This is a genomic window from Roseateles toxinivorans (genome assembly GCF_004362525.1).
GTDB classification, from domain to species: domain Bacteria; phylum Pseudomonadota; class Gammaproteobacteria; order Burkholderiales; family Burkholderiaceae_C; genus Paucibacter; species Paucibacter toxinivorans.
The window spans coordinates 281,359-336,261 of sequence record NZ_SNXS01000004.1; the positions used below are offsets into that span (position 1 = coordinate 281,359).

The following is a 54,903-nucleotide window of genomic DNA, read 5'->3' on the forward strand; positions in this document are numbered from 1 at the left end:
AGCCGGCGGGCAACTGTTGCCGAGGCTCCGGGGCCGGGTGATCGGCCGGCTCTTCGAACAGCGCATCGATAGTGTCTGGCGGCTCGGCATCGCCCAGCTCGGCCCGTTGAGGCGGGCTGCGCAGGCGGGTGTGAACAGAGGATGTGGCGTTCATGGAGCCGTCTCATCGGTTGGGGCGCCGGGGCGCCGCTGCGTGGCAACGATCATCGCGGCTGGCGCATCGTCGCTCGGTATGGCCCCGGACGCAAGGGCCGGGCCGCGATCAGCCGAGCACATGGCAGGCCTGCGGCACTGCGCCGCGCAGGAAGATCGTCGCTCCGGTGGGGGTGCTGATGCGTCCATGCAGCGCCCCCTGATGGGCCAGGTGGTAGCCCCCAGCGCCCAGCTCGATATGCCTGCCGACCCGCAGCACGCCGTCCAGCACGATGCATTCCTCATCGATCGGATGGCGGTGCGCGGGCAGGCTGGCGCCGGGCGCCAGCCGCAGCAGATAGGACAGCACGCCGTCCATTTCGCGCAGCGGCTTGATCTCGACGCCATCCAGCCAGGGTTGCCATGCGCCATCGTCCAGGCCGACCGTCAGATGCGAATCATCCGTGTCGGCCACTCGGTCGAGCAGGCGTTGCTTGAGGGCGGCGGGGGGCTTGGTGCTGCTCATGGCAGCTACTACGAAGCCAGTGCAGATCCGGATGCATGACCCTTGATGAATCCGGATCGGCTGCGTTCTCGTATTCGAAGAGCCACCTCCATTCAAGTCAAGGAGCCCGCCATGCCCCAATTCGTTGAAGTGCAGCACCAGCAGTGGATTGCTGCGTCACCGGCCACCGTGCGCGCCCAGTTCGCCGATCTGGACCACCATATCCAGGCCAATGTGCACCCCAAGCTGCACTTCCAGGTGCTGGAGCGGCAAGCGTCGAGCGCGCGCTATGTGCAGGAGGTGCGGCTGCTGGGCATCAAGCAGCGCGATGTGTTCGAGCGCCGGATCGAGGCCGACGGCAGCATGCTGGACCGCTCGGTCGAAGGCTTCAACGCGGGCGGCTCGCTGCAGTTCCGCTTTCTGCCCGAGATGCAGTCAGGCCGGGCCGGCACCCTGGTGGACATCGTCATCCGGCTGCCGCTGCCGCCGATGATAGGCGGTCTGCTGCGGCCGCTGCTGGCCGCGCAGATACGCAAGGAGCTGACGGTGGCGGCACTGGAAGACCGCGACGATATCGAGCGGCGCGGCTATCCGCGCGCTCAGCCCGGGGCCAGGATGAACTTCCGCAGCAGTGCGAACGCCGCCTCGGGCTCGTCACGCCAGGCGCCGTGACCCGATCCGGCGAAGCTCGCCAACTGGCTGAGATGCGCCGGCAGCGCCGCGGCAATGTCTTGCGAGTCGGCCAGCGGGCAGACCGGATCTTGCTCGCCGGCCATCACCAGCACCGGGCATTGCGCCTTGGCAAGACCGGGCAGCAGGTCCAGCGTCTGCATCTCGCCGCCAGCAAAGTGGAACAGGATGTCGTTGTGGTGGATCACTCGCGCCGCGGCATCGCCATTCGGAGGTGGCTGCTGGTTGTAGAGCGTGTGGCAGACGTCCCAGTACGGAGCCCAGGTTTCGGGATTGGGCCGGGTCCAGAACTGCTGCGCCACCTCGCGGGCGCGCAGGCCCCCGAAGCGCTCGAACATCGCCAGCTTGCGCTCCAGCGCCATATGCGGCGAGGTGCTGGACAGCACGACCTTGGCCGCGTGGCCCGGATGGCGAGCCAGGTAATGCTGGGCGACAAAGCCGCCGAAGGACTGGCCCAGCACGATGGGCTTGACGATGCCCAGCGCATCGCTGAGCCGCACCACGTCATCGGCCCAGGTGTCCAGCGTCCATTCCTCGCGTGGCCGGCGGTCGCTGCGGCCGTGGCCGCGGTGGTCGTAGTAGACGATCTGGGCGATATCGGAAAGCGCAGAGAAGGCCGGCTTGAAGCCCGAGTGGTCGAAGCCCGGACCGCCGTGCAGCAGTATCAGGGTCGGCTTCTCGCGCAGGGTCGGGCCTTCGGGCACGAGGCCGGGGCCCTGGATGTCAACAAACAGGCGTACGCCCTGACCGATATCGATGCGCATGAAGCTTCCCGGGTTGGCTTACTTGGCCCAGCCGTCTTTGAGGCCGGTGATGCGGTTGAACACCGGCTTGGTCGCCGCGTGGTCCTTCTGGTCGGCGACGAAGTAGCCGTGGCGCTCGAACTGGAAGCGGTCCTCGGCCTTGGCCGTGGCCAGGGTGGGCTCCATATAGGCGGTGACGGTCTTCTTGCTGTCCGGGTTCAACACCGATAGGAAGTCGCGGCCACCCTGGTCGGGCTGGGCCTCGGTGAACAGGCGGTCGTACAGCCGCACCTCGGCCGGCAGGCCCTCGGCCACGCTGACCCAGGTCAGCACACCCTTGACCTTGACGCTGTCGGCGCCCGGCGTGCCGCTCTTGGTCTCGGGCAGGATCTTTGCGTGAATCTCGGCGACCGTGCCGTCGAAGTTCTTGCGCAGGCCGGTGCACTGGATCACATAGCCGTACTTCAGCCGCGCCATGCTGCCGGCGATGCTCTTGCCCTCGCCGTCGTAGCGGGGCGGGCTCAGGCGGTGGTAGCCCTTCAGCGGCACTTCCATGAAGTCTTCGCGCTCGATCCAGACCTCGCGGCCGAGCTTGAATTCGCGTTTCGGCAGCTCGGGCACATCGGGCTTGGGCGGCAGCGTCGGGGCGCTGCAGGCTTCGAGGTGGTCTTCGTTGCCGAACACCTCCGCCCAGTTGGTCAGCACCAGCTTGATCGGGTCCAGCACGACCATGGCACGGTGGGCCTTGGATTCCAGATCGTCGCGCAGTGCGATGTCCAGCCAGGCGTAGTCGATCCAGGTGTTGTTCTTGCTGGCGCCGGTGCGGGTGTCGAGCAAGCGCAGCGCCTCAGGCGTGTAGCCGCGGCGGCGTATGCCGGCGATGGTCGGCATGCGCGGGTCGTCCCACCCGCTGACGTGCTGGTCTTCGACCAGCTGGCGCAGCTTGCGCTTGCTGGTGATCACATAGGTGAGGTTCATCCGCGCGAATTCGTACTGCTTGGGCAGCGGATGGGACAGCAGACCGCCCTCGGCCAGGCGCTCCAGCAGCCAGTCGTAGAACGGGCGCTGATCCTCGAACTCGAGCGTGCAGATGCTGTGCGTGATCTGCTCCAGCGCGTCCTCGATCGGGTGGGCGTAGGTGTACATCGGGTAGATGCACCAGGTGTCGCCGGTGTTGTGGTGGGTGGCGCGGCGGATGCGGTACAGGGCCGGGTCGCGCAGATTGATATTGGGGCTGGCCATGTCGATCTTGGCGCGAAGAATCATTGCACCGTCGGCATGCTTGCCGTCGCGCATCTCGCGAAAGCGCGCCAGGTTCTCTTCCGGCGTGCGCGCGCGGAAGGGGCTGTCCTTGCCCGGCGTGTTGAAGTCGCCGCGGTTGGCTCGCATCTCGTCGGGCGTCTGCTCGTCGACATAGGCCAGGCCGGCGGTGATCAGGTACTCGGCCGCCCGGTACATGAAGTCGAAGTAGTTGCTGGCGTAGAACAGATGGCTCTGCTGGTTGAACTCCCAGTCGAAGCCCAGCCATTTGACCGAGTCGATGATGGAGTCCACGTACTCCTGCTCCTCCTTCTCCGGATTGGTGTCGTCGAAGCGCAGATGGCAGACGCCGCCATAGTCCTTGGCCAGGCCGAAATTCAGGCAGATGCTCTTGGCGTGGCCCACATGCAGATAGCCATTGGGCTCGGGCGGAAAGCGCAGACGCACCTTGGCGACGTCGGGCTGGCCGGCCTTGTGCAGCGCCGCGTCACCCGGCTGGCCGCCCCACTGTCGACCGGCATAGGTGTCGGCCTCGAGATCGCGCTCGATGATGCTGCGCAGGAAGTTGGTGGGCTTGTGCTCGGCCGCCGCATCGGCGCCAGGGGTTTTCTTGGGCGTGTTCATGGAATCCATTGGGGTTTGCGCGATTTTACGCAGGCTCTTGAGCTGCTCCCTGGCGGACGCCGCTTACAAGGCTTTACTTCTGCACTGTGAACCGCCAGGCCGCGGCCCGCGTTGGGTCATCCAGGCGCCGCAGGCTGGGGCGCCCGGCTTTCCTACAGGAGTTGCACCATGAGCAAGACCCCCTTCATCGCCGCCGCCATCCTGGCCGCCGGCCTGGCCTGCGGCAGCGCCCAGGCAAGAGATGTCTACTGGAGTGTCGGCATCAACGCGCCGCTGCACGGCGTGGGTCAGGTGGGCACCGTGGTGGGCAACTACCCGGGCCAGGCGGTGGTCTATCAGCAGGCCTACCAACCCGTCTATCAGCCCGTCTATCAACCGGTCTATCAACCGGTCTATCAATACCGTCCGGCCCCGGTTGTCTACTACCCGGCTCCCGCCGTGGTGTATCCGGCCTACGGCCATCGCCATCATCCGCGCTGGGATCGCCGCGACTACCGCCGGGATGAATGGCGCGACCAGCGCCACCATCACGGCCGTTGATCGATGTCTTACTGCGGCTGAGTCCAGCCGCCGCCCAGGGCCTTGTACAGCGACACGCTATTCTGGGCCCTGGCCAGTTGCAGCTGCACCACCGCCTGGCGCGCCGCGAACTGTGAGCGCTGGGCGTCCAGCAGTTCCAGGCTGTTCGACGCACCGGCGCGGAAGCGCAGGTCCACCAGCTTGAGCCTGTCCTCGTCCGCCCGAGCCTGCGCCTGGGTGGCCCGCAGTTGCTCCGCCAGAGTGGCGCGGGCGGCCAGTGCGTCCGCCACTTCGCGGAAACCCACCTGTATCGCCTTCTCGTACTGCGCCACGGCGATGTCGCGCCCGGCCTGGGCCGAGGCCAGATTGGCCTTGTTGCGCCCCGAGTCGAAGATGGGCATCAAGAGCTGCGGCGCAAAACTCCACACCGTGTTGCTGAACAGCTTGGACAGCTCCGAGCTGGCCGTGCCCAGGCTGGTGGTCAGCGTCAGGCTGGGGAAGAAGGCCGCCCGCGCCGCCGCGATATTGGCCTCGGCCGCCTTCAGCTGTGCTTCGGCCTGCAGGATGTCGGGTCGGTTGACCAGCACCTCGGAGGGCAGGCCGGCCGGCACATCAGCCACGGCTTGTGCATTCCAGGCCGTGCCGCCCGACAGCTGGGGCAGTGCCTGACCGACCAGCAGCTGCAGCGCATTCAGGTCCAGCGCACGCAGGCGCTGCTGCTGGGCCAGGCTGGCGCGGGCGACCTCGACCTGGGAAGTGGCGGCGCTCATGTCCAGGCCCGAGGCGACGCCGTTGTCGCTCTTCAGCTTGGTCAGGCGGTAGAAGTCGTCGCGGGTCTTCAGCGTCTGCTCGGCCAGACTCAACAATTCTTCGTTGGCCCGCAGGCTCAGATACGTGCTGGCGATCTGGGCCACGAGGCTGATCTGCGCCGCACGGCTGCCTTCGACGCTGGCCAGATAACGCTCCAGCGCCGCGCCGCTCAAAGACCGCAAGCGACCGAACAGATCGACCTCGTAGGCCGATATCTGCAGCCCGGCCTGGTAGCTGTTGTTGATCGCACCATTGCTGCCAGGCGTGCGGCTGGCGGTGACGCCGGCGCCTATCGTGGGCAGCAGGCTGGCATCCTGCACGCGGGACTGGGCACGGGCCTGCTCGACATTCAGCAGGGCCACGCGAAGATCGCGGCTGTTCTGCAGCGCCAGGGTGATCAGCTCGCGCAGCTGGGCGTCGGTGTAGAACTGCTGCCAGGGCAGCGGTGCTGCGGCTGCGGCCGTGCTGGCGTCCTGCCAGCTGGCCGGCACCGGCGCGGCGGGTCGCTCATAGCTCGTGGTGCTGATGCAGCCGGCCAGGGCCAGGGCTGCAGCCGCCGCGATCAAACTCGTTTTCATCATCGTCGTCATGTCAGTGGCCCTCCGTCACGCTGGGCGCGGCAGGCTTGTTTTGATCGAGTTCATGCGCGTACATGCGGCGCTGGCGTTCGCTGCCCTTGAACAGCTTGCGCACGACCAGGAAGAAGATGGGCACGAACAGCACGGCCAGCACGGTGGCCGAGATCATTCCGTACATCACGCCGGTGCCGATGGCGCGCTGGCTGGCCGAGCCCGCGCCGGTGGCAAACACCAGCGGCATCACGCCCAGGATGAAGGCCACCGAGGTCATGATGATCGGTCGGAAGCGCAGATGGCAGGCCTCCAGGATCGATTCGATCAGTCCCTTGCCCTGGGCCTGCAAATCCTTGGCGAACTCGATGATCAGGATCGCGTTCTTCGCCGACAGGCCGATGATGGCGATCAGCCCGACCTTGAAGTACACGTCATTGGGCATGCCTCGGAAGGTGGCGCCGAGCACGGCGCCCAGCAGACCCAGCGGCACGACCAGCAGCACCGAGATCGGTATCGACCAGCTCTCATAGAGTGCCGCCAGGCAGAGGAACACGGCCAGCAGCGAGAAGGCCAGCAGAATGCCCGCCTGCGAGCCCGACAGCTTTTCTTCACGCGACAGGCCGGTCCACTCGTAGCCGATGCCGGCCGGCAGTTGGGCCACCAGCTTCTCCAGCTCGGCCATCGCCGCGCCGGTCGAGGCGCCTGCGGCCGCATCGCCGGCCAGGCGCATCGCCGGATAGCCGTTGTAGCGCACCGCCTGCATCTGGCCGCTGACCCAGCGCGTCGACGCGAAGGCCGACAGCGGCACGCTCTTGCCCTGGTTGTTGCTGACGTTCAGGCGCAGCACGTCGGCGGGCTGCATGCGCGCGCCGGTCTCGGCCTGCACGACCACACGCTGCAGACGACCCTGGTTGGGGAAGTCGTTCACATAGGCCGAGCCCAGCGAGGTCGAGATCACGGCGGCGATGGCGTCATAGCCCACGCCCAAGGCATTGGCCTTGTCGCGATCGATGTCGATCTGCAGCTGCGGGGCATCTTCCAGGCCGTCGGGGCGCATGCCGGTGATGACCTTGCTCTTGCTGGCCATGCCCATCAGCTGGTTGCGCGCATTCAGCAGGGCCTCGTGGCCGAGGCCGCCGCGGTCCTGCAGGCGCAGCGCAAAGCCGGTGGCCGTGCCCAGCTCGGGGATGGGCGGGGGGCTCAGCGGGAAGATGAAGGCATCGCGCACGCCACCCATCATCGCGCCGAAGGCGCGGCCGGCCAGCGCGCTGGCGCTGTGTTGCGGGCCCACACGTTCTTCCCAGGGCTTCAGCGGCACGAACACCAGGGCGGCATTCTGGCCCTGGCCCGAGAACGAGAAACCGATCACGCCGATGGTGGCCTCGACCTCGGGCTGCTTGCGCATGAAGTCTTCCACCGCCTTGACGGCCGCCTCGGTGCGGTTGGCCGTGGCGCCCGGGGGCAGCTGCACATTGACGATCAGGTAACCCTGGTCTTCATTCGGCAGAAACGAGGTCGGCATGCGCAGGTACAGATAGCCGACACCGGCCACCAGGGCCAAATAGATGATCAGCATGCGGCCGCCGCGCTTCAGCAGCTTGGCGACCCAACCCTCGTAGCCCTTGGCGGTGCGGGAGAAGCCGCGGTTGAACCAGCCGAAGAATCCGCTCTTGGCGTGGTGGTGGCCGGCCTCGACCGGCTTGAGCAGGGTGGCGCACAGGGCCGGCGTCAGGCTCAGCGCCATCACCGCCGACAGCGACATCGAGGCCACCATGGCCAGCGAGAACTGGCGGTAGATATTTCCCACCGAGCCGGCGAAGAAGGCCATGGGCACGAACACGGCAATCAGCACCACGGTGATGCCGATGATGGCACCCGAGATCTGGCTCATCGCCTTCTTGGTGGCCTCGCGCGGCGACAGCCCTTCCTCGCTCATGATGCGTTCGACGTTCTCGACCACGACGATGGCATCGTCGACCAGGATGCCGATGGCCAGCACCATGCCGAACAGGGTCAGCACATTGATAGAGAAACCCATGCCCAGCATGATGGCGAAGGTGCCCAGCAGCGCGATAGGCACCACCAGGGTCGGGATCAGGGTGTAGCGCCAGTTCTGCAGGAACAGGAACATCACCAGGAACACCAGGGCGATGGCCTCCAGCAGGGTCTCGACCACCTGCGAGATCGAGATTTTGACGAACTTCGACGAGTCGTAGGGGATCTCGTAGATCACGCCCTCGGGGAAGTAGCGCTTGAGCTCTTCCATGCGAGCCTTCACCGCTCCTGCGGCGGCCAGCGCATTGCCGCTGGGCGACAGCTGCACGCCGATGCCGGTTGAAGGCTTGCCGTTCAGGCGGGCATAGGAGCCGTAGCTCTGGCCGCCCAGCTCGATGCGGGCCACGTCCTTGAGCCGCACGGTCGAACCGTCCGGATTGGCGCGCAGCACTATCTTGCCGAACTGCTCGACGTTCTCCAGCTGGCCCTTGACGACGACGGTGGCCGACATGGTCTGGCTGCTCAGATTCGGCAGGTCACCGATCACGCCGGCAGGCACCAGCGCGTTCTGCGCGCGGATCGCGGCATTCACCTCGGCCGGGCTGATGTTGAAGCTCAGCGCCTTGGCCGGGTCCAGCCAGATGCGCATCGCCCGCTCGGTGCCGAACAGCTGGGCCTGGCCGATGCCGGGCAGACGCTGGATCTCGGGAATGATGTTGCGCGAGGCATAGTCGCCCAGCGCCACCGGGTCCAGCGAACCGTCCTTGGACGACAGCGTCACGAACAGCAGGAAGTTGCTGCGCGCCTTGTCGACGCGCACGCCCTGCTGCGTCACTGCCGAGGGCAGGCGCGGCGTGGCGCGAGACAGGCGGTTCTGCACCTCGACCTGGGCCAGGTCGATATTGGTGCCGGGCTCGAAGGTGACGGTGATCGCGCCGGTGCCATTGGCCTGGCTGACCGATTCCATATAGGCCAGGCCGGGCGCGCCATTGAGCTCCTGCTCGATGACGGAGATGACGCTTTCGTCCAGGGTCTTGGCCGAGGCGCCGGGATAGACGGCGTTGATGACCAGCGAGGGCGGTGCCACCGTCGGGTACTGCGCCACCGGCAGCTTGGTGATGGCGACACCGCCAAACACCAGGATGAACAGCGCAATCACCCAGGCGAATACCGGGCGGTCGATGAAAAAGCGAGCCATTGTGTGAGTCCTTGTCGCTTAGCGGCTGGCGGCGGAGGCGGCGGGTGCGGCCGATGCAGCCGACGGCGCAGAGAAAGGAGCGGCCGTCGGCGTCCAGGGCACGGGCTTGACCGGTGCGCCGGGCACGAACATCTTCTGGAAGCCGTCGGCAATCACCTGCTCGCCGGGCTTCAGACCGTCCAGCACCACCCATTGATTGCCCTGGGCCGAGCCGACCTTGACCGGGCGCGGCGTCGGTTTGCCATCAGCGCCGACGACCAGCACCGTGTCACCGGTGGCCGAACGCGTCACTGCCTGCTGCGGCAAGAGGATGCCGTTGGGCACCTCGGCCTGGCTCAGGCGCACGCGCACGTATTGGCCGGGCAGCAGCAGGCCGTCGCCATTGGGCACCTCGGCGCGCAGCGTGACCTGGCCCGAGGTGGCGTCGACGCTCAGGTCGGTGAACAGCAGCTTGCCGGGGCGGGGCAGCTCGGTGCCGTCTTCCATCACTATGCGCACCAGGGCCGCGTTCTCACCCACACTGCGCAGCTGCTTGTTGGCCATCGCCTTGCGCAGCTGCAGCACCTCATTGCTGGACTGGGTGAAGTTGACATAGACGCTGCTGGTCTGCTGCACCAGGGCCAGCTGGGTGGCCTCGGCGGCACTCACCAGCGCCCCTTCGCTGACCAGCGACCGGCCGATGCGGCCCGAGATCGGCGACAGCACCTGCGCGTAGTCCAGATTGATTTTTGCCGACTGCACCGCGGCCTTGGCCGCCGCCACATCGGCCTCGCCGACTTTCTGCGCGGCCACCGCGGCCACATAGTCCTGCTTGCTGATCGCATTGGCCTCGACCAGGGGCTTGAAGCGCTCGGCCTGGGCTGCCGCCTGGGCCAGATTGGCCTGGGCGCGGGCCAAGGCGGCCTGCGCGCTCTCGAAGGCCGCCTGGTAGGGCGCGGCATCGATCTGGTACAGCGCCTGGCCGGCCTTGACCTCGCTGCCTTCGGTGAACAGGCGCTTCAGCACGACGCCATTGACGCGGGCCCGCACCTGGGCGACGCGCACCGGCTCGACGCGGCCGGGCAGCTCGATCTGCAGCGGCACGGCGCTCAGTGCGGTGGTGACCACGCCGACGGCCGGGGGCGGCGGCATGCCGCCAGCGCCGCCGGCCGGTGCGGCGGCCTTGTCGCCGCAGCCGCTCAGCATGGCCAGGGTGGCGCTCAAGGCCAGCACCAGGGGCAGCAGGTACAGCGTGCGGCTGACGGTTTGCGGGGAGGGCGAAATATGGGGTACGGAATTGCAGATCACGATCAAAGCCTCTCGGATCGAATGATTTGGAAATTGATATGAATCAGGCGCCGGCCATCGTAGCCGAGCTGGATAGCGCTGTCAGGGATGACCCGTAGTATATACATACATACGCGAATGTATGTAAAGAAATTGACATAGAATCTGCAGCAACCATGGCACGCAAAACAAAGTCGGAAGCGCTTGAGACGCGCATGAGCATCCTCGATGCGGCGGAAATCCTGTTCCAGCGCCGCGGCGTGTCGCGGACCTCGCTGCAGGACATCGCCCAGCAGGCGCAGGTCACGCGCGGCGCCATCTATTGGCATTTCAAGGACAAGGCCGAGCTCTTCAACGCGATGATGGAGCGCGCCACCATGCCGCTGGAGCAGGCCATGGAGTCCACGCAGCTGTACACCCAGGACCGGCCGCTGGAGCAGATGCGCTGGGGCCTGCTGAATGCCTTCCATTCGACCGTGCACAACGAGCGCACGCGCCGCGTGTTCGAGATCGCGATGCACCGGGTCGAGTATGTCGAGGAGTTGCTGGCCGTGCGCGACCGCCATCTGGCGGTGCGCAACCATGGCCTCGATGAACTGGAGCGCGGCCTGAAAGAGGCTGTGACGCTGGGGCAACTGCCGCCCACCGTGCGCACCCGCATGGCGGCGCTGGCCTTGATGTCGCTGGTCGATGGCCTGATACAGAACTGGATACTCGACCCCACGGCCTTCGATCTGATGGAGATCGGCCAGGGCACGGTCGAGGCCTTCCTGAACAGCCTCCAAGCCACCGGCCAGACCGGGCAGTTGCCGCCGCTGAGCGATGCGGCCCGGGCGGCGCTGGGTTCTGCGCCGGTGTGCATGGCGGTGAAAACTGCTGCGATCCCGTAGCCCGGATGGAATCCGGGGCCCCGGATTGCCATCCGGGCTACGGCTGGCGCTGGCGCAATGCCTTCAGTTCGCTGTCCAGCATCCACTCGCGCAGGCCCTGACCCTGCAGATTGACCAGGGTCACCAGGCCATGGATGGCCAGACCCAGACCCCAGCCCCACAGCGGGAACACGCGCCAGTGGCCGCCACCGTTGATCGAGGTCATCAGCCACAGGCCGCCGTTCACCGCCACGAACACCAGCAGATGGATCAGAAAGCCCATCTTCAGATTGACGCGACGCTTGGCCGTCCTGCGCAGCTGGGCTTCGTTGATCGCGGTGTCGGTGCTGGTCATGGTGCTCTCCTGGTGGTGGGGCGCTGCGATGTGCAGTGCATGGGAGGCATCATGTCCGGCGCCTGCCGCCGCGGCCACCGGCTTGCGACGGATGACCAGCTCAGCGCGTGAAACGCTGGCAGCGCGGCGCGATTCGCGCCTCGATGGCGCTTACAAAGCCTTGAACAAATGCGCGTACATGCGGCTGACGCTCAAGCGGTCCTTGCAGCCGCGCAGCTGCAGAGTCAGCTTGCCGGCCTCGTCGCGCTGGGCCAGGCAAATAGCGTCGGAGCGCACCACGGTGCCGCGATGCACCTGCCAGAAGCGCTGGCCGTCCAGCTGGGGCAGCAGCTCGCGCAACGAGGCGCGCACCAGGTGCTCGCGCTCGGCGGTGATGACGCGCACGTACTTGTCGGCCGCCTCCAGGTACAGCACCTCGTCCACCGGCACCATATGGATGTTGTTGCCCACCGCGACCTGCAGCACGCGCAGCGGTGCGCTTGGCGCGGGTGCGGCACCCAGGCCGGTGGCGCTCAGCAGCTGGCGCAGCTGATCGACGGCCGCCTGCATGCCGGCCGGTGCGGGGGCGGCCTCGCGGGCCGCCAGCGCCGTCTTCAGGCGCTGGCAGGTCTGCGCCAGTCTCTCGGTCTGCACCGGCTTGAGCACATAGTCCACCGCCGCATGCTCGAAGGCCTGCAGCGCGTACTGGTCATAGGCGGTGACGAAGACCAGCAACGGGAAGGGTGCATCCTCCGGCCAGTCCTCGGCCAGCGCATGGGCGGCCTCCAGCCCGGTCATGCCAGGCATGCGGATGTCGAGGAACAGGATCTGCGGCCTTAAGCGCAGCGCCGATTGCAGCGCCGCCTGGCCGTGGGCGGCTATGCCGGCGATGTCGAGCTCGGGCCAGAGCTTTTGCAGCTCCAGACGCAGGTTCTCGGCCAGCAGCGACTCGTCTTCGGCGATCAGGGCCGTGGGGCGGTTCAAAGGCTTCATGCTTGCATCTCTATGGGCAGTTTCACGGTCACCAGGGCGCCGCCGCGGGCATCCGGGGCCGGCTCCAGGCTCAGGCTGGCAGCCTCGCCGTAGCGGGTGCGCAGGCGCTCGCGCACCTGCTGCAGTCCGAACTGCGTGCCAGGATTCGGGCTATTGCCCAGACCGGCGCCGGTGTCGCGCACCTGGAGCAGCAGGCTGTTGCCCTCGCGCCGCGCGCTGATCTCCAGCCGGCCGCCGTCCACATGGGGCTCCAGCCCATGCTTGATCGCGTTTTCGACCAGCGGCTGCAGCAGCAGCGGCGGCAGCAGACAGCCGGCCAGCTCGGGCGGCAGGCTCAGCTCGCTTTGCAGCCGGCTGCCCATGCGCACCTTCATCAGCGCCAGATAGTCCTCGACCCGGGCGAACTCCGCGCTCAGCGGATGACTGCCAGTGCGCGAGGCCTGCAGCGTGGCGCGCAAGAAGGCGATCAGCTGGTCCAGCATCAGCTGCGCACGCTGCGGGTCCATGCCGATCAGCACGCGTAGATTGGCCAGCGTGTTGAACAGCATATGCGGCTCCAACTGCGACTCGAGAAGGCGCAGCTGGTTCTCGGCCGCCTGGCGCTGGGCCATCTGCGCGCGCGCCTCGGCCGCGCTGAGCCTCGAACGGGCCAGAAAGTACAGGGTCAGGCCCAGACCGGGAATCAGCGAGAACAGCATCACCGCCACCGCCTGGCGCCAGCTCGAGTCGTACAGAGCGGGCGAGTTGTAGCCCGTCAGCCAGTTGCCTGCCGTCGAGCCGACGGTCCAACCCAGCGCGGTGCCCAGGAAAAGCACGACCAGCATCAGGGGCCAGCCGGGCCAGTTGTTCTGGCGCTCGGGGCTGTTCTTGGGAAGCTTGCGGTGCGTCCAGAAGTGGGCCGCGGCAAGGCGTCCGCCCTGGATGAAGAAGCCACAGCCCAAGGTGATGCAACTCGAGTAAATCAGGGTGGGCTTCCAGCCGTGGTCGGCCGTTGTGACCAGGACCACGGTCACCGTCAGCGCGATGCCGGCCAGCAGCAGCGCCTGGAAGCCCAGCCACCGCAGCAGCGCATTCGGATGCGGGGGCAGCAGCAGCGCGTCGAAATTGCTGGCGATGCCGGGAGGCTCAGGGCAGGGTCGGTTCATGGGCACTGATTGTCTCGCTAGTTGCACGGCTCACAGGCTAAGCGTTGTGGCCCGGCCACCGACGGCAGCTCTGCCATGGCGCAGCACGCTGTTGGCGCGGGCGATGAAAAGGCCGCTCAAGGCGCCGTAGAGCAGGCTCACGCCAAGGCCGAAGGGCGCCAGCTGGGCCAGTTGCGGGGCCATGGCAAGGCTGACGCCGACGATGTACTTGGCCATGAAGATGCCCATGATCATCGCCATCGGCACCCAGCTGCCGGGCACATGGAACAGGCCGGTGGCGCCGTCGAAACGCACGCCCCGTGGCCAGGCGAACTGGCTCAAGCCGGCCACCACCAGGCCCAGGCCCAGGGCCCAGGCGGCGAGGGTCTGGGGCTGCAGGCCGAAGGCCGAGGTCATGCCCCACAGGCCGAAGGCGGTCCAGATCGCCGGCACCGCCATCAGACGCAACCGCGATTGCCGCTGATCGTGGAGTTGCCTGACACCCATGACGATGCAGAGCGCCAGAATGCCCCAGACGAACCAGGGGGTGTGCAGAACGATTTGCTGGAGCATGAACATCGTGGACTTTCGTTGGAGAATGCCGCTTGGCGATGGGCGCATCTTGCGAGAACGCCGCCGCTGGTACGACCGTGGTGCGACCAGCGGCCGCCGTTTGGCGCGAAATGCCGGCCTGAGGCCGCCAACGGAGGGCGAAGCGGCCCCGCAGCAGGCGAGAATCGTCAATATCCTGCTCCCGGACCTGTCTCGATGCGCGCTTTCGAACTCACCCGCCCGACCGGCCCCGAACTGCCCATCGTCGTGGACTCCCCGCACAGCGGTCGGCACTACCCCGGGGACTTTGACGCCGGGCTGCCGCTGTGGCAGCTGCGCCAGGGCGAGGACGCCTTTGTCGAACAGCTCTGGGCCGGCGCGCCGGCGGCCGGTGCCAGCCTGCTGGCGGCCAACTTCCCGCGCGTTTATATCGATCCCAACCGCAGCCTGGAGGACATTGACGAGGCGCTGCTGGATGCGCCCTGGCCGGGTCCGGTGACCGAGAGCACCAAGACCCGGCTTGGCATAGGCCTGGTGTGGCGACAGATGGCGGAGGGGCTGCCGATCTACGAGCGTCGCCTGAGCGTTGCCGAGGTCGAGCAGCGCATTGCGCGCTGCTACCAGCCCTACCACCAGGCCCTGAACGCGGCTCTGGACGAGGCCCACCAGCGCTTCGGCAAGCGCTGGCACCTGAATGTGCACTCGATGCCCGACGATTCCTATGCCCAGCTGGGCCTGCCCGAGCAGCAGCTGGCCGACTTCGTGCTGGGGGATCTGGACGGCAGCAGCGCCGACGCCACCACCATGCTGGTGTTGGAGGGGGCGCTGCGCGCCCAGGGCTATAGCGTCGCCCGCAATGACCCGTTCAAGGGCGTCGAGATCATCCGCCGTTCGGGCCAGCCGGCCCGCCACTGCCACGCGGTGCAGATCGAGATCAAGCGCTCGCTGTACATGGATGTGCAGACCCACCAGCCCAACGCCGGTTTTGTCCGGGCCAAAACGGCAATCGATGCGCTGCTGGCCGCGCTGGCGCGGCACGCGCAGGCCTAGCTACGGCGCGGCTCCCTCAGTAGCGCCAGGTCGCACCGACATGGCTGTAGCTGCCCGAGTGCAGCCCCGCGCGCCTGAGCAGCTCGCTGGCGTCGAAACGTTCGTGGTTGAGGAACAGGCTCAGCTGCGCGCTGAGCGCCCAGGTCCCGACGACGCGCAGCAGCCCGCCGATCTGCCGACCCGGCAGACCCTGGGTGCCCGCGTAGGCGCGCATGCCGCCGGCATAGGCTGCATCCTGCGGGTCGAAACGCCGCGCGAAGCCGTATTCGACCGAGAGTGTCGTTACCGGTGTTGGCGAGACGGACAGGCCTGGCGCGATCATCAGCAGATTGCTCAGGGCCAGAAACTGTCCTTCGCCGAGATAGGCTGAGCTGGCATAGAGCGGGTTGAAGCCCTTGAGCCTGCCGCTGCCGTAAGCGCCGCCGCCGGTGGCGATATCGATATGCGCCGTCAGCCGCGGCTTCCAGCCTTGGTCGGAAAGCGCCAGGCTGTGCACGGCGAACAGGCCCCACGCAGCGACTTCGCGCCCGAGGTAGCGACCGGTCTGATGGGCCAGCGTCCAGTCGAAGCCCAGGCCGCCCTTGCGCCCCCAGAGACGCAGGCCCCAGGTGTCTCGAACGTCGCGGCCCAGTTGACCGCCGAAGCGGAAGCTCGGGTTCTCGCTGTGCATCCAGAACGGGTCGAGATAGGTGTTGGGCCCGCCGTCCGCCGGCACAAGCCAGCTGGCGTTGAGCCCCTGCAGGCGTTCGGCGTGATTGACGGCTTCGTCGAAGCCGCCACGCCCCGGACGCGTCGCCCGCAGGTCGAACGCCCCGACGCGCAGGCCCTGATGCTGGGCGTAGACGCGCAGGCCGTTCCAGCTGCGATGGAGATTGGGACCGTCGCTGAGGCTGATCAGCTGCCGGGGGCCATCGGCGAACTCCTGGCGGCCCAGCATCGCGCCCACCTGCGCCGGACCGAGCCGGCCGCGGGCCTCGACGAACAGCTGCTGCAGCGACACGGTGTTCTGGAAGTTGGCGGTGGCTATGTTGCGGCGGCCATCGACCTGGCCGGTGCCGATCTCGCCATAGACGCGGACCTGGGGGTTCAAGCGCAGGTCTGCGCCCAGAATGCCGCGGAACAGGCCCTGCCGGTAGCTGTTGCCCCGCACCAGCTGCCCTTGCTCGTGGGCGTCGTAGCGCAGGCGCGCTTCGGCGCTGAGCGTCAGCGAGGCCTCGCCGCCGAGCGGCATGGCCTTGAGCGGTACGGCGGGCGCCGGAGCGGCGCAAACCAGCAGGCCGCTCACAAGGGCGCCGCCGACGCCGAGTTTATGCAGCCAGGTCACGGCCATCCTCCTGAGTGCGGCCGGTCGAAACGATGGCAATGACCAGGGCCATGGTGATCAGCATCGCAGCGACGATGAAGGTGATGCCGGTGCCGGTGGCCACCGCTTCGGGCCGGGCGGTCATGATGTCGCTGGCCCCGGCGCCGAACGCAAACACGGTGCCCATCACCGAGGCGCCGGTGATCAGCCCGAGATTGCGCGAAAGATTGAGCAGGCCTGAGATCACTCCCCGCTGGTCAGCGCCGACATTCGTCATCACGGCCGTGTTGTTGGCGGCCTGGAACAGCGCATAGCCGGCGGTGATGACGACCAGCGGGCCGACGTAGCCCGGCACGCCCAAGCTCGTCGGCAGCATGGGCAGCAGGCAGGCGCCGGCCGCCATCGCCGCGAGCCCGGCAATGGTCATCCGCGCGGCGCCGAAACGGTCGGCCAGACGGCCGGCCGGCACGCCGGTCAGTGCCGCAACCAGCGGGCCGACCGACAGGACGAGCCCGACCAGCGCAGCCTCGAGCCCCAGCGCACGGGAGAGGTAGAAGGGACCGACCACCAGTGTGGCCATCATCACCGTCGACACCAGGGCGCTCATCGAGAGGCTGGCGTTCAGCACCGGATCGCGGAACATCGCCAGGCGTATCAGCGGAGAGGCTGCGCCCCCCTCGGCGAGCAGGAACAGGCCGAGGCCCGAGGCCGCGGCAAGCAGCAGGGCCAGGTTGAGGCGGCCGAAACTGCCGTGCCCCAGGGTCATCGCGAGTGCATAGGCGGCGAGCGTCAGGGCCAGCAGCAGCGTGCCCAGCGGGTCGAAACCCGGCCGTTCGGTCTGGGTTCGACGGCGATCAGCGGGCAGGTGGCGGTGCGCGAGCGAGAGCGTCAGCAGGCCCAGCGGCACGTTGACAAGGAAGAGCGCCGGCCAGCCGAAGCCTGCGATCAGCAGACCGCCCAGGGTCGGGCCCAGGGCGGTGCCCACGGCGGACATGGTGCCCAGCAGGCCCATGGCGCTGCCGGTCCTGGCCTTGGGCACAGCCTCACCGACAAAGGCCATGGTCAGGGCCATCATGATGGCCGCGCCCAGACCCTGAAGTGCCCGGGCGGCGATCAGCAGGCCCAGCGAGGGTGCAAGGCCGCACAGGGCCGAGGCCAGGGTGAACAGCGAGATGCCGGCCAGCAGCAGGCGGCGGCGGCCGATCAGGTCACCGAGCCGGCCGACGCCGACAATCAGGCTGGTGATGGCCAGCAGATAGGCCAGCACGATCCACTGCACCTGCTGGAACGAGGCGTTGAAAGCCGTCGCCAGAGTCGGCAGGCCGACATTGGCAATGCTGGTACCCAGCGAGGACAGCAGCATGGACAGTGACAGGCTGGCGAGCACCCAGCGAATCGACGCTGAACCGGCCGCCCTGCCGTCGGCGGCTGTTGCATCGGGTCTTGCGAGAGAGGGTTTCAAGATGGACTCCGTGTCTGAGCCCGCGCTGATCAGACCGGAAGGCCTGATGAGGCTGGCGAAGGACTTGCGGCGATTCAAGCCGCAAGGCTGACGGCTCCCGAAGTGGAGCTGCCTCCAGCGTAGTCATCTGTATGGCCTGGCGGAAGGCGCAGCATTTGCACTTAATTAGTGCGTCTGACGCCATGTCTCCACTCGATTCGCGGTCGTCCAGGGACGGCGAGCCCCGATTTCGGGCGGTCGCCTCCGGCGACCGCCATGGACCCGAGCCGCGGTCACGCGCCCGGGGTGCTTGAAACGGCGAGTCAGCGGCGTCTGCTGCCGCCCAGGATGGAGCCCAGCACGCCGCGGATGATCTCGCGTCCCACGGCGCTGCCGATGCTGCGTACTGCGGAGTTGGCCATGGTCGTGGCCAGCCCGGGGTGTTTGCCACCGCGGGGGCCGGTCGTGCCGAACAGCACATCGCCCAGGCCGCCCAGCAGACCACCGCCGGCTTCCTTGGCCGCCTCCTTGGCGGCGTCGGCCGCCCCGCCGCGCGTGGCGGCCACGGCCTCGTCGGCCATGCTGGGGGTGGTGCGCGGCTCGGGACGGGAATCGGTGGACACCGACACTCGGCCCTTGATCTTCTCGTAAGCCGATTCGCGATCGACCGCCTTTTCATAGACGCCGGCGACCAGCGAGCCGTGCAGCAGCGCCTGGCGCTGCTCGGGCGTGATAGGCCCGATCTGGCTGCCCGGGGGCAGCACGAACACGCGCTCGGTGATGCTGGGCCGGCCTTTCTCGTCCAGAAGGCTGACCAGGGCCTCGCCGACGGCCAGCTCGGTGATGGCGGTGGCGATGTCCAGGCCTGGCTTGGCCCGCATCGTGTCGGCCGCCGCCTTGACGGCCTTCTGATCGCGCGGGGTGAACGCGCGCAAGGCATGCTGGACGCGGTTGCCCAGCTGGGCCAGCACGCTGTCGGGGATGTCCAGCGGGTTCTGCGTCACGAAATAGACGCCCACGCCCTTGGAGCGCACCAGGCGCACAACCAGCTCGATGCGCTCGACCAGGGCCGCCGGGGCGTCCTTGAACAGCAGATGGGCCTCGTCGAAGAAGAACACCAGCTTCGGTTTGTCCAGGTCACCGACCTCGGGCAGCTGCTCGAACAGCTCGCTGAGCATCCACAGCAGGAAGGTGGCGTAGAGCCGCGGCGCGTTCATCAGCTTGTCGGCGGCGAGGATGTTGATCACGCCATTGCCGCCATCGGTCTGCATGAAGTCGGCGATGTTCAGCATCGGCTCGCCGAAGAATTTGTCACCACCCTGTTCGTCGATCTGCAGGAGGCCGCGCTGGATCGCGCCGACGCTGGCGGCACTCACGTTGCCGTACTCGGTCTGGTACTGGGCCGCGTTGTCGCCCACATGCTGCAGCATTGCACGCAGATCCTTCAGGTCCAGCAGCAGCATGCCGTTGTCGTCGGCGATCTTGAACACCAGCTGCAGCACGCCCTGCTGGGTCTCGTTCAGCGCCAGCATCCGGGACAGCAGCAGCGGGCCCATGTCGGAGACGGTCGCGCGCACCGGGTGACCCTGCTCGCCGAACACGTCCCACAGGGTGGTGGGGCAGGACTTGGGCTCGGGCAGCTCGATGCCGCGCTCGGCCAGGATGGCCTTGAGCTTGTCACTGGGCTTGCCCGGCTGCGAGATGCCGGTCAGGTCGCCCTTCACATCGGCCATGAACACCGGCACGCCGATGCGGCTCAGGGATTCGGCCAGGGTCTGCAGGCTGATGGTCTTGCCGGTGCCGGTGGCGCCGGTGATCAGGCCGTGGCGATTGGCCAGCGCGGGCAGCAGCAGGCACTCGATCTCACCGTGGCGGGCAATCAGAATGGGGTCGGCCATGGCTTGAAAACTCCGGATAAAGGGCGAAGGGCCCGGGGGCAAGTAAAATCGCAGTCTATCCAACAAATACAACGGGTTGGCGCCATGGAGCGCACCCGCGAGGAGTTCCAGCAATGGCGGGTCATTCCAAATGGGCCAATATTCAGCACCGCAAGGGTCGGCAAGACGAAAAGCGCGGCAAGGTGTGGACGCGCGTGATCCGCGAAATCATGGTCGCTGCGCGCCAGGGCGGCGGTGACCCGAAGGAGAATCCGCGCCTGCGCCTGGCGATAGAAAAGGCCAAGGCGGCGAATATGCCGTCGGATACCGTCAAGAAGAACATCGACAAGGCCACCGGCAACCTCGAGGGCGTCAGCTACGAGGAAATCCGCTACGAGGGCTATGGCATTGGCGGCGCAGCGGTGATGATTGACACCATGACCGACAACCGCGTGCGCACGGTGGCCGAGGTGCGCCACGCGTTCAGCAAGCATGGCGGCAATCTGGGCACGGATGGCTCGGTGAGCTTCCAGTTCAAGCATTGCGGCCAGATCGTGTTCGCCCCGGGTGCCAACGAAGACAAGGTCATGGAAGTGGCGCTGGAAGCCGGGGCCGAGGACGTGATCACCGACGACGACGGCGCCATCGAGGTGCTGACCTCGCCGGCCGGCTTCGAGGCGGTGAAGAATGCGCTGGAGGCGGCCGGCCTGGTGCCGGCGATGGCCGAGGTGACGATGCGTGCCGAGAACACCATCGATTTGACCGGCGACGACGCCGTCCGCATGCAAAAGCTGCTGGACGTGCTGGAAGACCTGGATGATGTGCAAGAGGTCTATCACAACGCGGGCTTGGACGAATGAAGGTATTGGTGATCGGATCGGGCGGCCGTGAACACGCGCTGGCCTGGAAGCTGGCGCAAAGCCCCAAGGTGCAGTCCGTCCATGTGGCGCCCGGCAATGGCGGCACCGCGCGTGACCCCCATCTGCACAATGTGGCGATCACGGACGTCAAGGCGCTGGCCGATTTTGCCCAGGCCGAGAAGATTGGCCTGACGGTGGTCGGCCCCGAGGTGGCCCTGGCCGCCGGTGTGGTGGATGAGTTCCGTGCCCGCGGTCTGCGCATCTTCGGCCCGACCAAGGCGGCCGCCGAGCTGGAAAGCTCCAAGGCCTACGCCAAGGACTTCATGAAGCGCTACGGCATTCCGACCGCGGCCTACGATACCTTCACCGACGCCGCCGCGGCCCATGCCTATGTCGATGCCCAGGGTGCGCCCATCGTCATCAAGGCCGATGGCCTGGCGGCGGGCAAGGGCGTGGTCGTGGCGATGACGCTGGCCGAGGCCCATGAGGCCGTCGACTGGATCCTCGGCAGCAACAAGCTCGGCGTGCAGCACAACGAAGGCGGCGCACGTGTCGTCATCGAGCAGTTCCTGCATGGCGAGGAGGCCAGCTTCATCGTCCTGTGCGATGGCAAGAACGTGGTCTCGCTGGCGACGAGCCAGGACCACAAGCGCCTGCTCGACGGCGATCTGGGCCCCAACACCGGCGGCATGGGTGCCTATTCGCCGGCACCGGTGGTCACGCCCAATGTCCATGCCAAGGTGATGCACGAGATCATCCTGCCGACCGTTAACGGCATGGCCAAGGACGGCCGGCCGTTCACCGGCTTCCTCTACGCCGGGCTGATGATCGACGAACAGGGCCAGCCACGCACCGTCGAGTTCAACACCCGCATGGGCGACCCCGAAACCCAGCCCATCATGATGCGGCTGAAGAGCGATCTGTTCGATGTGCTGATGCATGCGACAGACGGCACGCTGGATCAGGTCGAGCTGCAGTGGGACCGCCGCGTGGCGCTAGGCGTGGTGTTGGCAGCCCACGGCTACCCGCTGACGCCGCGCAAGGGCGATGCGATCACCGGCATCCCGGCCGCCACCGAGGACGCCTGCGTATTCCAGGCCGGCACGGCCGAGGTCGATGGTCAGTTGCAGACCAGCGGCGGACGCGTGCTGTGCGTCACCGCTCTGGGTGAGTCGGTCAAGCTGGCCCAGCAACGGGCCTACGAGGTCGCGCAGTCCATCCTGTTCGACGGTCGGCAGTACCGCCAGGACATCGGCCACCGCGCCGTGCGCCGCTGAATACCGGAGTTGATTCGATCTTGAACGTGGATTTGGCCGCCAGGCCTGTGACCTTCAAAGGCAGTGCGCTGGCCAGGGGCCTGATGCGCCTGTTCGGCTGGCGAGTGGACTGGAGCGGCCTGCCTTCGCGGCAGGGCGTGATCGTGGTCTATCCGCACACCTCCAACTGGGACTTCATCGTCGGCGTGTTCGCCAAATGGGCGATGGGCCTGCCGGCGCGCTGGTGGGGCAAGAGCAGCCTGTTCAAGGTGCCGTTGTTCGGCACCTGGCTGCGCTGGCTGGGCGGCATTGCGGTCGATCGCGGCAGCGCCCGCGGCCTGGTCGGCGACACGGTGGCCGAGATGCAGGCGGCGCGCGAGCGCGGCGAGCTGTTCTGGCTGGTCGCCGCACCCGAGGGCACACGCTCGCTGACCGATGGCTGGCGCTCCGGCACCTACCATGTGGCCGTGCAGGGCCAGGTGCCCCTGGGCTTGGCGTATTTCGATTTCAAGACTAAAACGGTGGGGCTGCGCGAGTTCATCACACTCAGCGGCGACCCGAAACGCGACTTCGCGCTGATCGAGCAACATCTCGGCCAGCGCCAGGGCAAACGACCGACGATGGCCTCACCGGTACGACTCAAACCATGAACGAAGCCGAACTGAAGATGAGCGCGGTGCGCGAGTACCTGCTGGCCCTGCAGGCCCGCATCGTCGGCGCACTGGAGGCGGCCGACGGCAACGACTTCCTGCTCGACTCGTGGACGCGCGAGCCCGGCGGCCGGCTGGAAGGCGATGGCCAGACGCGACTGGTCGAGGGCGGCGCCCTGTTCGAGCGCGGTGGCTGCAACTTCTCGCACGTCAAGGGCCGCGTCCTGCCGCCCTCGGCCACCCAGCACCGGCCCGAGCTGGCCGGCGCGCCGTTCGAGGCGATGGGGGTGTCGCTGGTGCTGCACCCGCACAACCCCTTTGTGCCGACCGTGCATATGAATGTGCGCATGTTCGCCGCCTTTCCGGCCGATCAGGCGCCTGTGGTCTGGTTCGGCGGCGGCATGGATCTGACGCCGTACTACGGCTTCGAGACCGACGCCCAGCACTTCCACCAGACCTGTGAGCAGGCGCTGCAACCGTTCGGCCCCGAGTTGTACCCGCGCTTCAAGACCTGGTGCGACGAATACTTCTTCCTGAAGCACCGCCATGAGCCACGCGGCATCGGCGGGGTGTTCTTCGACGACTTTGCCGAGCTGGGTTTCGATGGCAGCTTTGCGATGATGCAGGCGGTGGGCGACGCCTTTTTGCCCGCCTATCTGCCCATCGTCGAGCGTCGGCAGAAGCTGGCCTATGGCGAGGCCGAACGCGACTTCCAGGCCTACCGGCGCGGCCGCTACGTCGAGTTCAATCTGGTGTTTGACCGCGGCACGCTGTTCGGTCTGCAGTCGGGCGGCCGCACCGAATCGATACTGATGTCGATGCCGCCTATCGTGAAGTGGCGCTACAGCTGGGCGCCCGAGCCCGGCACGGCCGAGGCTCGGCTGTACAGCGATTTTCTGCGCCCCCGCGATTGGGCGCATGAAACCCCCGGGCCCGCATGGGCTTAGACTCCGGCCTCGCGCGCCGACCTCGCGTCGGCCTGTTTGGCGGCAGTTTCGATCCCGTCCATCTGGCCCATCTGGCGCTGGCGCGCAGCGCGTTCGCGGAGTTGGATCTGGACGAGTTGCGCTGGCAGCCGGCCGGTCAGCCCTGGCAAAAAACAGGGCAGACGGGCCGGGTGATGACCGAGGGCCGGCATCGCGCTGCCATGATCGAGTTGTTGATTGCTGGTGAGTCGGGCTTTGTGCTCGATGACATCGAGCTGCGCCGCCCGGGCGCGAGCTACACGATAGACACGGTGCGCGCGGTGGCGGCGGCAGCGCCGGGAGCGCAGCTGTTTCTGGTGATTGGCCAGGACCAGTATGCGCGGCTGAACACCTGGAACTGCTGGCAAGAGTTGTTGCGCAGCGTGACCCTGGCGGTGGCCGCACGGGCCGGCGAGGCGGTCAGTGCGCCAGCTGCCTTGCAAGGTTTTGAGCACGACATGGTGCGGCTGCAGATGCCGGCCATGAATATTTCGTCCAGCGGGGTGCGCGCAAGCGTGTCGCGCGGCGAGAACATCCGCCCCTTGGTGGGCGACGCGGTGGCGGAGTATATTGCTCTCCACCGTCTTTACGAGACGACACACGAGTACTGAATGGATATACGCAAACTGCAACGCGCCATCGTCGATGGCCTGGAAGACGTGAAGGCCCAGAAGATTGTGGTCTTCAACACCGAGCATCTGTCACCGCTGTTTGAGCGCGTGATCATTGCCTCGGGCACCAGCAACCGACAGACCAAGGCACTGGCAGCCAGCGTCAGAACCACCGTCAAATCGCAGGGCATGGATGTCATGCGCACCGAGGGCGAGGAAAACGGTGAATGGATCATCGTGGATTGCGGCGCCGCCGTGGCCCACATCATGCAGCCGGCCATCCGCGACTACTACCACCTGGAAGAGATCTGGGGCGGCAAGCCGGTCAAGATGAAGCTGGGCGACGAAACCGTCAGGCTGGTCAAGGCCTCGGAAGAGCCGCAGGACGACGAGCCGGTCAAGAAGAAGACCACGTCACGGAAGCCCAGCGCCAAGACCCTGGCCGCCGAATCCGCCGCCAAGGCCCCGGCCCGCAAGACGGCGGCCAAGCCGGCGCCGGCCAAGAAGGTGGTCGTGAAGGCGGGCGCCAAGGCTCCCGCCAAAGCTCCGGCCAAGAAGGTAGCGGCCAAGACGACGTCCACGTCTGCACCGATCAAGACCATGGTCGTCGGCAAGTCCGAGGCGCCGAAGAAGAAGGCGCCCGTGCGTGGCACTGTGTCGCGCACCGTCGGCGTGAAGAAGGCTGCGCCGGCCAAGAAGGCGGCCCCGGCCCGCAAGCGCGCCGCTTGAGCGTTCGTCGCTGAGTCGACGGCATGCGTTTGCTGCTCGTGGCCGTCGGTCAACGCCAGCCGGCGTGGGCCGACACGGCCTATGAGGACTACGCCAAGCGCTTCCCGCCCGAGATGCGGTTGGAGCTGAAGGCCGTCAAGGCCGAAACCCGTGGCAGCAAGACGGCCGAGCAGTTGATGGCCGCCGAGGCCCAGCGCATCGAGGCGGCCCTGCCGCGTGGCGTACGCCGCGTCATCCTCGATGAGCGGGGCGACCGCCTGACCAGTGTTCAGCTTGCTGCGCGAATGAAGATCTGGATGGGCGACGGCCGCGACGTGGCCCTGCTGATCGGCGGGCCCGATGGCCTGGCCGCGCCGCTGAAGGCCACGGCCGACGAGACGCTGCGCCTGTCCGATCTGACCCTGCCCCATGCCTTTGCCCGAGTGCTGTTGGCCGAAGGCCTGTACCGCGCCTGGACGGTGATGACCGGCCACCCCTACCATCGCGAATAGGTCTTTGTGAAGTTGCATTCGTTCATCTATCTCGCCTCGCAAAGCCCGCGCCGTCGTCAGCTGCTCGATCAGCTGGGCGTGCGCCACGAATTGCTGTTGCCCGGGCCCGAGGAAGACGCCGAGGCGCTGGAGGTCGAGATCAGGGGCGAACTGCCCGAGGCCTATGTGCAACGCGTGACCCTGGCCAAGCTGGCCGCCGCCCGCAAGCGGCTGCGCAGCCGTGGACTGCCGGCCGCGCCGATACTTTGCTCGGATACGACGGTCGCGCTGGGCCGCAAGATCCTGGGCAAGCCGCTTGACGCCGCCGATGCACTGGCCACGCTGACCAGCCTGGCCGGCCGCACTCATCGCGTCATCACCGCCGTGGCCCTTTCCTCGGGCCGGGCCGAGCGCCTGGCCGTCAGCATCTCCAAGGTGAAGTTCGCGCCTGTCAGCCCGGCCCAGCTTGAGCACTACGTGGCCAGCGGCGAGCCCTTCGGCAAGGCGGGCTCCTATGCCATCCAAAGCCAGGCGGCGGCGTGGATTTCCCACATCGAAGGCTCATACTCCGGCATCATGGGCCTGCCGCTGTTCGAGACGGCCCAGTTGCTGACCGAGGGTGGCGTGAAGTTCTGAAGAGCATTGCCGCAAGCCGAAAGAAACAGGCTTGCGAGAGTGTTCAGCGCCTTGTGCCCGACCCCGGGCCGGCAAGCAACCGAAGGCTATGGAAGATATTCTGATCAATTGGTCTCCCCAGGAGACCCGCGTGGCCGTGGTGGAAAACGGCGCCGTCCAGGAACTGCATGTCGAGCGCACCCTGGAACGGGGGCTGGTGGGCAATGTTTATTCGGGTCGCGTGGTGCGCGTGCTGCCGGGCATGCAGTCCGCCTTCATCGACATCGGCCTGGAGCGCGCCGCCTTCCTCCATGTGGCCGATCTGCACGATGCCGGCTCCACGCCGCGCAACCACCATCACGATGCCGCCAATGCGCCGGCCGTGCCCATCGAGAAGCGGGTGTTCGAGGGCCAGTCCTTGACCGTGCAGGTGATCAAGGACTCGATCGGCACCAAGGGCGCGCGCCTGTCCTCGCAGATCAGCATCGCCGGGCGGCTGCTGGTCTATCTGCCGCAGGACGAGCACATCGGCATCTCGCAGAAGATCGGCTCGCACGAGCTGCGCGAGCAGCTGCGCGCGCGCATGCTGACCCTGGTCGGCACGGCCGAGGAGGGCGGCGGTGGCGGCTTCATCCTGCGCACCAATGCCGAGGATGCGACCGATGAGGAACTGGCCGCCGACATTGCCTATCTGCGCAAAGCCTGGGCGCTGATACGCGAGCGCAGCTTCAAGTCGCCGCCGGCCAGCCTTCTGCACCAGGACCTGAGCCTGGTCGAGCGCGTGCTGCGCGACCTGGCCCATGAGCGCACCCAGTCGATACGCATAGACTCGAAGATGCAGTTCGACGTTCTGCACAAGTTCGGTGAGCTCTACACACCCAGCTCGGTGCAGAAGCTGGTGCACTACAGCGGCGAGCGGCCGATCTTCGACCTCTACAACATCGATGCCGAGATTGCCAAGGCGCTGGCGCGGCGTGTCGACCTGAAGTCGGGCGGCTATCTGATCATCGACCAGACCGAGGCGATGACCACGGTGGACGTGAACACCGGCGGTTTCGTCGGTGCGCGCAATTTCGACGACACCATCTTCAAGACCAATCTGGAGGCGGCCGGCGCGATTGCCCGCCAGCTGCGGCTGCGCAATCTGGGCGGCATCATCATCGTGGACTTCATCGACATGATGCGTGAGGAGCACCGCAACGCGGTGCTGTCCGAATTCCGCAAGCAGCTGCAGCGCGACCGCACCAAGATCACCATCAGCGGCTTCACCCAGCTGGGCCTGGTGGAGATGACCAGGAAGCGCACCCGCGAGTCGATCGCCAGGATGTTGTGCGAGCCCTGCCCGGTGTGCGAGGGCAAGGGCCAGGTCAAGACCGCGCGCACCGTCTGCTACGACATCATGCGCGAGATCCTGCGCGAGGCCCGCCAGTTCAATCCCAAGGAATTCCGCGTCGTCGCGGCGGCCTCGGTGGTAGAGATGCTGCTCGACGAGGAGAGCCAGCACCTCACCGGCCTGTCGGACTTCATCGGCAAGCCGATCTCGCTCACGGCCGAGCCGAACGGCTGGCCGGAGAGCTACGACATCGTTTTGCTCTGATCGGCCTTTACAGGGCCGGTTTATCGGAAAGAGCCTTCAGGTTGTCGATCAGCTCCTTGCTCATCGGTGCATTCAGATTGATGCCCTTGGGCGGGATCGCCGACTGGAACCACTTCTTGTACAGCGTCTCGAACTCGCCACTGGCGATCAGCCCGGCCAGGGTGTCGTCGACCAGCTTCTTGAAGGCCGGGTCATCGCGGCGCAGCATGATGGCGTAGGGCTCGACCTGGATGGCCTCGGCCACCACCGACAGCTCGGCCGGGTTCTGCGAGCTGGCGCGCAGGCCGTAGAGCAGGATGTCGTCCATGCCGAAGGCGTCGGCACGGCCCTGCTGCACCATCAGCGCCGACTCGGCATGGTCCTTGGCGCCCAGCAGTTCGAAGCCCAGGTTCTGCTCGGTGTTGAGCTTGCGCAGCACTTGGAAGTTGGTCGTGCCGACGGTGGACACCACCTTCTTGCCCTTCAGGTCGGCAAAGGTCTTGATCGGCGCACCGGTCTTCACCAGCAGCCGCGTGCCGGTGTAGAAGTAGTTGGTGGCAAAGGCGACCTGCTTGCCGCGGTCGCTGTTGTTGGTGGTCGAGCCGCACTCGATGTCTATGGTGCCGTTCTGCAGCAGCGGGATGCGGTTTTGCGAGGTCACGGCTTGCGTTGCCACCTTCAGGTCGGCGCGGCCGGTGGCCTTCTTCACCTGGTCCACGATCTTGCCGCAGATCTCCCAGGCGAAGCCGGTCGGCTGGGCGTCACCACCGAGGTAGGAGAAGGGGATCGACGACTCGCGGTAGGCGAGGGTCATGCTGCCGTTGGCCTTGATCTTGTCCAGGGTCAGCGGCGTCTGCGCCTGGGCGGTGCTGACGAGCAGAGCGAGGGCCACAAAGATGGAAGAACGCATGCGAAATCCTTTCGGCTGAGACGTGAACACGGGTTTGGAGGATCCATGCTACGGCCAGCCGGCATGCGCCGTTGAGCGTGTTTACACCTGTTATAGGTTCATGACTTTGCGGCACGCGGCAAGCGGCCCATCAGGTAGAACTCATCGTTGGGGCGCAGCGAAATTACATTGGCCAGCCGGTTCGACAGACCGAACAGCGCGGTGATGGCGGTGATGTCCCAGGCGTCCTCGTCGCTGAAGCCATGTTCGGCCAATGCGGCCAGGTCGGCATCGCCAACATTGGCCGAGTCCTGGCAGACCTTCAGGGCAAAGGCCAGCATCGCCCGCTGGCGGGGCGTGATGTCGGCCTTCAGATAGTTGGTGGCCAGCTGGTCGGCCAGCATGGGCGCCTTTTCATAGACGCGCAGGATGGCGCCATGGGCGACGACGCAGTACAGACACTGGTTGGCGCCGCTGGTGGCGACGATGATCATCTCCTTCTCGCCCTTGCTCAGGCCCGATTCGCGCAACAGGAGCGCGTCGTGATAGGCCAGGAAGGCGCGGAACTCGTCCGGCCGGCGGGCCAGGGCCAGGAACACATTCGGCACGAAGCCGGCCTTTTCCTGCACCTCCAGCATGCGCCGGCGCATGTCCTCGGGCAGTTCGTTCAGTTCGGGCACGGGGTAGCGGCAAATGGGGGCGGTCATCGGGGGTCTCCGTAGTGCTCTGTTGCAATTTTTGGATGTCTCAGCGGCCCATCATAGGCAGCGGCCGGCGGCCCCGGTCAACGGCTGAGGCAAAATGCGCGTTGCCAGCCCTAACCCTGGGCTTACCGGTGCCATGTCGAACCCGATGACTGATCAGCGCTTGACTTCCTCCTCCGTGTCGCCCTTGACCCGCCGCAGCCTGCTGACAGGTGCTGCAGCGATGTCTTTGCCGCTGAGTGCCCTGGCCCAGTTCCGGGTCGAGATCTCCGGCGTCGGGGCAACCCAGCTGCCGCTGGCGGTGGCCGACTTCCGTGAAGAGGCTCGCTCCGGTCAGCCGGTCGGCGCCATCATCCGGGCCGATCTGGAGCGCAGCGGCCAGCTGCGGCCGTTCGAGGCACCGGGCGCCCTGTTCGAGGGCAGTGTGCCGGTCTGGGCCGATTGGCGCGCACGCGCCGCCGATGCGCTGGTGGCTGGCTCGGTCACCAAATTGGCGGACGGCCGCTTCGACCTGCGCTTCAAGCTTTGGGATGTGGTTCGTGGCCAGGAGCTGGCGGCCGAGAGCCATGCCGTGGCGCCCGACGATGTGCGCCTGGCCGCCCACCGCATTGCCGACACGATCTACGAAAAGCTGACGGGCGACAAGGGCGTGTTCTCGACCCGTATCGCCTACGTGACCAAGGCCGGCGGCCGCTACAGCCTGCGCGTCACCGACGCCGACGGCGAAGGCGGCCAGGTCGCCCTGGCCAGCCCCGAGCCCATCATTTCGCCGGCCTGGTCGCCCGACGGCAGGGAGCTGGCGTACGTGTCCTTCGAAACCCGCAAGGCCGTGGTCTGGGTGCAGGAGGTGGCCACCGGCAAGCGCCGCATCGTGGCCAACTTCCGTGGCACCAACAGCGCGCCGGCCTTCTCGCCCGACGGGCAACAGCTGGCCCTGAGCCTGTCGCGCGACGGCGGCACCCAGCTCTTCATCATGGGCCGTGACGGCCAGAATGTGCGCCGGCTGACGCAGACCTCGGCGATCGACACCGAGCCGGTGTTCGCCCCCGATGGCCGCAGCCTGTTCTTCGTCAGCGACCGCGGCGGCGGCCCGCAGATCTACCGCATGCCGGTGGCAGGCGGAAATGCCGAGCGCGTCAGCTTCAATGGCAACTACAACGTCAGCCCGACGATCAGCCCGGACGGCCGCGTGATGGCCTTCGTTACGCGAAATGGCGGCGCCTTCCGCGTGTGCACGATGGACCTGGCCAGCGGCACGGTGCAGCAGATCAGCGACACGAATGACGATGAAAGCCCCAGCTTCGCGCCCAATGGCCGGCTGCTGATATATGCCACCCGCTACCAGGGCCGCGATGTGTTGATGACCAGCACTCTGGACGGCAGAATCAAGGCCCGGCTGATCTCGACACTGGCCGATGTGCGCGAGCCGACCTGGGGCCCGTTCGGGCGCTGACCCGCTGGCCTCCAACGATCACGACTGAACCAAGCCCTTGGTCCCGAGTCACAACTCCCTTTCTTCTCCAGCCCCGGAAGGCTTACCCATGAAACTCTGGCAACTCTCTCTGTCCGCCATCGCCGCTGCCGCCCTGGTGGGCTGCGGCTCCACCGTCAAGCTCGACGACAAGGCGCCGGTCGAAACCCGTGCGACCACGCCTGCTGCCACCAGCAGCAGCACGACCAATGCCAACCCGGGCGGCGTGAACTCGCAGTCGCAGGTCGCCAGCGTGGACCTGGGCGCCGCCGATGTCGCCAAGGCCGGCCGTCTGGTGTATTTCGACTTCGACAGCTATGTTGTCAAGGATGAGTACCGCAACGTCATCGACGCCCATGCCAAGCGCCTGAACGCCGACCGCAAGGTGCGCCTGAGCATCGAGGGCCATACCGACGAGCGCGGTGGCCGCGAGTACAACCTGGCCCTGGGCCAGAAGCGTGCCGAGGCCGTGGCCAAGTCGCTGACCCTGCTGGGTGCGACCGAGGCGCAGGCCGAGCCGGTCAGCTTTGGCAAGGAGCGCCCCGCCGTGCAGGGCAGCGATGAAGCCGCCTGGGCCAAGAACCGCCGCGCCGAGCTGAAGGACAAGTGATCGCCATGGGCCTCTCACGTCTGTCTTCGCGTCTGAAGTACAGCGCCTGCGTGCTGGCCTTGCTGGCCGGGCCCGCAGCTCACGCGGGTCTGTTCGACGATGAGGAAGCGCGCAAGGCCATCCTGGACCTGCGCGCCCGCATCCAGACCAGTGACGACGCGCAGCGCCTGCGCTCCGAGCAGCTTGCCAAACAGCTGGCCGAGCTGCAGTCCGAGCAACTGGGCACCCTGCGCCGCAGCCTGCTCGAGCTGAACACACAGAACGAGGGTCTGCGCGCCGAGCTGGCCAAGCTGCGCGGCCTCAACGAGCAACTGGCCCGCGACGTGGCCGAGCTGCAGCGCAAGCAGACCGATCTGAGCCAGGGTCTGGACGAGCGCCTGCGCAAGATGGAGCCGCAAAAAGTGGTTCTGGACGGCAAGGAAGTGCTGGTCGAGCCCGACGAAAAGCGGCTGTACGAGGCCGCCGTGGCCTCGGTGCGCAGCGGCGATTTCGTCGAGGCGGCAGGCTCGCTGTCGGCGTTCCAGCGCCGCTTCCCGGCCAGCGCCTTTGCCGATTCGGTGCGCTTCTGGCTGGGCAATGCCTATTACGGCAAGCGTGACTACAAGGACGCCGTGACGGTGTTCCGTGCCTTCGTCAATGCCGCGCCCGAGCATCCCCGCGCCCCTGAGGCCCTGCTGGCCATGGCCAACTGCCAGCTGGAGCTGAAGGATGCAAAGACGGCCCGGCGTACGCTGGATGAGTTGATCAAGGCTTATCCGAAGTCTGAGGCGGCACAGGCCGGCAAGGAACGCTTGGCAAGCCTGAAGTGATTGCGGGGCAATGCGATTCCTGGCCCTCCGCCTAGAATCGCGCCCATGCAAGAAATCGACATCTCCTCGCTGACCACCCAGGTGCTGTGGTCGGCCTTTGCGCTGGCCATTGCTTTTGGCGCCATCGCCCAGCGCACCCACTTCTGCACCATGGGCGCGGTGGCCGACATCGTCAATATGGGCGACTGGGCGCGCATGCGCATGTGGGCCCTGGCCATAGGTGTGGCCATGCTCGGCTTCAATGGCATGGTCGGTCTGGGCTGGATAGATGCCGGCAAGACCGTCTATGCAGGCCCGCGCCTGCTGTGGCTGTCCAATATTGTCGGCGGCCTGCTGTTCGGTTTCGGCATGGTGCTGGCCTCGGGCTGCGGCAGCAAGACGCTGGTGCGTGTCGGCGCCGGCAATCTGAAATCGCTGGTGGTGCTGCTGGTGCTGGGCCTGTCGGCCTTTGCCACGCTGCGCGGCATCACGGCGGTGGCGCGCGTGGCCACGGTGGACACGGTGCTGATCAATCTACCCACCGGCCAGGATCTGCCCTCGCTGCTGAGCGGCTCGCTGGGACTGGCCAAGGCCCAGGCGGCCCTGCTGCTGGGCGGGCTGATCGGCGGCGGCCTGGTGCTGTGGTCGCTGCTGCGCGCCGAGGGCCGTAGCGCGGACGTGCTGGTTGGCGGCGTTGGCACCGGCGCGGTGATCGCTCTGCTGTGGTGGGTGTCGGGCCGGTTGGGCTATGTGGCCGAGGATCCGAACACGCTGGAAGAGGCCTTTCTGGGCAGCACCGGCGGCCAGCGCATGGAGGCGCTGAGCTTTGTCGCACCGATCGCCTACTCGCTGGACTGGCTGATCTTCTTCAGTGACAAGAGCAAGGTGCTGACCCTGGCCATCGTCTCTACCGCCGGTGTCATCGTCGGCTCCTGGGCCTATGCCTTGGTCGGCAAGAGCTTCCGCTGGGAAGGCTTTCGCGGCGTCGAGGACACCGCCAACCACATCGTCGGCGCAGTGCTGATGGGCGTGGGCGGCGTCACCGCCGTGGGTTGCACCATAGGTCAGGGCCTGTCGGGGGTGTCCACCCTGTCACTCGGCAGCTTCATTGCCTTGGCGGCCATCATCGCCGGGGCCGTGCTGGCGCTGCGCTACCAGGTCTGGCGCCTGGACCGGATGGGCTGAGCGTGAACAGTCCCTTGCCCGAGTTCGAGGCCGACACCGAGCGCCGCTTCGGTGGCCTGCGCCGCTTGTACGGCGATGCCCATTACCAGCGCCTGCGCGGCGCGCGCTTTGCTGTCGTCGGCCTTGGCGGCGTCGGCTCCTGGGCCGTCGAGGCGCTGGCACGCTCCGGTGTGGCCGGCCTGGTGCTGATCGACCTCGACCATGTTGCCGAGTCCAACATCAACCGCCAGATCCAGGCCCTGGGCTCGACCCTGGGCCAGGCCAAGGCCCAGGCGCTGCGCGACCGGGTGCTCGACATCCACCCCGGCTGCGAGGTGCAGATGATCGAGGAGTTCGTCGATGCCGATAACTGGCCGGCGCTGCTGAGCACACCGGTCGATGGCCTGATCGACGCCTGCGACCAGGTGCGCGCCAAGGCCGCGCTTGCTGCCTGGGCGCTGGCCGAGCGCATGCCCTTCGTCACCGTCGGTGCGGCCGGCGGCAAGCGCCAGCCACAGGCGGTGGCGGTGGAAGACCTGGCCCTGACAACACATGACCCCTTGCTGGCCTCGCTGCGCCAACGCCTGCGCAAGCACCATGGCGCGGCGCGCACCGGCAGGATAGGCGTGGGCTGCGTGTTCTCGCGCGAGAGCGTGCACCGGCCCCAAGGCGAGTGCGACGTCGACGGCAGCCTCAACTGCCATGGCTATGGATCGAGCGTGACGGTGACCTCGACCTTCGGCATGGTGGCCGCTGGCGAGCTGATAAGAAAGTATTTTGAAAAGCCTCTTGCAGAGGTCAGAAATATCGTCCTATAATGCGAGGCTCTGCCACGGGGTCGTTAGCTCAGTCGGTAGAGCAGCGGACTTTTAATCCGTTGGTCGCGTGTTCGAGTCACGCACGACCCACCAGTTAGGCGCAAGTCGAAGCTGGTTGACTGGCAGTGATGTAGTAGTTTGTAGTGCAAGTGTGGGGCTCTTAGCTCAGTTGGTAGAGCAGCGGACTCTTAATCCGTAGGTCGAGTGTTCGAGTCACTCAGGGCCCACCAAAAATTAAGAATGAATCAAGCACCTCGGGCGCAGGCCTCAGGTGCTTTTTTCTTGCCCCGTCGCGCGGGCGTGTTTCGCGGCTAGCATCCGGGCCATGCATCGATCCGCTGCCCAGACGCCCAGCTCCGCGCAAGACCTGGCCCTTCCCGAGCGGCGCCTCGACGTCAAGCACGCGGTGGCGCTGTGCGTGGGCATGGTGGTCGGCGCCGGCATCTTCAAGACCTCGCCCATGGTGGCAGGCGCCTTGTCCAGCGACGGGGCGCTGTACCTGGCCTGGGCCTTCGGCGGCCTGCTGTCCTTCGTCGGTGCGCTGTGCTTTGCCGAGATGGCGGCGGCATTTCCCGATGCCGGCGGGGACTATCACTTCCTGCGCCGCGCCTATGGCCAGCGCCTGGGTTTTCTGTTCGCCTGGTCGCGCTTTGCCGTCATCCACACCGGGTCCATGGCCCTCTTGGCCTTTGTCTTTGGCGACTATCTGGCCCAGGTGGTGGACCTGAGCCCCTGGCTGGGCCCGCACGCCAGCGCGGTGCTGGCCGCCGGGCTGATCGTGCTGCTGACGGTGCTCAATCTGCTGGGTGTGCAGGTCGGCCTGGGCACGCAGCTGGGCCTGATGGTGGTGGTGCTCGGTGGTCTGCTGCTGCTGGGCGCCGGTGGGGCGTCGATGGCGCTGGCGGGGGCTCCGCCCATGACACCGCTGCAGGTCGTAGACCCGGTCCGCCACGACTGGGGCACGGCGATGGTGTTCGTGTTCCTGGCCTATGGCGGCTGGAGCGACGCGGCCACGCTGTCGGCAGAGATGCGCGACGACCGGCGCGGCATCGTGCGTGCGCTGTGGTGGGGCCTCGCCCTGGTGATGGTCTTCTATCTGCTGGCCAACTGGGCGTACTTGCGCGTGCTGGGCCTGGATGGGCTGGCGCGCAGCGAGGCGCCCGCCGCCGAACTGATGCGGCTGTGCTTCGGCCGACCCGGCGAGCTGCTGATGGTGGCCATCGTGACCCTGACGGCGCTGTCGGTGATGAACGCGATCCTGATCGCCGGGCCGCGCACCACCTATGCCGCCGCCCGCGACCTGGCCACCGAACTGCATCTGGCGCGCTGGAATGCCAAACGCGGTACGCCCACGGTCGCCGTGCTGGCCACCAGCGCCGTGGCCCTGACGCTGGTCGTGTTCGGCACGCTGACACGCGACGGCTTCTCGACCATGGTGGACTATCTGTCTCCGGTCTATTGGTTCTTCCTGATGCTCAGCGGGCTGGCCCTGATCGTGCTGCGCCGGCGCGAGCCCGATCGGCCGCGGCCCTACCGGGTGCCGCTCTATCCCTGGCTGCCCCTGGCCTTCGCTGCCTGCAGCGCCTATGTGCTGTGGTCCAGCCTGGTCTATGTGAAGACCGGCGCGCTGGTCGGCGTGGCGGTGCTGGCGCTGGGGGGCTTGCTGCTGTGGCCGTTGATGCGAAGTCGTCGTTGAGGCCTCAGGCCGCGGCGGCAATATGCTGCTGCAACCCCTCGACCAGCGCATCGAATGTGACACGGCAGCGCGGGCTGTTGCGCAGGTCTTCGTGCATCGTCACCCAGGTCTCCAACTGCAGCGAGAACAGCCCGGGCAGCACCCGTTGCAGGGCAGGGTCGCGGCGGGCCAGCGCCACCTGGCAGATGCCCAGGCCAGCGCCGGCGCGCAGCAGGGCCAGCTGGGCCAGATCGCTGTCGGCCCGCAGCGCGAAGCTGTCGCGCGTGAAGCCCTGCAGGGTCTTGGCGAAGCTGCGGATGAAGGCATTGGTCTGGTCGTAGCCGATGACCGCATGGCCGGCCAGCTCGGCCAGCGTCTGTGGCATGCCCTGTTGCGCCAGGTAGTCGCGGTGGGCGTGCAGGCCCAGCTCGATCTGACCGATGCGCCGCGCCAGCAACTGCTCCTGCTTGGGCGCCACCATGCGCACGGCGATATCTGCCTCCCGCTTCAGCAGGTCCTGCACGCGGTTGCTCAGCACCAGCTCGATCTGCAGTTGTGGATGCTGCCGGCGCAGCCGCGCGAGTATCGGCGGCAGCACCTCGACGCCTATCACCTCGCTGGCCGAGATGCGCACTGCACCGCGCACGCCGTCGCCCTGGCTGGAGGCCACGCGTTCCAGCGAAGCGGCCGTGCTCTCCATCGCCTCGGCATGGCCGCGCAGGGCCAGCGCGGCCTCGGTCGGCATCAGCCCCATCTGGGAGCGGGTGAACAGCGCCACGCCCAGCGCCTGCTCCAGGGCTGCCACATGGCGGCCCGCCGTCGGCTGGGTGATGCCCAGGGCCCGCGCGGCGCCGGACAGCGAACCCTCCTTGAGCACGCCCAGAAACGTTCGGTACAACTCCCAGCCAATCGTCGATGCCATGCATAAATGTATAGCTGATGGTCTATGTTCGGCAATTCCAATCCAAGGTGAGGATGCCCAGAATCCCGCCATCGACAACACACAGGAGCGAATGATGGCTGGTAACAACAGGGTTCTGGTGCTCGGCGCCAGTGGTGGCATCGGCGGCGAAGTGGCGCGGCAGCTGCGTGACGCAGGCTGGGAGGTCAGCGCGCTGCAGCGAGGCCTTGCCCAGGCCAGTGAGCGCAGGGACGGCATCCGCTGGCTGCGCGGCGACGCGCTGAACCGGCAGGACGTGATGGATGCCGCCCGCGGCTGCTCGGTGATCGTCCATGCGGTCAACCCGCCCGGCTACCGCCGCTGGGCCGAGCTGGTGCTGCCGATGCTGGACAACACGGTCGCGGCGGCCACGGCCGAAGGCGCCACCATCGTGCTGCCGGGCACCGTCTACAACTACGGGCCGGACACCTTTCCGCTGCTGAGCGAAGACGCACCCCAGCGCCCGCTGACGCGCAAGGGTGCGATCCGCGTCGAGCTTGAGCAGCGGCTGAAGGCGGCCAGCGGCCAGGGCGCCCGCGTGATCATCGTGCGCGCCGGCGACTTCTTCGGGCCGCGCGCCGGCAACAACTGGTTCTCGCAGGGCCTGGTCAAGCCGGGCCAGCCGGTGAAGACCGTCAGCGCCCCCGGGCGAGCAGGCATAGGCCATCAATGGGCCTATCTGCCGGACGTGGCCCGCGCCATGGTCGAGCTGCTGGCGCGGCGCGACAGGCTGGAGCCCTTCGCCCGCTTCCACATGGCCGGCCATTGGGATGCCGATGGCCGGCAGATGGGCGAGGCGATCCGCGCCGTGGTGGCCCGGCGCACCGGCCAGGCGCCCAAGGTCCGCGCCTTCCCCTGGTGGCTGGTGACACTGGCCTCGCCCTTTGTCGCGACGCTGCGCGAGATGATGGAGATGCGCTATCTGTGGCGCACCGAGCTGCGCATGGACAACGCGCGCCTGCTCGCGGTGCTGGGCCGTGAGCCGCACACGCCGATGGACCAGGCCGTCGAGGCCGCGCTGGTCGGCATGGGCTGCCTCGTCGGCGACAAATCCCCGGCGGGCCACGCGACCGCGCTGGGCTGAGGCGTGACTGCTGCGGTGTCAGCGTGGTGCGCTGGCCCCGGCCGCCACCGAGGTGGAGCCCGAGGTCGAGCGCCCCAGGATGGCGCTGTGCAGCTGGTTGTCCAGCGTGCTTTCGTTGGCGACATTGAGCTCGAGCGAGTCATCGCGCACCAGCCGCTTGTCCTTCCACAGCAGCTTGACGGGCACCAGCACGCGGCCGAAGAAGTACTCGCCGCCCGACACCTGGGCCAGCGGAATCAGCACCTGGGTGCGCATGCTGCGTGCCTCGGCGCTGGCTTCCATCAAGGCGGACAAGGGGAGGGTGGTCTCCGTCCAGCCGGCGGTGTTGAGCAGGCCGTAGCGTTTGACCTGTGTGCCCAGCTTCTCGTCGAAGTCTTTCTGCCGTACCACCAGGCGCAGATCGGTGACGGCGGTCTTGCCCATGCTGCTGAGCTTCAGATAGACGATCTGCCGCAGGTACAGGCCATTGACGGCCGAGCCCGTCATCAGGTTGTTGCCGTCCTTCCAGCGCCCGACGCCATCCACCAGCTGGCGGCGCAGCTCGGCGTCAGGCACCTCGACCGGGGGCTGCTTCTGCGCGTAGGTGGCCGAGAACTCGCGCGCATTCTGGGCGCCGAACTCATGAATCACCCTCGCGGCGAGGTCGTACTGCGTGCTGGCGAGATTGAGCTTCTCGACCTCGGCCTTGGTGCTGGCCAGCCGCTCATTGGTTTCGCGGGTGCTGAAGGCGATGTACAGCGACAGCGCCGCCGTCGCCATGCCCAGCAGCGGCCCGAGGTACTTGATCAGGGTGTCGAGCGAATTGCCGGCAGAAGCTGTGCTGTCACCCACGGTTCGCTCTCCTTTGCGTTGCTAAGCCGTCAGCCCTGCAACTCCCGCTCGGCGCGCAGCACCGCCGGGCGCTGGCCGACGCGCTGACGGTGCGCCTGCAGGCGCGGGAACTGGGCAATGTCCACACCGTCGCCGGCCAGCCAGCCGCTGACAACGTACAGATAGGCGTCGGCCACACTGTAGTTGGCGCCCAGCACATGGTCGCCGCTCAGCTGGGCTTCGATCAGGGTCATGTGGGCCGTCATATTGGCGCCGACCTTGCGGCGCATCGCCTCATGGGCCTCGGGTTCGTCCGCCCAACGGGCGCCGCGGTGCTTGTGCGCATGCGAGACGTGGACGGTGCTGCACAGATAGCTGTTGAACTCCTGCAGCTTGGCGAAGGCGAAGGTGTCATCCAGCGGCGCCAGCCGGGCCTGCGGAAACTGCTGCGCGACAAAGGCCAGCAGCGCCGGTGTCTCGGTCAGTATGCCCCGCTCGGTGACCAGGGCCGGCACCCGGCCCTTGGGATTGACGCTCAGAAACTCGGGCGCCTGCTGGCCCTTGGCCGCAAAGTCCAGCGGGCGCAGCTCGAAGGCGGCGCCGGCCTCGTGCAGGGCGATGTGGGTGGCCAGAGCGCAGGTGCCCCGAGCGGAGTAGAAGATCCAAGTTGACATGGCAGAAGCCGCGGCCCGGCTGAATCGGAAGAGAGGGTCATGATGCCATGGGCTATGCTTGCTCAAACGCAGGGCGCCGTCCGATGTTCCAGAGTGCAATGAGTGGGCTTGCAAAGAAGGGCCGATGGCTGGTCTTCGCCGCGGCCGTGCTCGCCGCTCCTGCCGGCGCCTCCGAGCGCATCACCTGGCTGATGCCCGAGTTCGCCTTGTTCGACGGGCAGACGCGCGGACAGTCGCGCAAGGGCATGGTCGAGCCGATGGCGGACTACCTCATACGCCACTGGCCCGAGGCCGAGCATGAGGTGGTGATTGCCAATGTCAAGCGCAGCTGGCGCATGATAGAGGCGGGGGAGCCGGCCTGCCATCTGGTCTCGCTGCGCACACCCGAGCGCGAGCAACTGGCCTATTTCGCCAACACCCATCTTGTGCCCCCGGCACAGCTGATCGTGCGGCGAGCCAAGCTGGCACAGGTGCCGCGTGGGCCCGGCGGTGAGGTGGACCTGCACCGCCTGCTGAGCGAGGGACGTTTGCGCGGCGCGCTGATCGAGGGCCGCAGCTACGGCGCGACGCTTGACGCGCAACTGGCGCGCCGGCCAGCCCGGTCGATTGATCTGTATGCCCCGGCCGACTTTGGCGGCCGGCTGCTGCATATGGTGGCGCTGGGCCGGGCGGACTTTTCGATCGACTTTGACTTCACCCTGCAGTTCCAGCGCCAGCAGTCCAAGGTGCTGAACGAGCTGGTCAGCATGCCCATCCAGGGCAGCAGCGAGTTGCTGCAGTCGGGGGTGGCCTGCCCGCACACCGAGTGGGGCCGGCAAACAGCCGCCCGGGTTGAGAAACTGTTTGGCACGCCGGCCGGCGTGGCCGCGCTGAAGAGCATCTTCGATCTCTGGCTGACGCCCGAGGCGCGAGCCACTTACGGCGCTCGCATCAACGCCGACTACGCTGACCGCCTGCCGTCGCGCAAATAGGCCGGGCCTTCAAAGCGCCTCGACCACCCGATCGCGGCCCTGCTGCTTGGCCTGGTAGAGGGCCTGGTCAGCCTTGGATGAGAGCAGGGCCAGATCATGCCCGTGCTGCTCGCTGCTGGCCACACCGATGCTGACGGTGTAGGCGATGCTCAGCGCCAGATGGTTGGCCGGGGTGGCCGCCACCTGCAGGCGCAGCCGTTCCGCCACCAGGGTGGCGCCGGCCAGGCCGGAGTCGTCGAGCAGCACAACAAACTCTTCGCCGCCATAGCGCGCCAGCAGATCGCTGGGACGCAGGGTGTCGGACAACTCCTCGGCCAATTGGCGCAGCACGGCGTCGCCGGTCGGGTGGCCATGGCTGTCGTTGATGCGCTTGAAATGATCGGCGTCCAGCATCAGCAGGGCCACCGGTCGCCCTGCCTGCAGTGCGCGCCGCAGCAGGCGGGCGCCGCGGCGCTCCAGCCCTGCGCGGTTGCAGACGCCGGTCAGCGGGTCGGTCAGCGACAGCTGACGCAGTGCCTCGGCATAGCGCCGGGCCATCAGCATGATCAGACCGAAGGCTATCGTCACCTGGGCCAGCGGTATGGCGAACAGAATCAGCGAGGCGGTCAGCGAGGCGTCGTATGCAGCCTCAGGGCTGGCCAGACGCCAAGCCAGAAAGCCGGCCCGCAACAGCAGCGCCGCGCCCAGCAGCGCGAAGCCGATGGCGCTGACCCACATCACCGGCCGCGTGCTGTCGCGCACGCCATGCAGCAGCACGACGGCGCCGGCCAGATTCAGCAGGCCGAAGAGGATGCCGGTGGCGATCAGCCGCCCATGCAGGCTGGGCCACAGATACAGAAACAGGGCCGGCAGCAACAGTGACAGGGCGCCGATGGCGATCAGCCAGCGCGTGGCCAGGGTCTGGCCGGCGTAGCGCATCAAACCTTGCAGCACAAGGCCCAGGCCGAGGCCGACCAGACCGTAGCCGAGCACGGCGTGGACGATGTCCGGCGCCCCTTCCATCGCCCCTAAGCACAGGCCCACGCTGGCCACGACATTGCCCAGGGCCCAGGCGCGTTGCTCCGGCTGTCGGCCGGCCAGCAGCGCAGCCACCGTCAACAGCAGCGTGGTCAGCAACGTGAAGCTGACCTGTACGAGCAGCAGGGTGTCGGCGTCCAGCATGGTGCCGGCCGGGCTCAATGGGCCGCGCCGGCCAGGACCGAGAAACCATGGGTGCCATCGCGCGCCAGCTGGGCCACCAGGCCGAACTCCCAATCGAGATAGGCCTGCATCGCCTCGCGCGGGTTGCTGGTGCCTTCGTAGGGGCGGCGGTAGCGGTCGATACGCGGCGAGGCAAGGCGCGCATCACCGGCCTCGACCGTCTGCCCTTGGGCCACCCAGGCCTGCAAGCCGCCCTGCAGCCAGAACACCGGGGTCGGGATGCACGCGGCCAGATGGGCGGCGGCGAAGCGCGAGCGCAGGCCGTCCCGGCAACTGAGCACGATGCGGGCGTGGCCGGGCAGCTGCGCCAGTGCCTGGTCCAGCTGCGAGCTCAGCGCCCACCAGCTGCCAGGGATGTGCTGCTTGACATGCTCGGCGCTGGGGGCGAGGTCTATGACCAGGGTCTTGGCACCATCCTGCGCCAGCCAGTCGGCCAGCAGCGCGGCCTGGACGCGGCCGACCTCTGGCAGCTCGGGCAGCGGAGGCTGTTCGGGCCCCGCCTCATCCCAGTCGGCCGGGCCGGCGCCCTCCAGCACCCAGACCTCCCAGCCCAGCTGGGCCAGCCAGGAGGCGGTCATCGGGGCACGCACACCATCGTCATCGATCAGTACCAGGCGGGCGCCGCGCACGGCCACGTGGTGGTCGGTCTCCTGCACCAGCTGGCCACCGGGGGCGCTGGCAAAGCCGGCCAGATGGCCGGCGCGGTATTCCTCGGGCGTGCGCACGTCCAGCCAGAACACGCTGCGCTGGGCGTTCTTCAGTTCATCGCGCTGTGCCAGTGGCAGAAAGCGCGCGCCGGCGCGGCGGGCCAGGTCTTGCGCCGCACGCCGTGCCTGGGCGCGGCCGCTGTCGCTGGTGGGGCCGGCGCGGCGGTTCTGGCCATGCTCCAGGGTCTGGCCGGCCAGGGTCCAGCCTATGGTGCCGTTGCGCAGCGCCGCCACCGGATTGGGCAGGCCGGCATTGATCAGCGATTGCGCGCCGATCAGGCTGCGCGTGCGGCCGGCGCAGTTGACGATGATCAGCGTGCGCGGATCGGGGGCCAGGTCGCGCGCCCGCAGCACCAGCTCGGCCCCGGGCACGCTGATGCCGGTCGGGATGCTCATGGTCTGGTACTCGTCGAAGCGGCGCGCGTCCAGCACCACCAGATTTGCCCTGGCGTCGAGCAGGGCCTGCACCTGCTGGGCCGGCAGCGAGGGCGTGTGCACCTCGGCCTCTACCAACTCGCCAAACGCCTTGCTCGGTACATTGACGTCGCGGAACAGCTCGCCGCCGCCGGCGCTCCAGGCCGGCAGGCCGCCGTCCAGCACGGCGATGTCCAGGTAGCCCAGCGCGCGCAGCCTTGCGGCGGCCGCCGGTATCAAGGCCGCATCGAAAGCGCCCTCGCCGTAGAGCACGATCTCCACATCGCGGCGCGGCAGCCGGCTCCAGGCCTGCAGCTCGATCAGGCCCAGCGGCAGATTGGCGGCGAACAGCGGGTGCGATTGCGCATAGGGGTCTTCCTCGCGCAGGTCCAGCAGCGCGATCTCGCGGCCCTGGGCTGCCTCGCGCCAGGCCTGACGCACGTACTCGGGACTGCGAGCGGCCAGGGCGGTCATTGGCTTTCCTTGGAGCGATCCCAGATATTGGGCAGCTGCGTGTTGCTATAGCCCGAGATGAAGGGCTTGGCCGTGCCGTCTGGCATGTAGGTCGAGCGCCGCACCGCGCCGATATTGGCGCCATAGACATGGATGCTGATGGAGGTCTGGTCGGCGAGGGCATTGCTGACTTGATGCACGTCACCGATACGCGGCGACACGGCCTCGACCTGGCCGGCCTGCAGCCGCTGCGCCGGGCCCTGTGGCAAGAACTGGCCTTGCTCGCTGCGAGCGTAGGCCTGGGCGATCTCCGCCCCGCGCAGCACGCCGATCAGACCCCAGACGGTGTGGTCATGGATGGGTGTGCGCTGGCCCGGCCCCCAGACGAAGCTGACGACCGAGAAGCGCTCGGCCGAATCGGCATGCAGCAGGTACTGGCGGTAGTGCTGGGCGTCGGGACGGGCATAGGCCTCGGGCAGCCAATCGTCCTGGGCCACCAGGGCGGCCAGCAGGGTTCCACCCTCGGCCAGGATGCGGGCTTCGTCGGGTTGCTCATCGAGCACTCGGGCCAGGGCAGTGACGAAGTCGCGCAGGCGGTGCAGCTGCGATGAGGGCGGTGCGGTGATCGTGCTCATGCCCCAGTATGGCCCAGCACGCGGTGCCTTGGCGGTGGAGAATGGGGGTTCATCTTCCCTTCCTGAAGCCCATGACAGCATTGATCCAGCACCTTGTGTTGCCGTCCACACTTGACACCCTGCCGGCCCGCTTGCAGGCGCTGAGCGCCACGCGGGCCGAGGTCTGGCTGTTTGAGGACGAGCAGCAGCGGCGCAGCGCCGAGCGCGGACTGGAGCGGCTGGGAATGGACGTGCAGGTGCGCTGCGCCTACAAGCCGCTGCTGCACTTCTTTCTTGAGGAGGCCGGGCCTTTGCAGGATCTGCACGAGATCACCGTTCATGCTCCGGCCGAACTGCTGCAGCGCATCAAGGTGGATGCCTATCCCTTGGCCGGCCTGCTGGGCGAGCAAACCCGGTTGGTGTTTGTTGCCGATGCCGAAATCGCCGTCAGTCTGGATGGCTGGCGCCGGCGGGTGTTCGTGCCGCTGAATGGCGAAGGCTCGCCGATCGGCTGGCTGCGGGCCTGGCGGGGCAATGAGTTGCTGCACGACGGCCCGATGCGGACCGACTACGAGGCCGTGTTCGAACAGACGATGGCGGCCGTGCGCAGACATCCCTGGCCGGCGACGGAGCCCTATTTCGACACCCTGCAGATCGATATCGCGATGCGCGGCATCGAGCGCGCGCTGGACTATGGCGACGAGGTCATCAGCACCGCCGAGGCACTGCATGAGGACCTGTACTTCTCCATTCTTGAGCATTTCCATCGGCTCAGCGGCAGGCCGCCGGGTGACCGCACGTTGCGCCCCGGGCAGATCGTGCCCATGGTGGTGCACGGCGACGGGCCGACGATGCTCAAGGTCAGGCTGCTAAGCCATCGGGCCGATGCGCCGGTCGAGGTGGCAGCGCCGGCCCTGGAGCGCCTGGACCGGCCGCTGCACCCTGACGAGGTGAGGGCGGCGTTCGCGCCGCTGGCCGGCGAACGTTTCTCTTGCAGATCCTGGCAGGGCCGCCAGGTCCAGGGACTGCACCGCGCCGGCGGTCTGCCCGGCGTGGTGATCAGCGGTGGCCAGCATGCCAATGAAAGCTCGGGCATTGTGGCCGTGCTGCGCGCCGGAGCCGTGCTGCAGCAACGGCCCGACGCCCACTATGCGCTGGTGCCGCTCGAGAACCCTGACGGCGCAGGCCTGCACCACCTGCTGTGCCAGAGCAACCCGCGGCATATGCAGCATGCGGCCCGCTTCACCGCGCTGGGCGATGACCTGGAGGTGCGCCAGCCACCGGAGCTGGGCGAGAAGGCGGCACGCCAGGAGGCGATCACCCGCACCCGGGCCGGCCTGCACCTGAGCCTGCATGGCTATCCGGCCCATGAGTGGACGCGGCCGTTCTCGGGTTATCTGCCGCGCGGCATGCCGGACTGGGCCCTGCCCAAGGGCTTCTTCCTGATCCTGCGCCAGCACCCCGGCCATGACGGGACGGCCTTTCTGGAGGCGCTCACCGCCGGCCTGGCGCAAGACCCGGCCCTGCGTGCGTTGAACGCGCGCCAGCATGCCTTGTGGCGCGCGCACTGGGGCGAACTGCCGTTCCCGGTGTTCAACGGCATCGCCTGCCTGGTCAGCGAGGATCAGCGCTCCAAGGTGCCCTACACGCTGATCACCGAGTACCCGGACGAGACGGTCTATGGCGAAGCCTTTGTGCTGGCCCACGAGACCCTGACCCGCACCGTGCTGCTGGCCACCGAGCTTTATTGGCAGGGGTTGCTGGGACAACCTCGCCCGTCAGTCTAGCCAGGGGCGAAGGCGCTGCAGAAGCGACGCGGCCTCGGCCTGCAGCGACAGTACGAACTGGTCGACCAGCGCGTTGCCGGGCCGGCGCTCCGGCCGCACCAGGCTGACGCGGAACGGAATCGATCGCATCAGCGGCCTGATCTGCAGGTCGGGGCCCAGATACTCCAGCGCCGTCAGCGGGTTCACGACGGCCACGCCAAGGCCCTGGCGCACCATGGCGCAGACCGAGGCCGCGCTGTGCGTCTGCACCACCTGGCGCGGCAACACACCGGCCTGTGCGAACAGACCATCGAGCAGCTGGCGGTAGCCATCGCTGGGCGGGAAGCTGACCATGGCCTGGCCGGCGAAGTCGCTCAGCTCCAGCCTGGGCTTGCTCAGCAAGACATGACCCTCGGGCAGCACGCAGACCTCGTCGGCCTGCAGCAACAGGCTTTGCTGCGTGCCGGGCAGGTCCCGCTCGTGCTCGGTCAGGCCCAGGTCATGGCTTTGCGCGGCCAGTGACTGCTCCAGAAACGGCGACTCCTGTGGCGTGATGGCGATGCTGACCGCTCCATGGGCCTGGACAAAGCGGGCCATCGCCCCCGGCAGCAGCGAGTGCGAGAACACCGGCAGGCACAACACCGACAGCTGGCCGCTGGCAAAGTTCTTCAGCTGCGCTGCCACGCTGGCAATGCGCTCCAGCCCCACAAAAGAGCGCTGCACCTCGTCGAACAGGGCCAGCGCCTGGGCGGTGGGTTGCAGCCGCCCGCGCACGCGGTCGAACAGCGCCAGGCCCAGCAGGCTTTCCATGCGCGCCAGCTCGCGGCTGATCGTCGGCTGAGAGGTGAACAGGGCCTGCGCTGCGGCCGTGACGCTGCCCTGGCTCATCAGCGCGTGGAAGACCTCGATATGGCGGTGGGAGAGCGGCATGGAGGCAATCCATATCAAAAATGAATGGAATTGAGAATATAAAGCAATTTACTGAAAGTCCGTGGCGAGGCAAGATTGCGCCATTCCCGCCTTGCAAAGACCTGCCATGCCTGCCGAACTGAATCCCGAACTGCTGACCGATCTGGCCCGGACCCATGCCACGCCGCTGTGGGTGTACGACGCCGAGCTGATACGCCAGCGCATCGCCGAGCTGCGGTCCTTCGACACCATCCGGTTCGCGCAGAAGGCTTGCTCGAACACCCACATCCTGCGCCTGATGCGCGAGCAGGGCGTGCTGGTCGACTCGGTCTCGCTGGGCGAGGTCGAGCGGGCGCTGCATGCCGGCTATACCTTGGGCGGCGAGCCCTCGGAGATCGTTTTCACCGCCGACTTGCTGGACCGGCCGACGCTGGCGCGCATCGTCGAACTGAAAGTGCCGGTCAATGCCGGCTCCATCAACATGCTGCACCAGCTGGGCGCTGTGTCACCGGGCCACCGCGTCTGGCTGCGCATCAACCCGGGCTTCGGCCATGGTCACAGCCAGAAGACCAATACCGGTGGCGAGCACAGCAAGCACGGCATCTGGCATGCCGATCTGCCGCTGGCACTGGAGGCGATTGCCCAGCACGGCTTGCACCTGGTGGGCCTGCATATGCACATCGGCTCGGGCGTGGACTACAGCCATCTGTCCCAGGTCTGCGAGGCCATGGTGGCGCTGGCCGCCCGGGTGCAGAGCCTGGGCCATGACATCGAGGCGATCTCGGCCGGCGGCGGCCTGTCGATTCCTTACCGTGAGGGCGACGCGCGCATCGATGTCGCCCACTACTTCAGCCTCTGGGATGCTGCGCGGCAGAAGATCGCCGCCAGCCTGCAACACACGGTCAAGCTGGAGATAGAGCCGGGCCGCTATCTGGTGGCCGAGTCGGGCCTGCTGCTGTCCGAGGTGCGGGCGGTCAAGGACATGGGCGCCAACCACTTCGCCCTGGTGGACGCCGGCTTCAACGAGCTGGTGCGCGCGGCCATGTACGGCGGCTACCACCACATCAGCGTCGTCGCCGGCGCCGGCAACGCGCCGCTGGCCGAGCGCGCCAGCCTGGCCACCGTCGTCGCCGGCCCGTTGTGCGAGTCGGGCGATGTGTTCACGCAGGAGGAGGGCGGCGTCGTCACCCACCGCGATCTGCCCGCGCCCGCGGTCGGCGACCTGCTGGTGTTCCACGACACCGGGGCCTATGGCGCGTCGATGTCCTCCAACTACAACAGCCGCCCGCTGTGCGCCGAGCTGCTGGTCGATGGCGGCAAGACCCGCGTGATCCGCCGCCGCCAGACGATTCAGGAGCTGCTGGCGCTGGAAGACGTCTGAGGAGGCTTTGGTGTGGGCACCAGCCAGGCCGATACGGCCTCATTGAAGGCCTGGGGCTGGGCGCTCATCACCCAGTGCCCGGTCTTGAAGCCCTGCACCCGGCTGCCGGGTCTGGCGGCCAGCGCTTCGGCCCAGGCCTGCGAATGGAACATGAAGGGCTTGCGCGTGCCGTAGAGGTAGAGCATGGGGCAGGGCGGATCGATCGGCCGCGCCTTGCGGTAGCCGCCATGGCTGCCGGTCCAGGTGATGTCGTAGGGATAGTTCATGTCCGCGTGGATGTATTGCGGATCGCTGGGGCACTGCATCGCACCGGCCATATAACGCGTCATCCACGTGCCCAGCCTGCCGCCAATGCGCCAGGCCAGGGCCAGCCACAGCTGATAGCCCAGGACCATCAGCTTGGCCTTGGCACCCAGTGCGCGCACATGGGCCGGTGAACCGGCATCGCCGATGTCCACGGCGATCACCCGCGCCACCAGCTCCGGGTGCCGCATCAGCAACTGGTAGCCGAACACGCAGCCCCAGTCGTGCAGCATCAGCACCACCGGCCGCCCGGGGCTGACCTGCTCGATGATGCGTTTGAACAGCGCAATCATCTCCTCGAGCCCGCAGGCTCTGCGCGGCTGGGCGGCGTCGAAGCCCGGCAGGGTGAAGCGCACACAGCGGTGGCTGGCCCGCAGATGGGCGACCTGGGCGTCCCACAGGCGGTAGGTGTCGGGCCAACCATGGATCATGACCAGGGCGTCCTCCCCTTGGCCCTCGACAAAAACATCAACTCCCTCGATCTGGAATGTGGGGCTCATGCGGCGCCTTGAAGTGTTAGGTGCGTGATCTTAGGCGAGGCATGCCCAGGCATGGTCCGTCCGGTCCGTCGAGATATGCATGATCGGCCGACTGACTCATTCCGACCATGGAGCTGACCACGGGGCTGCGCGAAAGGATGTTGGCTTGGTGAATCCGGGCGAATTGAGGTACCCCAGAGCAGCCGCTCACCAGTGCCAGCAAATCGCCGACTCCGGCCAGCTGAGCCGCAGTGCGAGCTGATCTCGGCGCGGCCGGACCGTGCAATTTGTCCTTGCATAAAATACTGTACAAAAATACAGTATCAACATGCCCGCAGTCCCTGCCCAACTTGCTTTCGGTGTTGCCGCCAATCCCCCGCCTCTCCCTGCGGGGCTGCTGCATGGGCCTGTGCCGGGCAGGGACCTGCAGGAACTGCATCCCGGCCTGTGGCGGGCGCACCAGCTGACTCGGGCGTCCGGCGTGGCCTGGCCCAGCGGTTTTGCCGCGCTGGACGCCCAGTTGCCGGGCGGCGGCTGGCCGCAAGGCGTGTTGAGCGAGCTGCTGCTGGCCCAGGCCGGCATCGGCGAGCTGCGCCTGCTGGCCCCCACGCTGGCGGCGGTGGCGGCCGGCGGCAAGCTGCTGATGCTGTTCGATCCACCGGCCCGGCTGTCGGCGCGGGCGCTGGACGGCCTGGGGCTGCGGGCGCAGCAGCTGCTGATCATCCCGGGTCAGCTGCGCGCCAGTGCCGATCTGCTGTGGGCGCTGGAGCAGACCTTGAAGAGCGGCCATGCCGGTGCGGTGCTGGCCTGGTTGCCCGAGCGCCTGCATGCTGACGCGCTGCGCCGATTGCAGCTGGCCGCGGCCCAGCATGAGGGCCCGGCCTTTTTGCTGCGCGAATGGACGGCCCAGCAGCGGCCCAGCCCGGCGCCGCTGCGCCTGAGCCTGCGTGCCGGCGGGCCCGACTGCCTGGCCGTGCAGGTGCTGAAGCGCCGCGGCCCGCGCCTGGCCGAGGCGCTGCTGCTGGAGCTGCCACCGGTGCTGCTGCCCCAGCAGCGGGCCCGGGCGCTGGCGCCGCGGCAGCGTGGGGTGCTGGCGCCAGCGAGCACGGCACTGCCTGAAGCGGTGTCCGGTGCTGTGTCCGGTGCGGCCTGAGCATGCGCCGGCCGCTGACTCCCTGTTCCCGCCATGTTGTGGATCGCCCTTCATCTGCCCCATCTGTCGCTGCAAGCCTTTGCCTCGACCTTGACGGGCGAGCTGTGCCAGGGGCCGGTGGCCTTGGTCGACAACCACCTGATCAGCGATGTCAATGCGGCGGCCCTGCGCCTGGGCGTCAAGCCCGGTTTGAAGCGCAACACCGCCCTGTCGCTGGCGCCCCGGCTGACCCTGGGCGAGGCCGACGCCCGGCGCGATGTGCAGGCCCGGCAGGCGCTCGTCCATGCGGCGCTGGCCTTCACGCCCTCGGTCACGCTGGAGGGGCTGGACGTGCTGCTGGAGGTGCGCAGCAGCCTGCGCTATTTCGGCGGCCTGGCCTGCCTGTTGCAGCGGCTGGAGCAGGCCTTGCTGCCGCTGCAACAGGGCGTGGGGCCGGTGCAGATCGCTTGCGCGCCCACCGCGCTGGGCGCGGCCTATCTGGCGCGCTGGCGCGATGATCTGCGGCAGGGCGCCCATGTCGAAGACCCGCGGGCCCTGGCCCAGCTGCTGAACCGCGGCCCGGTCACCTTGCTCGGGCCGGCACAGGCCCATTGGGACGATCTTCAGGGCATGGGCCTGCGCTGCATTGCCGATCTGCGCCAGCTGCCGCGGGCCGGCCTGGCCCGGCGCTTCGGCCCGCAGCTGCTGGCCGATCTGGACAGCGCCCTGGGCACCCGGCCCGACCCGCGCGACTGGGAGCTGCTGCCCAAGGTGTTCGAGCAGCGGCTGGAGCTGTTTGCCCGCGCCGACAGCACCGAGCAGGTGCTGCAGGGCGCGGCCCTGTTGCTGGCGCAGCTGGTGGTCTGGGCCCGGGCCGGCCATGGCCGGGTGCAGCGCTTCGAGCTGCAGATGCTGCACGAGGCGCGTCACCGCGCGGATGGGCCCAGCCACACCGTCGTCGAGGTGGCGCTGGCCCAGGCCTCGGCCGATGCCGCTCATCTACAGCTGCTGCTGCGCGAGCGCCTGGGCCGGGCCACGCTGGCCGCGCCGACCCTGGAGCTGCGCCTGCGCTGCAACGATCTGGTGCTGGGCGCGCCACCGAACGAGGAGCTTTTTCCGACCCGGCAGAGCCAGCAGGAGGGCATGCTGCGGCTGATCGAGCGGCTGCAGGCCAGGTTGGGGCGTGAGCGGGTCTTGCAGCTGCGGCCGCAGGCCGATCACCGGCCCGAGTGTGCGTCGCGGCTGAGCCCATGGGAGCCGCCGACCTCGCAGCGCCGGGTGGAGGAGGCTTCGCCGCCGACCGGTCTGGCCCAGCCGGCCTGGTTGCTGCCCGAGCCGCAGCCGCTGACCGAACGCGATGCCTGCCCGGTGCTGGAGGGTCAGGTCTTGCAGCTGCTGAGCGGGCCCGAGCGCATCGAGTCCGGCTGGTGGGACGGCGCCGGCGTGGCCCGCGACTACTACATCGCCATGCGTCCCGGCGGCGCCCTGGTCTGGGTGTTCCGCGGCCGGCTGGCGCTGCCGGTGGCCGGCAAGCATTCGGGGTGGTTTCTGCAGGGCAGATTTGCCTGAAGTTGTAGCCCGGATGGAATCCGGGGCCGCAGCTCAGGTCCGTCAAAACCCCGGATTGCATCCGGGCTACGTCAGCGCTGCGTCACTGCCTGCAGTTCACGGCGCCGCTCGGCAATTTGTCCGCGCAGGCGCTCGGCCATCACGCCCAGCGGGTCCAGCCCCAGGGTCTCGGCGTCGGCGACCACCCGCCACAGCCTGTGCATCGGATTGGCGCGCAGCTCCTTGAGACGCGATTGCACATAGCGCTCGCGCTGCTGCAGCTGCTGCTCGCGCTGCTGCACCCACAGCAGGCGGGCGGACAGCGGGTCGCTGCTGACCTGCTGCGGGTCCTCGCCCGACTGCACCAGCAGCCGCTCTATCGTGTAGCGGTCGCCCTGGGCATAGGCCAGGTTCACCTGGCTCATCGCGTGGTTGAGGATGTTGCGCTCGACCTCGCTGCGCGCCCGGTCGGGGTGCAGGCGCATCGCCGCACGGCGGTACAGCAGCTTGAAGTCCGGCGGGCCGGCCAGCGCCACCGGCGGCTTGGGCTCGGGCTCGGGCGGCGGCAGATTGCCGAAGTCGGGCAGGCCGAAGCCGGTCTCGGGCGCCGGGCCGAAGCCTTCGCCGCCCTCGGCCTGCAGCAGGCGCTGCAAGGCTTCGCTGAGCTGCAGCTCCAGCGCGTCAAGCTCAGTGTACAGCGGGGTCAGTTCTTGCGCGTAGCGGACGATGAAGCGCTTCAGGCCCTTCAGCAGCACGGTCAACTCGGCTTCCAGGCCCTGCAATTGCAGCTGCAGGGCGGCCATCGCGCCCTGGCGCCGGCCCAGCTCCATGGCCGGCGGCAATGACTTGGTGGTGTTCAACATGCGCAGCGGGGCGGGTCCGGGTCGTGAATGCAAGCATCAGGCGATGCAATGCGAAACTGTAGCGCGACTGGGCCGTCAGAACGGGCGGAGATGGGGGATTTTTGCGTGCCAGCCCCGCATCCATGGGTGCTAGTTTTCCCTAGGTGCGGGACTGCCCGACCCACTGCTGCACCGAGGGCCGCTGCCACTGCCGCTGCGCATAGCTTTTCAGCCGCTCGGGCAGGGCGTCGCCATTGAGTGCCAGCCGGTTCAGCATCAGGGCCAGATCGGTGTCGGCCAGGCACCAGGCACCGAACAGATGCTCGGCGCCCGGCGTCAGCAGGCCTTCGGCGACCCGTATCAGCTTGTCGGCGGCGGCCTGGCCCTCGGCGCTCAGTGGCGCGGGGTTGGGCCTGAAGAAGATCACCTCGGTGGTGCGTTCACTGCGCAGGGCCAGGAGATCGCTGCGCAGCCAGGCCTGGACCTGGCGGGCGAGGGCGCGCTGCTGCAGATCGGCCGGGTAGACCCGAGCATGGCCCGGCGCCGGATAGAGGTCTTCCAGATACTCGGTGATGGCGCTGGACTCGGACAGCGTGAAGTCCCCCTGCACCAGTGTCGGCACTCGGCTGGTGCGCGATTGCCGGCGGAAGGCCAGGCTGTGCTGCTGGCCGGCCTCCAGGTTCACCGTTTCCAGCTCGAAGGCCAGGCCCTTCTCCTGCAGCGCGATGAAGGCCGACATCGCGTAGGGGCTGGTGAACAGGCTGTCGACGATCAGTGTGAACGGGGCAGAGGGCACGATGGGTCTCCGGGCAGGGTTGAAAGTCCCAGTCTAGAGCCTGTCGGCCCGCATCCGCCGGCGCACCAGGCCGCCTATGCCGATCAGCCCGACCAGCAGCAGGGACTGGCTGGCCGGCTCGGGCACTGCCGTGACCGCGATCAGCTCGTGGGTGCGCGAGCTGATGCCCAGGTCGATGTCGGCCACCTCGCCGGCGATCGAATAGGTGGGCCACTGGAGGCTGGTGAACTGATAGCCCAGCACGCTGTTCGCGTTCTTGCCGGGCGGCAGCAGGGTGCCGACGAAGCCGCCGAAGTTGCTGGCCATGCCGCCGGGCACGTCGCCGCCAATCTGGCTGGCACCGATGCGGTACTCCAGCCCGTTCAGATCGGACAGGCCGTGGCTGAAGGCCGGCACGGCGTAGTTGCCGGAAAAGCTGAGCGAGAAGTCAGTGATTTCATATCCGTACAGCCAGCCATCGGCGTCCAGATCCTCGCCGGCAAAGCTGCCGCTGATGGTGGCGCCGCCGGCGTAGCCGCCCTGGCTGAACAGATAGGTGGTGGCGTGGGCCGGGGCGTGGGCGATGCAGGCGGCGGTCAGGGCACCGGCCAAGGTCAGGAGAGGGTGCTTCATGGCGGCTTCCTTGTGAAGTGATCGTTCATTGGCCGTCATAGCGGCGGTAGCGCTCGACCAGCTTGTCGGCCAGTTGCGGGTCTTTGGGGTTGAGTCCGGCGCGGTCCAGCGCGCTTGCACAACCGCTGAGGGTGAGCGTGAAGAACGCCGACAGCAGGGCCATGGCGCTGACCGCCCAGTAGGAGAGGGCGTGCCGGGTGCGGGTGGGGGTGATTGTTTGGTTCATGGTGTGCTCCGTTGAGAGCGACACCCAACCATCAGGCAACGCTCAAGCCTGAAGTGTGCTGATCTGCCCCCCGCGCGGCATCGCCCGGACGGGCCATGGCCCGTGCCGCAATGGGCTATCGCGGAAGCAGCGTTGCCTAGCCCTTGGCCAGGCAGGCCACCGCGCGGGCCACGCCGTCGCGGCCGAACGGGATGCCCTGCACCGTCAGCGCCGCCTCGACGCCGGCCAGGCAGCCCAGCACCATGGCCGCATTCAGATCGCCCAGATGGCCGATGCGGAACACCCTGCCCGTCAGCGGGCCCAGGCCTCCGGCAATCGACACCTGGAAGCGCTCGCGGGCCAGCGCACGCAGGGCATCCACATCGATGCCGGGCGCCACCTGCACAGCGGTGACCGAGACCGAGCGCTGCTCGGGCACCTGCGCGAAGAAGCTCAGCGCCCCGGCCGTGGCCCAGCCCTCGACGGTGGCATGGACGGCGCGGGCCAGCAGCGCATGGCGGGCATGGACCTGGCCCAGTCCCTCCTGAAAGACCAGGCCGAGTGCCGCCTCCAGCCCCATCAGCAGATTTTGCGGTGGCGTGCCGCAGAACTTGCGGTAGGGCAGTTCGCTGTCGCGCAAGCGCCAGTCCCAGTAGAAGCGCGGTGCCGGGTTGCGCGCGGCCATCTCCATGGCCGCTTGATCGACCGCCACAAAGCCCAGGCCCGGCGGCAGCATCAGCCCCTTTTGCGACGCGCCGACGGCGACGTTGACGCCCAGGGCATCCATCTCGAACGGCGCCGCGCCCAGCGAGGCCACCACATCGGCCACCAGCAGGGCAGGGTGGCCGGCCGCATCCAATGCTGCGCGCAGCGGTGCCAGCTCGCTGGTGATGCCGCTGGCGGTGTCGGTGTGGACGACGAACAGCGCCTTGATCTGGTGCTCGCGGTCATCGCGCAGCGCCTGCTCGACGGCGGCCACGTCGATCGCCCGGCCCTCGATCCAGGGCGTGCGCTGCACGCGCCGGCCCAGCGCCTCGGTCTGCAGCGCCCAGGAGTCGGAAAAATGCCCGGTGCCGGCAATCAGCACCAGTTCGCCCGGTGCGATCAGGTTCTCGACCAGCACCTCCCAGGCGCCATGGCCATTGCCGGCATAGATGAAGGGCTTGGCGCTGGCTGTGCCGAGCAGCCGCTGCAGGCCTGCTTCGCAGGCGGCAATGCAGCGTGTCAGCCGCGGGTCGGCCATGTCCATCGGTTGGCGGCGCATCGCATCCAGCACCTCGTCGGGCACATGGGTGGGGCCGGGGGAGTGCAGAAAGCGTCGTCCGGGGATGCGGGTGTCCATGGCAGCTCTTTCA

Annotated in this window: 54 protein-coding genes and 2 tRNA genes (1 of these 56 only partly in view); 27 read left to right on the top strand and 29 right to left on the bottom strand. The window is 67.7% G+C overall.

Translation table 11 applies throughout. From position 1 onward, the window contains the following. Positions 1 to 154: the 5' portion of a sigma-70 family RNA polymerase sigma factor gene (locus DES47_RS16440; RefSeq protein ID WP_133701823.1), read on the bottom strand. The gene continues 587 nt to the left of window position 1, outside the view; the window shows 154 of its 741 coding nt (coding positions 1–154); its start codon is at positions 152 to 154; its stop codon lies beyond the left edge, outside the window. Positions 155 to 262: 108 nt separating this feature from the next. Continuing rightward, complete coding sequence (locus DES47_RS16445; protein ID WP_133701824.1) at positions 263 to 658, bottom strand: cupin domain-containing protein; 396 nt, start codon at positions 656 to 658, stop codon at positions 263 to 265. 111 nt (positions 659 to 769) lie between these two features. Between DES47_RS16445 and DES47_RS16450 the strand changes: the two genes are divergently transcribed. Next, complete coding sequence (locus DES47_RS16450; protein WP_133701825.1) at positions 770 to 1,309, top strand: SRPBCC family protein; 540 nt, start codon at positions 770 to 772, stop codon at positions 1,307 to 1,309. Here DES47_RS16450 and DES47_RS16455 read toward each other — a convergent pair. Both DES47_RS16455 and DES47_RS16460 read right to left on the bottom strand, forming a co-directional pair. Further along, positions 1,237 to 2,091 (bottom strand): alpha/beta fold hydrolase, encoded by an 855-nt coding sequence (locus tag DES47_RS16455; RefSeq protein WP_133701826.1) that lies wholly within the window; start codon positions 2,089 to 2,091, stop codon positions 1,237 to 1,239. The genes DES47_RS16450 and DES47_RS16455 overlap by 73 nt on opposite strands. Before the next feature lie 18 nt (positions 2,092 to 2,109). Continuing rightward, positions 2,110 to 3,954, bottom strand: a complete 1,845-nt coding sequence (locus DES47_RS16460; RefSeq protein ID WP_133701827.1) for a glutamine--tRNA ligase/YqeY domain fusion protein — start codon at positions 3,952 to 3,954, stop codon at positions 2,110 to 2,112. Positions 3,955 to 4,122: 168 nt separating this feature from the next. Here DES47_RS16460 and DES47_RS16465 point away from each other — a divergent pair, with 168 nt between their 5' ends. Beyond that, on the top strand, positions 4,123 to 4,494 hold the full coding sequence (locus DES47_RS16465) for a hypothetical protein (protein WP_133701828.1): 372 nt from the start codon (positions 4,123 to 4,125) through the stop codon (positions 4,492 to 4,494). Between the two features lie 8 nt (positions 4,495 to 4,502). On the opposite strand, the gene DES47_RS16470 is transcribed toward DES47_RS16465, so the two are convergent. Genes DES47_RS16470 through DES47_RS16480 form a run of 3 tightly spaced genes read right to left on the bottom strand, consistent with a single transcriptional unit; the run spans position 4,503 to position 10,233 of the window. Continuing rightward, a complete protein-coding gene (locus DES47_RS16470; protein WP_341800622.1) occupies positions 4,503 to 5,861 on the bottom strand; it encodes an efflux transporter outer membrane subunit in 1,359 nt (452 codons plus the stop codon). 13 nt (positions 5,862 to 5,874) lie between these two features. After that, positions 5,875 to 9,048, bottom strand: a complete 3,174-nt coding sequence (locus DES47_RS16475; RefSeq protein ID WP_133701829.1) for an efflux RND transporter permease subunit — start codon at positions 9,046 to 9,048, stop codon at positions 5,875 to 5,877. Between the two features lie 18 nt (positions 9,049 to 9,066). After that, on the bottom strand, positions 9,067 to 10,233 hold the full coding sequence (locus tag DES47_RS16480) for an efflux RND transporter periplasmic adaptor subunit (protein ID WP_133702169.1): 1,167 nt from the start codon (positions 10,231 to 10,233) through the stop codon (positions 9,067 to 9,069). Positions 10,234 to 10,490: 257 nt separating this feature from the next. On the opposite strand from DES47_RS16480, the gene DES47_RS16485 reads away from it, so the two are divergent. Further along, a complete protein-coding gene (locus tag DES47_RS16485; protein WP_133701830.1) occupies positions 10,491 to 11,204 on the top strand; it encodes a TetR family transcriptional regulator in 714 nt (237 codons plus the stop codon). 37 nt (positions 11,205 to 11,241) lie between these two features. Here the strand turns inward: DES47_RS16485 and DES47_RS16490 are convergent, their stop codons facing one another. From DES47_RS16490 to DES47_RS16505, 4 genes are all read right to left on the bottom strand, one after another. Then, positions 11,242 to 11,538: a 2TM domain-containing protein gene (locus DES47_RS16490; protein WP_133701831.1), complete on the bottom strand. Its 297-nt coding sequence runs from the start codon at positions 11,536 to 11,538 to the stop codon at positions 11,242 to 11,244. Positions 11,539 to 11,688: 150 nt separating this feature from the next. After that, positions 11,689 to 12,510: a LytR/AlgR family response regulator transcription factor gene (locus DES47_RS16495; RefSeq protein ID WP_133701832.1), complete on the bottom strand. Its 822-nt coding sequence runs from the start codon at positions 12,508 to 12,510 to the stop codon at positions 11,689 to 11,691. Then, positions 12,507 to 13,655 carry a sensor histidine kinase gene (locus DES47_RS16500; protein ID WP_243748338.1) on the bottom strand — a complete coding sequence of 383 codons (1,149 nt, stop codon included), beginning with the start codon at positions 13,653 to 13,655 and terminating at the stop codon, positions 12,507 to 12,509. Before DES47_RS16500 ends, DES47_RS16495 begins: the two co-directional genes overlap by 4 nt. 30 nt (positions 13,656 to 13,685) lie before the next feature. Further along, positions 13,686 to 14,207 (bottom strand): DUF6622 family protein, encoded by a 522-nt coding sequence (locus tag DES47_RS16505; protein WP_133701833.1) that lies wholly within the window; start codon positions 14,205 to 14,207, stop codon positions 13,686 to 13,688. Positions 14,208 to 14,402: 195 nt separating this feature from the next. On the opposite strand from DES47_RS16505, the gene DES47_RS16510 reads away from it, so the two are divergent. Beyond that, positions 14,403 to 15,236 (top strand): N-formylglutamate amidohydrolase, encoded by an 834-nt coding sequence (locus tag DES47_RS16510; protein WP_133701834.1) that lies wholly within the window; start codon positions 14,403 to 14,405, stop codon positions 15,234 to 15,236. A 16-nt stretch (positions 15,237 to 15,252) separates the two neighbouring features. Here the strand turns inward: DES47_RS16510 and DES47_RS16515 are convergent, their stop codons facing one another. From DES47_RS16515 to DES47_RS16525, 3 genes are all read right to left on the bottom strand, one after another. After that, a complete protein-coding gene (locus DES47_RS16515; protein WP_166652035.1) occupies positions 15,253 to 16,560 on the bottom strand; it encodes an alginate export family protein in 1,308 nt (435 codons plus the stop codon). Next, positions 16,544 to 18,004 (bottom strand): MFS transporter, encoded by a 1,461-nt coding sequence (locus tag DES47_RS16520; protein ID WP_208115047.1) that lies wholly within the window; start codon positions 18,002 to 18,004, stop codon positions 16,544 to 16,546. Before DES47_RS16520 ends, DES47_RS16515 begins: the two co-directional genes overlap by 17 nt. 299 nt (positions 18,005 to 18,303) lie before the next feature. Continuing rightward, positions 18,304 to 19,878: a helicase HerA-like C-terminal domain-containing protein gene (locus DES47_RS16525; RefSeq protein WP_133701837.1), complete on the bottom strand. Its 1,575-nt coding sequence runs from the start codon at positions 19,876 to 19,878 to the stop codon at positions 18,304 to 18,306. Between the two features lie 113 nt (positions 19,879 to 19,991). Here DES47_RS16525 and DES47_RS16530 point away from each other — a divergent pair, with 113 nt between their 5' ends. The 9 genes from DES47_RS16530 (at position 19,992) to rng (ending at position 27,610) form a co-directional block, all read left to right on the top strand. Beyond that, positions 19,992 to 20,717, top strand: coding sequence for a YebC/PmpR family DNA-binding transcriptional regulator (locus DES47_RS16530; protein WP_133701838.1), 726 nt, complete (start codon positions 19,992 to 19,994; stop codon positions 20,715 to 20,717). Beyond that, positions 20,714 to 21,994, top strand: coding sequence for a phosphoribosylamine--glycine ligase (gene purD / locus DES47_RS16535; RefSeq protein ID WP_133701839.1), 1,281 nt, complete (start codon positions 20,714 to 20,716; stop codon positions 21,992 to 21,994). The genes DES47_RS16530 and purD overlap by 4 nt, the downstream gene beginning before the upstream one ends. Before the next feature lie 26 nt (positions 21,995 to 22,020). Then, a complete protein-coding gene (locus DES47_RS16540) occupies positions 22,021 to 22,623 on the top strand; it encodes a 1-acyl-sn-glycerol-3-phosphate acyltransferase (protein WP_243748367.1) in 603 nt (200 codons plus the stop codon). Next, positions 22,620 to 23,570: an oxygen-dependent coproporphyrinogen oxidase gene (gene hemF, locus DES47_RS16545; protein ID WP_133701841.1), complete on the top strand. Its 951-nt coding sequence runs from the start codon at positions 22,620 to 22,622 to the stop codon at positions 23,568 to 23,570. Before DES47_RS16540 ends, hemF begins: the two co-directional genes overlap by 4 nt. Next, on the top strand, positions 23,561 to 24,199 hold the full coding sequence (nadD, locus tag DES47_RS16550) for a nicotinate-nucleotide adenylyltransferase (protein WP_133701842.1): 639 nt from the start codon (positions 23,561 to 23,563) through the stop codon (positions 24,197 to 24,199). Before hemF ends, nadD begins: the two co-directional genes overlap by 10 nt. Beyond that, positions 24,200 to 24,928: a ribosome silencing factor gene (rsfS, locus tag DES47_RS16555; protein WP_133701843.1), complete on the top strand. Its 729-nt coding sequence runs from the start codon at positions 24,200 to 24,202 to the stop codon at positions 24,926 to 24,928. 23 nt (positions 24,929 to 24,951) lie between these two features. After that, positions 24,952 to 25,419 carry a 23S rRNA (pseudouridine(1915)-N(3))-methyltransferase RlmH gene (gene rlmH, locus DES47_RS16560; protein WP_133701844.1) on the top strand — a complete coding sequence of 156 codons (468 nt, stop codon included), beginning with the start codon at positions 24,952 to 24,954 and terminating at the stop codon, positions 25,417 to 25,419. 12 nt (positions 25,420 to 25,431) lie between these two features. Then, positions 25,432 to 26,034 (top strand): Maf family protein, encoded by a 603-nt coding sequence (locus tag DES47_RS16565; RefSeq protein ID WP_133702171.1) that lies wholly within the window; start codon positions 25,432 to 25,434, stop codon positions 26,032 to 26,034. An 88-nt stretch (positions 26,035 to 26,122) separates the two neighbouring features. Further along, the gene (rng, locus tag DES47_RS16570) at positions 26,123 to 27,610 is read left to right on the top strand and encodes a ribonuclease G (protein ID WP_133701845.1); all 1,488 of its coding nucleotides are present in this window, start codon (positions 26,123 to 26,125) and stop codon (positions 27,608 to 27,610) included. A 7-nt stretch (positions 27,611 to 27,617) separates the two neighbouring features. Here the strand turns inward: rng and DES47_RS16575 are convergent, their stop codons facing one another. Together DES47_RS16575 and DES47_RS16580 are read right to left on the bottom strand one after the other, a co-directional pair. Further along, the gene (locus DES47_RS16575) at positions 27,618 to 28,499 is read right to left on the bottom strand and encodes an amino acid ABC transporter substrate-binding protein (protein WP_133701846.1); all 882 of its coding nucleotides are present in this window, start codon (positions 28,497 to 28,499) and stop codon (positions 27,618 to 27,620) included. A 98-nt stretch (positions 28,500 to 28,597) separates the two neighbouring features. After that, positions 28,598 to 29,185, bottom strand: coding sequence for a peroxidase-related enzyme (locus DES47_RS16580; protein ID WP_133701847.1), 588 nt, complete (start codon positions 29,183 to 29,185; stop codon positions 28,598 to 28,600). A gap of 145 nt (positions 29,186 to 29,330) precedes the next feature. Here DES47_RS16580 and tolB point away from each other — a divergent pair, with 145 nt between their 5' ends. From tolB to DES47_RS16620, 8 genes are all read left to right on the top strand, one after another. Beyond that, positions 29,331 to 30,635, top strand: a complete 1,305-nt coding sequence (gene tolB / locus DES47_RS16585) for a Tol-Pal system beta propeller repeat protein TolB (protein ID WP_133701848.1) — start codon at positions 29,331 to 29,333, stop codon at positions 30,633 to 30,635. Positions 30,636 to 30,723: 88 nt separating this feature from the next. Continuing rightward, a complete protein-coding gene (gene pal, locus DES47_RS16590; RefSeq protein ID WP_133701849.1) occupies positions 30,724 to 31,263 on the top strand; it encodes a peptidoglycan-associated lipoprotein Pal in 540 nt (179 codons plus the stop codon). Between the two features lie 5 nt (positions 31,264 to 31,268). Further along, positions 31,269 to 32,072, top strand: coding sequence for a tol-pal system protein YbgF (ybgF, locus tag DES47_RS16595; RefSeq protein WP_133701850.1), 804 nt, complete (start codon positions 31,269 to 31,271; stop codon positions 32,070 to 32,072). A gap of 45 nt (positions 32,073 to 32,117) precedes the next feature. Further along, positions 32,118 to 33,236 carry a YeeE/YedE family protein gene (locus DES47_RS16600; protein ID WP_133701851.1) on the top strand — a complete coding sequence of 373 codons (1,119 nt, stop codon included), beginning with the start codon at positions 32,118 to 32,120 and terminating at the stop codon, positions 33,234 to 33,236. A gap of 2 nt (positions 33,237 to 33,238) precedes the next feature. Then, complete coding sequence (locus DES47_RS16605) at positions 33,239 to 34,033, top strand: tRNA threonylcarbamoyladenosine dehydratase (RefSeq protein ID WP_133701852.1); 795 nt, start codon at positions 33,239 to 33,241, stop codon at positions 34,031 to 34,033. 17 nt (positions 34,034 to 34,050) lie between these two features. Further along, positions 34,051 to 34,126: transfer RNA gene (locus tag DES47_RS16610), tRNA-Lys, on the top strand. 61 nt (positions 34,127 to 34,187) lie between these two features. Beyond that, a tRNA-Lys gene (locus DES47_RS16615) sits at positions 34,188 to 34,263 on the top strand. Positions 34,264 to 34,358: 95 nt separating this feature from the next. Then, on the top strand, positions 34,359 to 35,729 hold the full coding sequence (locus DES47_RS16620; RefSeq protein WP_133701853.1) for an APC family permease: 1,371 nt from the start codon (positions 34,359 to 34,361) through the stop codon (positions 35,727 to 35,729). Between the two features lie 4 nt (positions 35,730 to 35,733). Here DES47_RS16620 and DES47_RS16625 read toward each other — a convergent pair whose 3' ends face one another. Further along, a complete protein-coding gene (locus DES47_RS16625) occupies positions 35,734 to 36,630 on the bottom strand; it encodes a LysR family transcriptional regulator (protein WP_133701854.1) in 897 nt (298 codons plus the stop codon). A 94-nt stretch (positions 36,631 to 36,724) separates the two neighbouring features. Between DES47_RS16625 and DES47_RS16630 the strand changes: the two genes are divergently transcribed. Then, a complete protein-coding gene (locus tag DES47_RS16630) occupies positions 36,725 to 37,732 on the top strand; it encodes an NAD-dependent epimerase/dehydratase family protein (protein ID WP_133701855.1) in 1,008 nt (335 codons plus the stop codon). Between the two features lie 18 nt (positions 37,733 to 37,750). Here DES47_RS16630 and DES47_RS16635 read toward each other — a convergent pair whose 3' ends face one another. Continuing rightward, positions 37,751 to 38,563: a hypothetical protein gene (locus DES47_RS16635; protein ID WP_133701856.1), complete on the bottom strand. Its 813-nt coding sequence runs from the start codon at positions 38,561 to 38,563 to the stop codon at positions 37,751 to 37,753. 29 nt (positions 38,564 to 38,592) lie between these two features. Then, on the bottom strand, positions 38,593 to 39,216 hold the full coding sequence (locus DES47_RS16640; protein WP_133701857.1) for a glutathione S-transferase family protein: 624 nt from the start codon (positions 39,214 to 39,216) through the stop codon (positions 38,593 to 38,595). A 98-nt stretch (positions 39,217 to 39,314) separates the two neighbouring features. Between DES47_RS16640 and DES47_RS16645 the strand changes: the two genes are divergently transcribed. Continuing rightward, a complete protein-coding gene (locus DES47_RS16645) occupies positions 39,315 to 40,187 on the top strand; it encodes a TIGR02285 family protein (RefSeq protein ID WP_166652036.1) in 873 nt (290 codons plus the stop codon). A gap of 9 nt (positions 40,188 to 40,196) precedes the next feature. On the opposite strand, the gene DES47_RS16650 is transcribed toward DES47_RS16645, so the two are convergent. The 3 genes from DES47_RS16650 to DES47_RS16660 are packed head-to-tail and all read right to left on the bottom strand — an operon-like array spanning position 40,197 to position 43,596. Further along, positions 40,197 to 41,348, bottom strand: a complete 1,152-nt coding sequence (locus DES47_RS16650; RefSeq protein WP_133701859.1) for a GGDEF domain-containing protein — start codon at positions 41,346 to 41,348, stop codon at positions 40,197 to 40,199. A gap of 14 nt (positions 41,349 to 41,362) precedes the next feature. Further along, entirely contained in the window at positions 41,363 to 42,982 is a 1,620-nt protein-coding gene (locus tag DES47_RS16655) for a rhodanese homology domain-containing protein (protein ID WP_133701860.1), read from the bottom strand. Then, a complete protein-coding gene (locus DES47_RS16660; RefSeq protein ID WP_133701861.1) occupies positions 42,979 to 43,596 on the bottom strand; it encodes a cysteine dioxygenase family protein in 618 nt (205 codons plus the stop codon). Before DES47_RS16660 ends, DES47_RS16655 begins: the two co-directional genes overlap by 4 nt. A 71-nt stretch (positions 43,597 to 43,667) precedes the next feature. Here DES47_RS16660 and DES47_RS16665 point away from each other — a divergent pair, with 71 nt between their 5' ends. Next, a complete protein-coding gene (locus DES47_RS16665; protein ID WP_133701862.1) occupies positions 43,668 to 45,362 on the top strand; it encodes a M14 family metallopeptidase in 1,695 nt (564 codons plus the stop codon). On the opposite strand, the gene DES47_RS16670 is transcribed toward DES47_RS16665, so the two are convergent. Then, positions 45,354 to 46,271, bottom strand: a complete 918-nt coding sequence (locus DES47_RS16670; RefSeq protein WP_133701863.1) for a LysR family transcriptional regulator — start codon at positions 46,269 to 46,271, stop codon at positions 45,354 to 45,356. The genes DES47_RS16665 and DES47_RS16670 overlap by 9 nt on opposite strands. Before the next feature lie 106 nt (positions 46,272 to 46,377). Between DES47_RS16670 and lysA the strand changes: the two genes are divergently transcribed. Then, positions 46,378 to 47,631 (top strand): diaminopimelate decarboxylase, encoded by a 1,254-nt coding sequence (gene lysA / locus DES47_RS16675; RefSeq protein WP_133701864.1) that lies wholly within the window; start codon positions 46,378 to 46,380, stop codon positions 47,629 to 47,631. Here lysA and DES47_RS16680 read toward each other — a convergent pair. Next, complete coding sequence (locus DES47_RS16680) at positions 47,601 to 48,434, bottom strand: alpha/beta fold hydrolase (protein ID WP_133701865.1); 834 nt, start codon at positions 48,432 to 48,434, stop codon at positions 47,601 to 47,603. The genes lysA and DES47_RS16680 overlap by 31 nt on opposite strands. Positions 48,435 to 48,822: 388 nt before the next feature. Here DES47_RS16680 and imuA point away from each other — a divergent pair, with 388 nt between their 5' ends. Continuing rightward, a complete protein-coding gene (gene imuA / locus DES47_RS16685) occupies positions 48,823 to 49,566 on the top strand; it encodes a translesion DNA synthesis-associated protein ImuA (protein ID WP_243748339.1) in 744 nt (247 codons plus the stop codon). A gap of 33 nt (positions 49,567 to 49,599) precedes the next feature. Beyond that, complete coding sequence (locus tag DES47_RS16690; RefSeq protein ID WP_133701866.1) at positions 49,600 to 51,114, top strand: Y-family DNA polymerase; 1,515 nt, start codon at positions 49,600 to 49,602, stop codon at positions 51,112 to 51,114. A 71-nt stretch (positions 51,115 to 51,185) separates the two neighbouring features. On the opposite strand, the gene DES47_RS16695 is transcribed toward DES47_RS16690, so the two are convergent. From DES47_RS16695 to DES47_RS16715, 5 genes are all read right to left on the bottom strand, one after another. Continuing rightward, the gene (locus tag DES47_RS16695) at positions 51,186 to 51,956 is read right to left on the bottom strand and encodes a J domain-containing protein (RefSeq protein ID WP_133701867.1); all 771 of its coding nucleotides are present in this window, start codon (positions 51,954 to 51,956) and stop codon (positions 51,186 to 51,188) included. 139 nt (positions 51,957 to 52,095) lie between these two features. Further along, entirely contained in the window at positions 52,096 to 52,731 is a 636-nt protein-coding gene (yfcF, locus tag DES47_RS16700; RefSeq protein ID WP_133701868.1) for a glutathione transferase, read from the bottom strand. A gap of 33 nt (positions 52,732 to 52,764) precedes the next feature. Next, positions 52,765 to 53,343 (bottom strand): PEP-CTERM sorting domain-containing protein, encoded by a 579-nt coding sequence (locus DES47_RS16705; RefSeq protein ID WP_166652037.1) that lies wholly within the window; start codon positions 53,341 to 53,343, stop codon positions 52,765 to 52,767. A gap of 25 nt (positions 53,344 to 53,368) precedes the next feature. Beyond that, entirely contained in the window at positions 53,369 to 53,569 is a 201-nt protein-coding gene (locus DES47_RS16710; RefSeq protein WP_133701870.1) for a hypothetical protein, read from the bottom strand. Positions 53,570 to 53,705: 136 nt separating this feature from the next. After that, positions 53,706 to 54,890: a pyridoxal-phosphate-dependent aminotransferase family protein gene (locus DES47_RS16715; RefSeq protein WP_166652038.1), complete on the bottom strand. Its 1,185-nt coding sequence runs from the start codon at positions 54,888 to 54,890 to the stop codon at positions 53,706 to 53,708. Positions 54,891 to 54,903: the final 13 nt, after the last annotated feature.

Excerpts from the sequence above, each read along its gene's own strand:
- DES47_RS16505 (WP_133701833.1), bottom strand. The coding sequence starts at position 14,207 with ATGCTCCAGCAAATCGTTCTGCACACCCCCTGGTTCGTCTGGGGCATT.
- DES47_RS16490 (WP_133701831.1), bottom strand. The coding sequence starts at position 11,538 with ATGACCAGCACCGACACCGCGATCAACGAAGCCCAGCTGCGCAGGACG.
- DES47_RS16510 (WP_133701834.1), top strand. The coding sequence starts at position 14,403 with ATGCGCGCTTTCGAACTCACCCGCCCGACCGGCCCCGAACTGCCCATC.
- DES47_RS16690 (WP_133701866.1), top strand. The coding sequence starts at position 49,600 with ATGTTGTGGATCGCCCTTCATCTGCCCCATCTGTCGCTGCAAGCCTTT.
- purD (WP_133701839.1), top strand. The coding sequence starts at position 20,714 with ATGAAGGTATTGGTGATCGGATCGGGCGGCCGTGAACACGCGCTGGCC.
- DES47_RS16485 (WP_133701830.1), top strand. The coding sequence starts at position 10,491 with ATGGCACGCAAAACAAAGTCGGAAGCGCTTGAGACGCGCATGAGCATC.
- rng (WP_133701845.1), top strand. The coding sequence starts at position 26,123 with ATGGAAGATATTCTGATCAATTGGTCTCCCCAGGAGACCCGCGTGGCC.
- DES47_RS16695 (WP_133701867.1), bottom strand. The coding sequence starts at position 51,956 with ATGTTGAACACCACCAAGTCATTGCCGCCGGCCATGGAGCTGGGCCGG.
- DES47_RS16530 (WP_133701838.1), top strand. The coding sequence starts at position 19,992 with ATGGCGGGTCATTCCAAATGGGCCAATATTCAGCACCGCAAGGGTCGG.
- tolB (WP_133701848.1), top strand. The coding sequence starts at position 29,331 with ATGACTGATCAGCGCTTGACTTCCTCCTCCGTGTCGCCCTTGACCCGC.
- DES47_RS16575 (WP_133701846.1), bottom strand. The coding sequence starts at position 28,499 with ATGCGTTCTTCCATCTTTGTGGCCCTCGCTCTGCTCGTCAGCACCGCC.
- DES47_RS16665 (WP_133701862.1), top strand. The coding sequence starts at position 43,668 with ATGACAGCATTGATCCAGCACCTTGTGTTGCCGTCCACACTTGACACC.
- ybgF (WP_133701850.1), top strand. The coding sequence starts at position 31,269 with ATGGGCCTCTCACGTCTGTCTTCGCGTCTGAAGTACAGCGCCTGCGTG.
- DES47_RS16630 (WP_133701855.1), top strand. The coding sequence starts at position 36,725 with ATGGCTGGTAACAACAGGGTTCTGGTGCTCGGCGCCAGTGGTGGCATC.
- DES47_RS16480 (WP_133702169.1), bottom strand. The coding sequence starts at position 10,233 with ATGCTGAGCGGCTGCGGCGACAAGGCCGCCGCACCGGCCGGCGGCGCT.
- DES47_RS16705 (WP_166652037.1), bottom strand. The coding sequence starts at position 53,343 with ATGAAGCACCCTCTCCTGACCTTGGCCGGTGCCCTGACCGCCGCCTGC.
- DES47_RS16525 (WP_133701837.1), bottom strand. The coding sequence starts at position 19,878 with ATGGCCGACCCCATTCTGATTGCCCGCCACGGTGAGATCGAGTGCCTG.
- DES47_RS16640 (WP_133701857.1), bottom strand. The coding sequence starts at position 39,216 with ATGTCAACTTGGATCTTCTACTCCGCTCGGGGCACCTGCGCTCTGGCC.
- rlmH (WP_133701844.1), top strand. The coding sequence starts at position 24,952 with ATGCGTTTGCTGCTCGTGGCCGTCGGTCAACGCCAGCCGGCGTGGGCC.
- lysA (WP_133701864.1), top strand. The coding sequence starts at position 46,378 with ATGCCTGCCGAACTGAATCCCGAACTGCTGACCGATCTGGCCCGGACC.
- DES47_RS16500 (WP_243748338.1), bottom strand. The coding sequence starts at position 13,655 with ATGAACCGACCCTGCCCTGAGCCTCCCGGCATCGCCAGCAATTTCGAC.
- DES47_RS16475 (WP_133701829.1), bottom strand. The coding sequence starts at position 9,048 with ATGGCTCGCTTTTTCATCGACCGCCCGGTATTCGCCTGGGTGATTGCG.
- DES47_RS16715 (WP_166652038.1), bottom strand. The coding sequence starts at position 54,890 with ATGGACACCCGCATCCCCGGACGACGCTTTCTGCACTCCCCCGGCCCC.
- DES47_RS16650 (WP_133701859.1), bottom strand. The coding sequence starts at position 41,348 with ATGCTGGACGCCGACACCCTGCTGCTCGTACAGGTCAGCTTCACGTTG.
- DES47_RS16470 (WP_341800622.1), bottom strand. The coding sequence starts at position 5,861 with ATGAAAACGAGTTTGATCGCGGCGGCTGCAGCCCTGGCCCTGGCCGGC.
- DES47_RS16580 (WP_133701847.1), bottom strand. The coding sequence starts at position 29,185 with ATGACCGCCCCCATTTGCCGCTACCCCGTGCCCGAACTGAACGAACTG.
- DES47_RS16680 (WP_133701865.1), bottom strand. The coding sequence starts at position 48,434 with ATGAGCCCCACATTCCAGATCGAGGGAGTTGATGTTTTTGTCGAGGGC.
- DES47_RS16710 (WP_133701870.1), bottom strand. The coding sequence starts at position 53,569 with ATGAACCAAACAATCACCCCCACCCGCACCCGGCACGCCCTCTCCTAC.
- pal (WP_133701849.1), top strand. The coding sequence starts at position 30,724 with ATGAAACTCTGGCAACTCTCTCTGTCCGCCATCGCCGCTGCCGCCCTG.
- DES47_RS16455 (WP_133701826.1), bottom strand. The coding sequence starts at position 2,091 with ATGCGCATCGATATCGGTCAGGGCGTACGCCTGTTTGTTGACATCCAG.
- DES47_RS16450 (WP_133701825.1), top strand. The coding sequence starts at position 770 with ATGCCCCAATTCGTTGAAGTGCAGCACCAGCAGTGGATTGCTGCGTCA.
- nadD (WP_133701842.1), top strand. The coding sequence starts at position 23,561 with ATGGGCTTAGACTCCGGCCTCGCGCGCCGACCTCGCGTCGGCCTGTTT.
- DES47_RS16460 (WP_133701827.1), bottom strand. The coding sequence starts at position 3,954 with ATGAACACGCCCAAGAAAACCCCTGGCGCCGATGCGGCGGCCGAGCAC.
- DES47_RS16495 (WP_133701832.1), bottom strand. The coding sequence starts at position 12,510 with ATGAAGCCTTTGAACCGCCCCACGGCCCTGATCGCCGAAGACGAGTCG.
- hemF (WP_133701841.1), top strand. The coding sequence starts at position 22,620 with ATGAACGAAGCCGAACTGAAGATGAGCGCGGTGCGCGAGTACCTGCTG.
- DES47_RS16465 (WP_133701828.1), top strand. The coding sequence starts at position 4,123 with ATGAGCAAGACCCCCTTCATCGCCGCCGCCATCCTGGCCGCCGGCCTG.
- DES47_RS16445 (WP_133701824.1), bottom strand. The coding sequence starts at position 658 with ATGAGCAGCACCAAGCCCCCCGCCGCCCTCAAGCAACGCCTGCTCGAC.
- DES47_RS16655 (WP_133701860.1), bottom strand. The coding sequence starts at position 42,982 with ATGACCGCCCTGGCCGCTCGCAGTCCCGAGTACGTGCGTCAGGCCTGG.
- DES47_RS16660 (WP_133701861.1), bottom strand. The coding sequence starts at position 43,596 with ATGAGCACGATCACCGCACCGCCCTCATCGCAGCTGCACCGCCTGCGC.
- rsfS (WP_133701843.1), top strand. The coding sequence starts at position 24,200 with ATGGATATACGCAAACTGCAACGCGCCATCGTCGATGGCCTGGAAGAC.
- DES47_RS16625 (WP_133701854.1), bottom strand. The coding sequence starts at position 36,630 with ATGGCATCGACGATTGGCTGGGAGTTGTACCGAACGTTTCTGGGCGTG.
- DES47_RS16620 (WP_133701853.1), top strand. The coding sequence starts at position 34,359 with ATGCATCGATCCGCTGCCCAGACGCCCAGCTCCGCGCAAGACCTGGCC.
- DES47_RS16670 (WP_133701863.1), bottom strand. The coding sequence starts at position 46,271 with ATGCCGCTCTCCCACCGCCATATCGAGGTCTTCCACGCGCTGATGAGC.
- DES47_RS16645 (WP_166652036.1), top strand. The coding sequence starts at position 39,315 with ATGAGTGGGCTTGCAAAGAAGGGCCGATGGCTGGTCTTCGCCGCGGCC.
- DES47_RS16600 (WP_133701851.1), top strand. The coding sequence starts at position 32,118 with ATGCAAGAAATCGACATCTCCTCGCTGACCACCCAGGTGCTGTGGTCG.